At 73.1% G+C, this 57,671-nt stretch carries 41 protein-coding genes and 1 pseudogene; 18 read left to right on the top strand and 24 right to left on the bottom strand.

Annotated elements, in window-relative coordinates; translation table 11 throughout:
• The first annotated feature begins 44 nt into the window (after positions 1-44).
• Both AC3EUJ_RS11695 and AC3EUJ_RS11690 read left to right on the top strand, forming a co-directional pair.
• Positions 45-1,187, top strand: coding sequence for an AraC family transcriptional regulator (locus tag AC3EUJ_RS11695; RefSeq protein WP_431961020.1), 1,143 nt, complete (start codon positions 45-47; stop codon positions 1,185-1,187).
• A gap of 73 nt (positions 1,188-1,260) precedes the next feature.
• A complete protein-coding gene (locus AC3EUJ_RS11690) occupies positions 1,261-2,220 on the top strand; it encodes a formylglycine-generating enzyme family protein (RefSeq protein ID WP_431961019.1) in 960 nt (319 codons plus the stop codon).
• A 102-nt stretch (positions 2,221-2,322) separates the two neighbouring features.
• Here AC3EUJ_RS11690 and AC3EUJ_RS11685 read toward each other — a convergent pair whose 3' ends face one another.
• Positions 2,323-3,561: a PucR family transcriptional regulator gene (locus AC3EUJ_RS11685; RefSeq protein WP_431961018.1), complete on the bottom strand. Its 1,239-nt coding sequence runs from the start codon at positions 3,559-3,561 to the stop codon at positions 2,323-2,325.
• Between the two features lie 235 nt (positions 3,562-3,796).
• On the opposite strand from AC3EUJ_RS11685, the gene AC3EUJ_RS11680 reads away from it, so the two are divergent.
• From AC3EUJ_RS11680 to AC3EUJ_RS11670, 3 genes are all read left to right on the top strand, one after another.
• Positions 3,797-5,617, top strand: a complete 1,821-nt coding sequence (locus AC3EUJ_RS11680) for a GMC oxidoreductase (RefSeq protein WP_431961017.1) — start codon at positions 3,797-3,799, stop codon at positions 5,615-5,617.
• Positions 5,618-5,927: 310 nt separating this feature from the next.
• Positions 5,928-7,787, top strand: a complete 1,860-nt coding sequence (locus AC3EUJ_RS11675; RefSeq protein WP_431961016.1) for an alkyl/aryl-sulfatase — start codon at positions 5,928-5,930, stop codon at positions 7,785-7,787.
• Positions 7,788-8,158: 371 nt separating this feature from the next.
• On the top strand, positions 8,159-9,964 hold the full coding sequence (locus tag AC3EUJ_RS11670; RefSeq protein WP_431961015.1) for an AMP-dependent synthetase/ligase: 1,806 nt from the start codon (positions 8,159-8,161) through the stop codon (positions 9,962-9,964).
• Here AC3EUJ_RS11670 and AC3EUJ_RS11665 read toward each other — a convergent pair.
• From AC3EUJ_RS11665 to betA, 13 genes and pseudogenes are all read right to left on the bottom strand, one after another.
• The gene (locus AC3EUJ_RS11665) at positions 9,943-10,464 is read right to left on the bottom strand and encodes an NUDIX hydrolase (RefSeq protein WP_431961014.1); all 522 of its coding nucleotides are present in this window, start codon (positions 10,462-10,464) and stop codon (positions 9,943-9,945) included. The two genes, AC3EUJ_RS11670 and AC3EUJ_RS11665, sit on opposite strands and share 22 nt — an antisense overlap.
• Before the next feature lie 17 nt (positions 10,465-10,481).
• Positions 10,482-11,684: a globin domain-containing protein gene (locus AC3EUJ_RS11660; RefSeq protein WP_431961013.1), complete on the bottom strand. Its 1,203-nt coding sequence runs from the start codon at positions 11,682-11,684 to the stop codon at positions 10,482-10,484.
• A gap of 86 nt (positions 11,685-11,770) precedes the next feature.
• Complete coding sequence (locus tag AC3EUJ_RS11655) at positions 11,771-12,220, bottom strand: RrF2 family transcriptional regulator (protein ID WP_431961012.1); 450 nt, start codon at positions 12,218-12,220, stop codon at positions 11,771-11,773.
• A gap of 61 nt (positions 12,221-12,281) precedes the next feature.
• Complete coding sequence (locus AC3EUJ_RS11650; RefSeq protein WP_431961011.1) at positions 12,282-12,875, bottom strand: sarcosine oxidase subunit gamma; 594 nt, start codon at positions 12,873-12,875, stop codon at positions 12,282-12,284.
• On the bottom strand, positions 12,868-15,924 hold the full coding sequence (locus AC3EUJ_RS11645; RefSeq protein ID WP_431961010.1) for a sarcosine oxidase subunit delta: 3,057 nt from the start codon (positions 15,922-15,924) through the stop codon (positions 12,868-12,870). The genes AC3EUJ_RS11650 and AC3EUJ_RS11645 overlap by 8 nt, the downstream gene beginning before the upstream one ends.
• Positions 15,925-15,936: 12 nt before the next feature.
• Positions 15,937-17,169 (bottom strand): sarcosine oxidase subunit beta family protein, encoded by a 1,233-nt coding sequence (locus AC3EUJ_RS11640; protein WP_431961009.1) that lies wholly within the window; start codon positions 17,167-17,169, stop codon positions 15,937-15,939.
• A pseudogene (locus AC3EUJ_RS11635) lies at positions 17,166-17,459 on the bottom strand (serine hydroxymethyltransferase); the annotation flags it as partial. The pseudogene AC3EUJ_RS11635 and the gene AC3EUJ_RS11640, both read right to left, overlap by 4 nt.
• Positions 17,460-17,619: 160 nt before the next feature.
• Positions 17,620-20,061, bottom strand: coding sequence for a GcvT family protein (locus AC3EUJ_RS11630; RefSeq protein ID WP_431961008.1), 2,442 nt, complete (start codon positions 20,059-20,061; stop codon positions 17,620-17,622).
• Between the two features lie 242 nt (positions 20,062-20,303).
• Entirely contained in the window at positions 20,304-21,296 is a 993-nt protein-coding gene (locus AC3EUJ_RS11625) for an ABC transporter substrate-binding protein (protein WP_431961007.1), read from the bottom strand.
• 18 nt (positions 21,297-21,314) lie between these two features.
• On the bottom strand, positions 21,315-23,303 hold the full coding sequence (locus AC3EUJ_RS11620) for an ABC transporter permease subunit (protein WP_431961006.1): 1,989 nt from the start codon (positions 23,301-23,303) through the stop codon (positions 21,315-21,317).
• Positions 23,303-24,409: a quaternary amine ABC transporter ATP-binding protein gene (locus AC3EUJ_RS11615; RefSeq protein WP_431961005.1), complete on the bottom strand. Its 1,107-nt coding sequence runs from the start codon at positions 24,407-24,409 to the stop codon at positions 23,303-23,305. The genes AC3EUJ_RS11620 and AC3EUJ_RS11615 overlap by 1 nt, the downstream gene beginning before the upstream one ends.
• Positions 24,410-24,429: 20 nt before the next feature.
• Positions 24,430-25,899 (bottom strand): aldehyde dehydrogenase family protein, encoded by a 1,470-nt coding sequence (locus AC3EUJ_RS11610; protein WP_431961004.1) that lies wholly within the window; start codon positions 25,897-25,899, stop codon positions 24,430-24,432.
• 140 nt (positions 25,900-26,039) lie between these two features.
• A complete protein-coding gene (gene betA / locus AC3EUJ_RS11605) occupies positions 26,040-27,704 on the bottom strand; it encodes a choline dehydrogenase (protein ID WP_431961003.1) in 1,665 nt (554 codons plus the stop codon).
• 224 nt (positions 27,705-27,928) lie between these two features.
• On the opposite strand from betA, the gene AC3EUJ_RS11600 reads away from it, so the two are divergent.
• Positions 27,929-28,726: an IclR family transcriptional regulator gene (locus AC3EUJ_RS11600; RefSeq protein ID WP_431961002.1), complete on the top strand. Its 798-nt coding sequence runs from the start codon at positions 27,929-27,931 to the stop codon at positions 28,724-28,726.
• Here the strand turns inward: AC3EUJ_RS11600 and AC3EUJ_RS11595 are convergent.
• The 3 genes from AC3EUJ_RS11595 to AC3EUJ_RS11585 form a co-directional block, all read right to left on the bottom strand.
• Positions 28,714-29,847 (bottom strand): aromatic ring-hydroxylating oxygenase subunit alpha, encoded by a 1,134-nt coding sequence (locus AC3EUJ_RS11595; RefSeq protein ID WP_431961001.1) that lies wholly within the window; start codon positions 29,845-29,847, stop codon positions 28,714-28,716. The genes AC3EUJ_RS11600 and AC3EUJ_RS11595 overlap by 13 nt on opposite strands.
• Positions 29,848-29,928: 81 nt before the next feature.
• Positions 29,929-31,098, bottom strand: coding sequence for an NAD(P)/FAD-dependent oxidoreductase (locus AC3EUJ_RS11590; protein ID WP_431961000.1), 1,170 nt, complete (start codon positions 31,096-31,098; stop codon positions 29,929-29,931).
• Entirely contained in the window at positions 31,095-31,457 is a 363-nt protein-coding gene (locus AC3EUJ_RS11585; RefSeq protein ID WP_431960999.1) for a bifunctional 3-phenylpropionate/cinnamic acid dioxygenase ferredoxin subunit, read from the bottom strand. The genes AC3EUJ_RS11590 and AC3EUJ_RS11585 overlap by 4 nt, the downstream gene beginning before the upstream one ends.
• Positions 31,458-31,743: 286 nt before the next feature.
• Here AC3EUJ_RS11585 and AC3EUJ_RS11580 point away from each other — a divergent pair, with 286 nt between their 5' ends.
• The 5 genes from AC3EUJ_RS11580 (at position 31,744) to AC3EUJ_RS11560 (ending at position 36,624) form a co-directional block, all read left to right on the top strand.
• Positions 31,744-31,998: a winged helix-turn-helix domain-containing protein gene (locus AC3EUJ_RS11580; protein ID WP_431960998.1), complete on the top strand. Its 255-nt coding sequence runs from the start codon at positions 31,744-31,746 to the stop codon at positions 31,996-31,998.
• Positions 31,995-34,961, top strand: coding sequence for a SpoIIE family protein phosphatase (locus tag AC3EUJ_RS11575; RefSeq protein WP_431960997.1), 2,967 nt, complete (start codon positions 31,995-31,997; stop codon positions 34,959-34,961). Before AC3EUJ_RS11580 ends, AC3EUJ_RS11575 begins: the two co-directional genes overlap by 4 nt.
• 156 nt (positions 34,962-35,117) lie before the next feature.
• Entirely contained in the window at positions 35,118-36,062 is a 945-nt protein-coding gene (locus AC3EUJ_RS11570) for a D-2-hydroxyacid dehydrogenase family protein (RefSeq protein WP_431960996.1), read from the top strand.
• Positions 36,063-36,204: 142 nt separating this feature from the next.
• On the top strand, positions 36,205-36,363 hold the full coding sequence (locus tag AC3EUJ_RS11565) for a hypothetical protein (protein WP_431960995.1): 159 nt from the start codon (positions 36,205-36,207) through the stop codon (positions 36,361-36,363).
• A gap of 3 nt (positions 36,364-36,366) precedes the next feature.
• The gene (locus tag AC3EUJ_RS11560) at positions 36,367-36,624 is read left to right on the top strand and encodes a DUF4190 domain-containing protein (RefSeq protein WP_431960994.1); all 258 of its coding nucleotides are present in this window, start codon (positions 36,367-36,369) and stop codon (positions 36,622-36,624) included.
• Positions 36,625-36,694: 70 nt separating this feature from the next.
• Here AC3EUJ_RS11560 and AC3EUJ_RS11555 read toward each other — a convergent pair whose 3' ends face one another.
• The 5 genes from AC3EUJ_RS11555 to AC3EUJ_RS11535 all read right to left on the bottom strand — a co-directional run bounded on the left by AC3EUJ_RS11555 (position 36,695) and on the right by AC3EUJ_RS11535 (position 42,203).
• Positions 36,695-37,324: an MBL fold metallo-hydrolase gene (locus tag AC3EUJ_RS11555; protein WP_431960993.1), complete on the bottom strand. Its 630-nt coding sequence runs from the start codon at positions 37,322-37,324 to the stop codon at positions 36,695-36,697.
• Entirely contained in the window at positions 37,324-38,409 is a 1,086-nt protein-coding gene (locus tag AC3EUJ_RS11550) for an S-(hydroxymethyl)mycothiol dehydrogenase (protein WP_431960992.1), read from the bottom strand. The genes AC3EUJ_RS11555 and AC3EUJ_RS11550 overlap by 1 nt, the downstream gene beginning before the upstream one ends.
• 205 nt (positions 38,410-38,614) lie before the next feature.
• Positions 38,615-40,921 carry an ABC transporter permease gene (locus AC3EUJ_RS11545; RefSeq protein WP_431960991.1) on the bottom strand — a complete coding sequence of 769 codons (2,307 nt, stop codon included), beginning with the start codon at positions 40,919-40,921 and terminating at the stop codon, positions 38,615-38,617.
• A gap of 5 nt (positions 40,922-40,926) precedes the next feature.
• Positions 40,927-41,700, bottom strand: a complete 774-nt coding sequence (locus AC3EUJ_RS11540; RefSeq protein WP_431960990.1) for an ABC transporter ATP-binding protein — start codon at positions 41,698-41,700, stop codon at positions 40,927-40,929.
• Positions 41,697-42,203, bottom strand: a complete 507-nt coding sequence (locus AC3EUJ_RS11535) for a PadR family transcriptional regulator (RefSeq protein WP_431960989.1) — start codon at positions 42,201-42,203, stop codon at positions 41,697-41,699. The genes AC3EUJ_RS11540 and AC3EUJ_RS11535 overlap by 4 nt, the downstream gene beginning before the upstream one ends.
• A gap of 169 nt (positions 42,204-42,372) precedes the next feature.
• On the opposite strand from AC3EUJ_RS11535, the gene AC3EUJ_RS11530 reads away from it, so the two are divergent.
• From AC3EUJ_RS11530 to AC3EUJ_RS11510, 5 genes are all read left to right on the top strand, one after another.
• On the top strand, positions 42,373-43,650 hold the full coding sequence (locus AC3EUJ_RS11530) for an ABC transporter substrate-binding protein (RefSeq protein ID WP_431960988.1): 1,278 nt from the start codon (positions 42,373-42,375) through the stop codon (positions 43,648-43,650).
• Positions 43,651-43,891: 241 nt separating this feature from the next.
• Positions 43,892-45,577 carry a glycoside hydrolase family 13 protein gene (locus tag AC3EUJ_RS11525; protein WP_431960987.1) on the top strand — a complete coding sequence of 562 codons (1,686 nt, stop codon included), beginning with the start codon at positions 43,892-43,894 and terminating at the stop codon, positions 45,575-45,577.
• Positions 45,578-45,625: 48 nt separating this feature from the next.
• Positions 45,626-46,957, top strand: coding sequence for an ABC transporter substrate-binding protein (locus AC3EUJ_RS11520; protein ID WP_431960986.1), 1,332 nt, complete (start codon positions 45,626-45,628; stop codon positions 46,955-46,957).
• Positions 46,958-46,966: 9 nt separating this feature from the next.
• On the top strand, positions 46,967-48,319 hold the full coding sequence (locus AC3EUJ_RS11515; protein WP_431960985.1) for an ABC transporter permease subunit: 1,353 nt from the start codon (positions 46,967-46,969) through the stop codon (positions 48,317-48,319).
• Entirely contained in the window at positions 48,316-49,233 is a 918-nt protein-coding gene (locus AC3EUJ_RS11510) for a carbohydrate ABC transporter permease (protein WP_431960984.1), read from the top strand. Before AC3EUJ_RS11515 ends, AC3EUJ_RS11510 begins: the two co-directional genes overlap by 4 nt.
• Positions 49,234-49,607: 374 nt before the next feature.
• Here AC3EUJ_RS11510 and AC3EUJ_RS11505 read toward each other — a convergent pair whose 3' ends face one another.
• Both AC3EUJ_RS11505 and AC3EUJ_RS11500 read right to left on the bottom strand, forming a co-directional pair.
• Positions 49,608-50,684: an adenosine deaminase gene (locus AC3EUJ_RS11505; protein ID WP_431960983.1), complete on the bottom strand. Its 1,077-nt coding sequence runs from the start codon at positions 50,682-50,684 to the stop codon at positions 49,608-49,610.
• Entirely contained in the window at positions 50,681-51,103 is a 423-nt protein-coding gene (locus AC3EUJ_RS11500; protein ID WP_431960982.1) for a VOC family protein, read from the bottom strand. The genes AC3EUJ_RS11505 and AC3EUJ_RS11500 overlap by 4 nt, the downstream gene beginning before the upstream one ends.
• A gap of 756 nt (positions 51,104-51,859) precedes the next feature.
• On the opposite strand from AC3EUJ_RS11500, the gene AC3EUJ_RS11495 reads away from it, so the two are divergent.
• A complete protein-coding gene (locus AC3EUJ_RS11495) occupies positions 51,860-55,195 on the top strand; it encodes an FtsX-like permease family protein (protein ID WP_431960981.1) in 3,336 nt (1,111 codons plus the stop codon).
• Between the two features lies 1 nt (position 55,196).
• Positions 55,197-57,671 (top strand): ABC transporter permease (locus AC3EUJ_RS11490; protein ID WP_431960980.1); only part of this gene is annotated, 2,475 nt, incomplete at its 3' end.

The raw sequence follows: 57,671 nt of genomic DNA, 5'->3' as shown, positions 1-57,671 counted from the left end.
CGGGGGCCGGTGCCGGTGGGCCCGATGAGGAGGTACGGTCGCCGATGAGCCGAGAAGCAGCGGTCGCGCAGGACCTCAGGCAGGGTCGCTCCACCGGCGGGCATCGCGAGAGCCGGACCCGCCGGCCGGACCGCCCGCACGCCGCCACAGGACACGGGCTGGTCCGCGGGTCCGCGCTGAGCGGATTCCGTGAGCTGGTCACGGAGTTGGGCGGCGCGCCGGACGACCTGCTCCACTCCGCCGGGATCGAACCCGCGATGGCGGGCCGGTACGAGGAGTACCTGCCTTTTCGGCGTGTCATGGAGTTGCTGGAGGCCGCCGCCGAGAGCACCGGCACACCGGATCTGGGGCGCAGGCTGGGCCGGCGGCAGAGTGCGGACATCCTCGGACCCGTGGTACCCGCCGCGCGTACCGCCCGTACCCTCGCGGAGGCGGTCGAGGTCTTCAGCCGCTACCTCGGAACCTTCTCCACGGCCTGCTCGCTCTGGCTGGTCCCCCGACCCGCCGAAGGCCTGGCGTTCGTGGAGTTCCGCAGCGCCCTCGGCCGGCGGTGGCTCTATCCCCAGGGAGCCGAGGCGGTCCTGTCACGTGCGCTGACGGTGCTCAGGTTGCTGGCCGGTTCGCCCTTTCTTCCTGTCGACGTCCACGTTCCGCACCGCCCACTGACGTCTCAGGCCGACTATGAGAGCGACTACTGCACCACCGTGCTCTTCGACCAGCTCCGGCCGGGCTTCACCATCAGCGCCGCAGACCTGGACCGCCCCCTGGCCCACGACCCGGTCGCCCACCGCGTGCTCGTGGAGCATCTCAGCGAGACCACCCCGCGGCACAGCGCCTGCCTCGTACGCCCGGTCACGGAGCTCGCGGAGCAGATGCTGCCCATGGGAGTACCCACCGTCGAGGACATCGCCGCCCGCCTGGGGCTGCACTCGCGCGCCCTGCAACGGCGCCTCTCAGCAGAGGGGTTGTCCGTCACGGACCTGGTCGACGTGGTGCGCAGGGACACCGCCGAGCGGCTGCTCGCGGAGACGGACATGGCGTTGGGCCGGATCGCCCGCCGACTGGGCTACGCCGAGCAGAGCGCCCTGTCCCGTGCCTGCCGGCGCTGGTTCGGCATGACGCCCTCCGGCGTACGGCGCACGGCGCGGCAGAGCGGGACATCCGAGGCGGCCGCAGCGCACGCCTGACGTGGTTTGGACGCGCCGGCACAGTCTCGGTCGTGGTCCGTCCGGAGAACGAGCAAGCAGCAAAGGAATTCGCATGGGCCACCCCGACTCGCAGCTCCGCAGCTGCTGCCAGCCGCCACGCGCATCCGTGCCGGGCTCCGCGGAGTCCGTGGAACTGGTGCCCGGCTCGCGCAGGGCCGGTGGTGAGAGCGGATCAGTGGCGCTGCCAGGAGGCGAGTTCCTCATGGGGAGCGACAGCTCGGAGGGTTTCCCGGAAGACGGCGAGGGCCCGGTGCGCAGGGTGCGCGTCAACCCGTTCCGTATGGCCGTCCACACGGTGACCAACGCCGAATTCGCCCGGTTCGTCGAGCAGACCGGTCATGTCACCGAAGCCGAGCGGTTCGGCTGGTCGTACGTCTTCGCCTCCTTTCTGCCTGGCGCCCTGCGCAGGACCTCGCGCCGGCTGGGGGGCACCCCCTGGTGGTGCAGTGTCGAAGGGGCTTGCTGGCACGCGCCGGAGGGGCCGGGCAGCGACGTGGCGAGCCGGCGCGGGCATCCCGTCGTACATGTCTCCTGGAACGACGCCGACGCCTACTGCCGCTGGGCGGGTGGCCGACTGCCCACCGAGGCGGAGTGGGAGTACGCGGCACGCGGCGGGCTCGAGCAGCGTCGCTACCCGTGGGGGGACGAGCTGACTCCCGGCGGGGAGCACATGTGCAACATCTGGCAGGGCCACTTCCCCACGAAGAACACCGCCGAGGACGGCTACCGGGGTACGGCTCCGGTGGACGCGTACCAGCCGAACGGCTTCGGCCTGTACAACGTGGCCGGGAACGTCTGGGAGTGGTGCGCGGACGGGTGGACCACCGGCCACGGGGACCGTCCGCGCACCGATCCGGCCGCCCCTCGCACGGGCTCGGCGAAGGTCATCCGCGGCGGCTCCTATCTGTGCCACCGCTCGTACTGCAACCGCTACCGGGTGGCGGCCCGCACCTCCAACACTCCTGACAGCACCACAGGACACATGGGCTTCCGCTGCGCCTTCGACATCTGAGCCCACTCGTGTCTCTTCAGCTCGGGGCGGGCAGCCGACCGCCCGAACGACGAGAACCACCGGGTCGGCGACGAAGCGGGCGTCGCTGATCAGGAACGGTACTCACCGCGGCAGCGCCCGGCTGCCGAGGCGGTGCAGGAGCTCCAGGGCGAGGGACACGGCCAGGCGGCGCTCGGCGACCCGATACCCCAGCAGCGTCTCGGCGCGAGCGACCCGGTGGAGCACGGTGTTGCGATGGGTGTGCAGTCGCTCGGCTGTCCGCGGGGCGTTTCCGCCTTCGTCGAGGTAGACCCGCAGGGTCGACCGCAGGGTGAGGTGCGCCGGGTCGGCACCGCACAAAGGCCCCAGGGTGGAGGTGATGAACTCGGCCATGCGCTCCTCGTTCTGGCTGACGAGGGCGACGGCTTCGATCTCGTGGTAGGCGGTGAGCTGCTCTCCGTCGGGTGTGCCGGCGAGCAACCGCTGGGCGGCGAGCGCCGCGGCGTGGCTGCGCCTGAACCCGGTGATGCCGTCGCGGAGCGGTCCGAGGACCACACGAACCCTGGGAGCCGTGTGGGCCATGGCGTCGCGGAGTTCCTGCCAGTCCGGTTCGTGGCGGACGGGAAACCAGGCCCACAGCGTGCGCGTGCCGGCAGGAAGGGTGAGGGGCGGCCGGGAGCGGGCCGCTGTGGAGAGGGTTCCGGCAGCTTGCTCGAGCATTCCGTGGACCTCGCCCGGCGGATCGGACCACAGCACCGCGGCGACGTGTCTTGCGGTGAGGTCGTAGTTGAGCTGTCGGCCGGCTCGTTCGGCGCTGACGGGGGCTCCGTCAAGGAGAAGCCGGATCGTCTCGGCTCTCCGGGCCAGTGCCCCGGAGAGCAGGTCCTGGCGTTCCTGCTGCATCCGCGTGATGACCGTGTCCAGTACACGGTCGACGTATTCGTACATCAGGGCCGAAGACACCTGGAGCACCTCGACCAGGTCACCGCGGGACGGGACGGTCGCGGCTGCGAGGTCCATCCACCGCCGCCATGCCACGTTCTGGCCCCTGCGATAGGACTGCACGAGGGCGTCGAGCTCGGCGCCACGGCGCACCAGCGTCCGGGCCAGGTCGAGGGTCTCCAAAGGTGCGTCCCGGGAGACCGGCTCGCCGGGACGCATCTGCATGGCGGTCAGCCAGCGCAGCACGTTCGCCCGGCTGCTGGCCCGGCTCTCCGCGGCCAGCGTCGGGTCCTCGGCCAGGACCGGGGCCACCTCGAAGATGGCCGCGTCAATGTCCAGGAGGAGGGCGTCGACCTCGTCGAGGAGCCGTCCGGCGACCAGCTTGATCAAGGACGCGATGTCCGGGGCGGTCGACTCCATACCCTCAAGCTAACCACGCTGGTGCAGTGGCACAACGGACACCGCCGGTGCTGGGCAGCCGCACATCCTTCCGGCCGGCCGTTCCGACTTAACGTATGGCCACACCTGTCGCGGGAGGCGCACAGCGGTCGGCAGTGACGACCGCTCGCGGACGAATCCCGTGGGGCGGACTCCCGAAGTGGGCCCCCTCTCCCCGGACGGTGGCCGCCCTTGTCCCGCCCCTCGGAGGCTGACCATGACAACTCCCGCCGCCCCCCGTGACCACGGCCGGCCGCCGGAGGAGCACGAGCTCGCCTACGACGTCGTCGTGGTCGGCTCCGGCTTCGGCGGTTCGGTCGCCGCGCTGCGCCTGACCGAGAAGGGCTACCGTGTCGCCGTCCTGGAGGCCGGCCGCCGCTTCACCGCCGCCGACCTGCCGAGGAACTCGTGGGACCTGCGCAACTACCTGTGGGCTCCGGCTCTGCGCCTCTACGGCATCCAGCGCATCCACCTGCTGCGCAATGTGCTCGTCCTGGCCGGCGCGGGCGTCGGTGGCGGCTCCCTCAACTACGCCAACACCCTGTACGTGCCCCCGAAGGCGTTCTTCGACGATCCCCAGTGGGGCCACATCACCGACTGGCAGAAGGAGCTGGCACCCTTCTACGACCAGGCGCAGCGCATGCTCGGGGTGCGTCTCAACCCCACGCTCACCCCTTCCGACGTCCACCTGAAGACGGTTGCCGAGAAGATGGGGGTGGGGTCCAGCTTCCATATGGCGCCGGTCGGCGTGTTCTTCGGCGACGGCGAGGACGCGGGCTGCGGCCGCCGGACGCAGCCGGGTGAGGAGGTCGACGACCCGTACTTCGGCGGCGCGGGACCTGCTCGCCGGGCCTGCACCGAGTGCGGCGAGTGCATGACCGGCTGCCGCCACGGCGCCAAGAACATGCTCACCGAGAACTACCTGCACCTCGCCGAGCGCGGCGGCGCCGAGATCCACCCGCTCACCACCGTCACCCGGATCAGGGAGGAGGGCGACGGCTACGTCATCGACACCCGGCGCACCGACTCCCGCAGGCGCGGGCAGCGCAGCTTCACCGCCCGCCGTGTCGTGGTGGCCGCAGGCACCTACGGCACCCAGACCCTGCTGCACACCCTCAAGGCACGCCGCGACCTTCCGCACATCTCCGACCGGCTGGGCCACCTCAGCCGGACCAACTCCGAGGCCATCGTCACCGCACAGACCACGGACCGCCGCTACGGACGCCACGCCGACTTCACCAAGGGCGTGGCGATCACCTCCTCCATCCACCCGGACGAGAACACCCACATCGAGCCGGTCCGCTACGGCAGGGGCTCCAACTCCATGGGCCTGCTGGCCATACTCCAGGCCCCGGGTGGCGGCCGCGGGCCGCGATGGCTGAGCTTCCTCGCCACCTCTGTCCGGCACCCGGCCCTCTTCCTCCGCTCGCTGAGCAAACGCCGCTGGTCGGAGCGGACCATCATCGGTCTGGTCATGCAGTCCCTGGACAACTCCCTCACCGTCTCCCTCAAGCGCGTACGCAGGGGCAAGGGCGTGCTGACCTCTCGTCAGGGGCACGGAGCCCCCAACCCGACCTGGATCCCCGCCGCCGAGCAGGCCGCCGGCCTGCTCGCCGACGAGATCAACGGCTTCCCGGGCCACACCGTCGGTGAACTCCTCGACATCCCCTTGACCGCGCACTTCATCGGCGGCTGCCCCATCGGCGACAGCCCGGAAACCGGCGTGGTCGACCCTTACCACCGCCTCTACGGGCACCCGGGGGTCACCGTCGTCGACGGCTCCACCGTCTCCGCCAACCTGGGCGTCAACCCCTCCCTCACCATCACCGCCCAGACCGAGCGCGCCATGTCCATGTGGCCCAACAAGGGCGAATCCGACTCCCGGCCCACCCAGGGCGAGTCCTACCGCTACACCCCTCCGGTCAAGCCGAACCGTCCCGTCGTGCCCGACACCGCCTTCGCGGCCCTGCGCCTCCCGCTCCTCCCCATCCCCACCGTCCGCACGGAGACCGCCGACGGCCCCCAGCACGACGACTGAGCCGGCGGACCGGAGTTTCCGGTGCCGTCGAACCGCCACACGGACGGGGCCAGGTGGTCCGTGGCACCATCGAAGCGCTGGGCATGTGGCTCGCCAGGCGCGAGAGCGTCGCCCCGATGAACTCACCTTCGATCAGGTCCGCGACATGTGAGCGACTGCAGCTCCACCGACCATCACCCTTGCGGATCGCTCGGCTCCCACCGCGGCACGGCCGCGAACAATGCCACGACGTCCCACGGCGCGCACGGCCGATCACCGTGTGCGGGACGCCTGAGCCCTATTGATCACCCACCAGCCGAAAGCAGGAGTCTTGAACGCGAGCGAACTCGACTGGAACGACCCCACCGACCTGGAGAACGCCACCCGGGGCCTGGTCGGACGTCTCGACCCGTGCATCATCCGTGATGCGACCGGCAGTGTCGTCTGGGACAACGAGCGGTGGTCGTTCCTGGAGCAGAACTGCCCGGAGACCGCCCACCCCAGCCTGTGGCGGCAGGCCCGGCTGAACGCCCTCGACGGCCTCTTCGAGGTCGTGCCGGGCGTGTACCAGATCCGCGGCTTCGACATCTCCAACATGACCCTGGTCGAGGGTGACACCGGAGTGGTCGTCATCGACCCGCTGATCAGCGAGGAGTGCGCCGCCGCCGGGCTCGCCCTCTACCGCAGCCACCGCGGTGAGCGGCCGGTCAGCGCCGTCGTCTACACCCACAGCCACCTCGACCACTTCGGCGGCGTGGGCGGCGTGGTGGACCGTGCGGACGTCACCGCCGGCCGCGTCCCGGTGATCGCCCCGGAGGGCTTCATGGAGCACGCGGTCGGCGAGAACGTCATCGCCGGCCCCGCCATGCTCGTCCGTGCCGGCTACATGTACGGCAGGTCGCTGCCGGCCGATCCTGGCGGAATGATCGGTTTCGGCCTGGGCCAGGCCACCTCCAGCGGACGCATGGGCCTGATCGCCCCCACCGCGCTGATCGCCCGCACCGGGGAGGAGCTGGTCGTCGACGGCGTCCGGCTGGTCTTCCAGCTGACGCCGGGCACCGAGGCGCCCAGCGAGATGAACTTCCTGCTGCCCGACCACCGCGTCCTGCTGGTGGCCGAGAACGCCAACCACACACTCCACAACGTGCTGACCCTGCGCGGCGCCGAGGTCCGCGACGCGCAGGCCTGGGCCGGATACCTGACGGAGACCGTCCAGCTCTTCGCCGACCGCGCCGAAGTGCTGATCGGCTCCCACCACTGGCCCACCTGGGGCCGCGCGGAACTCACCACGCTCCTCTCCGAGCAACGGGACGCCTACGCCTACCTGCACGACCAGACCGTACGGCTGATGAACCGCGGCCTGACCGCGACGGAGATCGCCGAGGAGCTGCGGGAGTTCCCGGGAGACCTGGGCAGTGCCTGGCACGCCCGGGGCTACTACGGCACGCTCAGCCACAACAGCAAGGCCGTGTACCAGCGCTACATGGGCTGGTACGACGGCAACCCGGCCCATCTGTGGCAGCTCCCGCCCGAGGAGGCGGGCCGGCGCTACGTCGATCTCATGGGCGGCGCCGAGGCCGTGGTGAAGAAGGCCCGCGAGTCCTTCGACGCCGGGGACCTGCGCTGGGTCGCGGAGGTGCTCAACCACGTGCTGTTCGCCGAGCCCGACCACGCCGAGGCCCGAGAACTGCAAGCCGCGACCTTCGAACGGCTCGCCCACGGCGCGGAGAGCGGCATCTGGCGCAACTTCTACCTCTGCGGCGCCCACGAACTCCGCCGGCCCGCCGAGGCCCGGCGCGTCACGGCGGGCAACTCCGGCGCGGACATGATCCCGGCTCTCTCCACGCTGCAGATCTTCCAGTCCTGGGCGGTGCGCCTCGACGGTCCCGCGGCCGCGGCCCATCGGCTGCTGCTTCGGTGGGAGTTCACCGACACTGCGGAGACCTGGACGCTGCTGCTGGCCAACGGGGTGCTCACCCCGATGCGCGGCAACGTCCCCGGCGACGGGCAGCCGGACGCCGTACTCCGGCTGACCAGAGCCGAGTTCAACCGGGCGCTCCTGGGTGCGACGGACTTCGCCTCGGCCGAGGCCGCCGGAACGATCAGCGTCGAGGGCGACCGGCGCGCACTGCTCACCTTGCTGGGGCTGCTGGAGGAACCCGCCCTCACCTTCCCGGTCGCCCTGCCCTAGCAGTGCTTGTCCAGGTCGATATCGAGGTGGGCATGGCGCGGTGGCAGGTTGGGCAGGCGCCGGTCCAGGCAGCCAGGAGGATCTGCAGGTCGCACACGACCTGGCAGAGGCTCAGGCCGGCGCCGCGTCTTGGGCTCGGGCCCGTCGCTGCAGGGCAGAGAAGGCATGGGCGACGGATCACCCACGCCGTCGCTTCGGTCGGCGGCAGCATCCGCTCCCGGATGCGCCGCTGGCACCGGCCCGGGATTCCAGCGCTCGCGTCAGTCTCTGCCGCTTCCGCCCCGGCTCTAGGCACGTGGACCAAACGCCGGATATCTTCCGTCCCTGCCGCCCCTTGGAGCGGCACGGCACTGCTCGGGGAAGGGGGCGCCGTGCGCGAGTTCAGCCTTCCCCCCCGAGCGGAGCAGCTGCGGTCGGGGGGACTCGCCGACTCGGTGTACGAGGCGGCCGACAAGCGCCCGCACGCCGCTGTTCTGTCCCGGCGCGAGGGGCATGAAGGCGGCGTCTGGCAGGAGGTCGGGGCCGCGGCCTTCCGCGACGAGGTGGCCGAACTGGCCCGCGGTCTGGTGGCGGAGGGGATCCGCTTCGGCGAGCCGGTCGCGGTGATGGCCCGTACCCGGTACGAGTGGACGCTGTTCTCCTACGCGCTCTGGTCGGTGGGCGCCCGGATCGTCCCCGTCTATCCGACGTCCTCGGCGGAGCAGGTCCGCTGGATCCTCGCGGACTCCGGGGCGGTCGCGATCGTCGTCGAGCATGAGGACCACGCCATGACCGTGGGCGCCGTGTGCGACACGCTGCCCGCGCTGCGCCGGATCTGGCAGCTCGACGCGGGGTGCGTGCCGTGGCTGGCCGCGCGGGGCCGGCAGGTCCACCCGGTGCTGCTGAACCAGTTCCGCTGGGCGGTCGAGCCGCAGTCGGTGGCGGTGATCGCCTACACCTCGGGCACCACGGGGCCGCCCAGGGGCTGCCTGATCACCCACGCCAACCTCGCCGCCGAGTGCGACACCCTGCTGGCCGGGTACGGCTCGATCTTCGCCCCTCCGGGGGTGCGGCCCTCGGTACTGGCGTTCCTGCCCATGGCGCACATCTACGGGCTGATGGTGACCACCTGCGCGGTACGCGGGGGCGTGCTGCTGGGTCACCAGCCCGACCTGGCGCCGGGCGAACTCCTCCCGGCGTTCCGCTCCTTCCGGCCGACGATCCTGCTCGCCGTCCCGTACGTCTATGAGAAGATCATCCAGGGCGCGCGCAACGCCGCCGCCCGCGGCGGCAAGGCCCATGTCTTCGACCGGGCCGCGGACGTGGCGGTGCGGTACGCCGAGGCCGTGGAGCGGCACGCGCTGGGATCAGGGCCGGGGCCCGGACCGCTGCTGCGGGCGGCGCACTCGGCGTTCGAGCGGCTGGTGTACGCGCGGATCCGGGAGGTGCTGGGCGGCCGCGTGCACTACACCGTCTCGGGCGGGTCCCCGCTCAGCCGGGAGCTGTCGCTGCTGTTCGCGGGCGCCGGGCTCACCATCCACGACGGGTACGGGCTGACCGAGACCACCGCCGCGGTGACCGCGCAGCCGCTGGGGAAGGTGCGGTTCGGCACCGTGGGCCGACCGCTGCCGGGCAGCGCGGTACGGATCGCGCCGGACGGCGAGGTGCTGGTCCGGGGGACGACGGTCTTCGCCGGCTACCACGCCGACCCGGTAGCCAACCACGAGGTGTGGCGCCGCGGCGGCTGGATGGCGACCGGGGACATGGGCTCGCTCGACCCGGACGGGTACCTGACGATCACCGGACGCAAGAAGGACATCATCATCACCAGCGGCGGCAAGAGCGTGGCGCCGCTGGTGCTGGAGGAGCGGCTGCGGGCGCATCCGCTGGTCTCGCAGTGCATCGTGATCGGCGACAACAGGCCCTTCGTCGCCGCGCTGATCACCCTGGACCGGGAGGCCGTCCAGCTGCGGACCGCGATGACCGAGCCGGACGTGCACGCCGAGGTCCAGCGCGCGGTGTCGATGGCCAACGCGGCGGTCTCGCGCGCCGAGTCGATCCGGGCGTTCCGCATCCTGCCGCACGAGTTCTCGGTGGAGAACGGGATGCTCACGCCCTCGCTCAAGCTCCGCAGGATCAGGATCGTCAGCGAGTACGCGGCGCAGATCGAGTCGATCTACGCCTCGCCGGCCTCCTGAGCGGCCCCGCCCGCGCCGCCCCCGTCCAGCAGCCGGCCCAGCCGGTCGAGGAAGGTCCGTTGCGCGGAGAGGATCCTCCCGTGGGCTGCGGGGCCGAGCGGGAACCAGGCGGCCCGGTCGACCTCGGGGAACTCCCGGACCCGGCCGGAACCGCGGGGCCACTCCATGGAGAAGGTCCCGGGCACCACGAGGCCGGTGTCGAGGTCGCCCTCCAGTGCCCAGACGGTGACGATCTTCCCGTTGGGCTGCCGGTTCTCGCCGAGCGGCAGCAGCTCGCCCGCGGGCACCGGCAGGCCCAGCTCCTCCAGGAACTCGCGCCGGGCGGCCGCCTCGGCGGTCTCGTCGGGCTCGTACTCGCCCTTGGGGATGGTCCACGCCCCCTCGTCCCTGGACGCCCAGAAGGGGCCGCCCATGTGGGCCAGCAGCACCTCGGGCGCGCCGCCCGAGGTGCCGCGGAAGAGCAGGATCCCCGCGCTGCGCTTGACCGCCTTGTCCGCCATCCGACCAGTGTGGCCGGTCAGTCGTGGGCCAGCCACAGGTCGGGGCCGAAGACCTCGTAGTGCACCGCCGAGGCGGGCACACCCCGCTCGAGGAGCTGGGCCCGCACGGCGCGCATGAAGGGCAGCGGCCCGCACAGGTAGGCCCGCAGGCCGTCCGGCAGCGCGACGCCGGACAGGTCGACCCGGCCGGCGCGGTCGCCGGGGGCGGCGTCGGTGCCCGGGTCCTCGTACCAGAAGTGGGCTGCGCCCCCGGGGAGCTTCTCGGCCAGGGCGCGGTGGTCGGCGGCGTGGGCATGATGCCCCGGGGTCCGGTCGCCGTGGACCACGGTGACGGGCGCCTCGTAGCCGTCGCCGGCGAGCCGGTGCAGCATGGCGAGCATCGGGGTGCAGCCGATGCCGGCCGAGGCGAGCAGCAGCGGGCCGCCGTCGTCGGCGAGGACGATGTCGCCGTAGGGGGCCGACAGTTCGACGCGGGCACCCTCGCCGACGTGGTCGTGGAGGTGGCTGGAGACCTCGCCGTCGGGGCTCGCGGCGACGCCGCGCTCGCGCTTGACGGTGATCTGCCGGGTGCTGTCGCCGGGGGCGCCGGAGAGGCTGTACTGCCGGATCTGCCGGGCGCCGTCGGGGAGTTCGACGCGGACCGAGACGTACTGGCCGGGGCCGAAGTCGGGCAGCGGCGCTCCGTCCGCGGGACGGAGCCGGAAGGAGACGACGTCCTCGGTCTCCCGCACCTTCTCGGCGACCTCCCAGGGGCGCCAGGTGTCCCCGGCCAGGACGCCGCGCTCGGCGTACAGCCGCTGCTCGATGGCGATGAGGGCGTTCGCCATCAGCCAGTACACCTCGTCCCAGGCGGCGGCGACCTCCTCGGTGACCGCGTCGCCCAGCACTTCCGCGATGGCGGCGAAGAGGTGCTTCTGCACGATGTGGTACTGGCCGGGGGTGATGCCGAGCGACGCGTGCTTGTGGGCGATGCGGGCGAGCATCGCGTCGGGGCGCTGTCCGGGGTGCTCGACCAGGGCGGTGGCGAAGTGGGCGAAGGCTCCGGCGAGGGCCTCGCGCTGGGTGCCGGCCGCCTGGTTGCCACGGTTGAACAGGTCCCTCAGCAACTCGGGGTGCGCGGCGAAGAGCCGGTCGTAGAAGAGCGCGGTGATCTCGGAGATCGCGCCGCCGACGGCGGGCAGGGTGGCGCGGACGGTCGCTGCGGACTTCTCGCTGAGCATGAACGGCTCCCTAATTGGTATCTGAAAATCGCATTAAAGGGCGTGCGAAGGCCCGCCCTCGACGGGTGGTGGTCAGGTGGATCGGATCAGTCCAGCGGGCCGGGCGGACCGGAGCCGATCAGCCCCACCAGAACGGGTCCGGTGGGTGCGGCGGTCAGGTCGGTGACGGTCAGCGGGTCCAGGGAGGCGTAGAAGGCCTCCTGCGCCTGGCGCAGCGCGCCGCGGAGCCGGCAGGCACCGGCCAGCGGGCAGGGCGTATCGCCCTCGCAGTCCACGACATCGCCGACCCCCTCCAGCTCGCGCACCAGCCGGCCGACCGAGGCCGTCCGTCCGGCGGCGGTGAGCTCCAGGCCACCGCCGCGCCCGCGGCGGGTCTCGACGACCCCCAGGTGCTGCAGCCGGGCCACGACCTTGGCCAGGTGCGAGTACGGGACCCGCATCGCCTCGGCCACGTCCCGGGCGGTGGACGGCTCGTCCTTGACGGCGAGGGCCATCACCGCACGGAGCGCGAGGTCTGTGGACTTCGTCAGGCGCATGCCTTGAGGCTAGATAATACGAATCCGGGATTCAAGTTAAGACGGGGCCGTGCGGTCCACGTCACACGTACTCCGCGGCGGCGTCCAGCAGCCAGTCGGCGAGGTAGCCGGCGAAGGAGGAACGGACCAGCACCCAGAAGCCCGCCCTCGCCTCCTCCCGGGCCACCAGCACCACCTGGGCGCGGGCCAGGGTGGTCTGCGCGCAACTGCCGGGGGTGAACACCCGCGGGTCCAGGTCGAGCGAGCAGCCGTGCGCCAGCAGGTCGCGGGCGCGGGGGCCGGAGACCAGCAGGGTGGTGCGCTGGGCGGAGACGTCGGTGACGGAGACGTGCGCCTCGCCCGCGGCCTTGCGCAGCCGGGCCTCCAGGTCCTCCTGGGTACCGGGCGAACCGACGACGAGCCACTGGTCGGGACCGAGCCACAGGACCGCCAGGTCCCCGGTGCGAACGGCGGTGCACGGCTCCAGGGGCAGCGGCGCGCCCAGGGCGAGCCCGGTGGGCTCGGCGGCCGGGCCCCCGGGGTCCAGGCGCAGGTCGATCTGCGTCAGGAAAGGCAGTTCGGCCAGGTGCAGGGCGCCTCCCGACGCGCGGCTCACGGCGGCGAGCCGGCCGGCCGCGGCCGACAGCGGACTGAGGTGGGTGACGGTGTCAGCCATCGCGGCGGGCCCCCTCGGGGTCGTAGAGGACGGGGGAGGCGACGGTCACGGGCACCGGACGGCCGTCGACGGGTGCGTACAGCCGCTCCCCGACCCGTTCCCGGCCGCCCTTGACCAGGGCGAGCGCGAACGTGCGGCCGAGGGCGGCGCTGCGGTAGCTGGAGCTGACGTGGCCGAGGGCCGGGACGGGCGGCGCGGGCGGCACCGGTTCCGCGACGAGGTGGGTGCCCTCCGGGAGCAGCAGGCCCGGGTCCTCCGGCAGCAGGCCGACGAGCTGCTTGCGGTCGGGGCGGGCGGTGTCGGTGCGGGCGTGCGACCGCTTGCCGATGAAGTCGCGCTTCTTCTTCGACACGACCCAGCCCATGCCTAGGTCCTGCGGGGTGACCGTGCCGTCGGTGTCCTGGCCGACGATCGGATAGCCCTTCTCGGCGCGCAGCACGTGCATGGTCTCGGTGCCGTACGGGGTGGCTCCGGTGGCCCGCACCGCCTCCCAGAGGACCGTCGCCCGCCAGGGCGACACGTTGATCTCGTACGCGAGCTCCCCGGAGAAGCTGATCCGGCACACCCGGGCCGACAGCCCCGCCACCACGGCGTCGCGCCAGGCCATGAAGGGGAACTCGGCCTTGCTTACAGCCAGTTGGGGGGCGAGTGCGCCCAGCACCTCGCGGGAGCGCGGGCCCACGAGGGCGACGGTGGCCCACTGCTCGGTCACCGAGGTGCAGTGGACACGCAGTTCCGGCCACTCGGTCTGCAGCCACTCCTCCATCCAGTCCAGGACCGCCGCGGCATTGCCCGTGGTGGTGGTCACCAGGAAGCGGTCCTCCGCGAGCCGGATGACGGTGCCGTCGTCGAAGACCATGCCGTCCTGGCGGCACATGACGCCGTAGCGGATCATGCCCGGACGGAGGGTGGACATCAGGTTGGTGTACATCCGGTCCAGGAACTCCGCGGCGTCCGGGCCCTGGACGTCGATCTTGCCGAGGGTCGAGGCGTCCATGAAGGCCACGTCCTCGCGTGCGGCCCGGCACTCGCGCAGGACGGCGGCCGCCATGTCCTCGCCGGGGCGCGGGTAGTACCGGGGGCGCTTCCACTGCCCGACGTCCTCGAGGACCGCGCCGCCGGCGAGGTGGCGGCCGTGCAGCGCCGTCACGCGGACCGGGTCGTGGAGCGCGCCCCGGTCGCGGCCCGCGAGCGCGGCGAAGGACACCGGCGCGTACGGGGGGCGGTACGTCGTCGTGCCGAGGGCGGACACCTCCACGCCGAGCAGGCCGGCGACGACGCCCGAGGCCAGGACGCCGGAGGTCTTCCCCTGGTCGTTCGCGGTGCCCGCGGTGGTGTATCGCTTGGTGTGCTCCACCGAGCGCATCCCGGCCCCGGTGGCGCGCCGCAGGTCGGCCACGGTGACGTCGCGCTGCAGGTCGACGAAGCGCGGACCGGGGGCCGGTACGGGCACGTCGAAGAGGGTGAGCGGCAGGCGGCGGGGGTCCGGCTGCGCCGGCGGGACGCCGGGCCGGCCCGGCGTGAAGCCCTCGGCCGCGAGCGCCCGGGCGGCGGCCGCGACGCCCTCGGCGGGTGTGGCGGCGAACTCCACAGCCTGGTGCGTCGATCCGGGAACCGGGACGAAGGTGCCGCGGGCCTCGTCGTACCGCACGGCCCCGCCGGCCTGGCCGAAGAGGTGGCCGACGGGGTTCCAGCCGCCCGAGACCAGCAGCAGGTCGGCCGCGATCCGCCGGTCGCCGAGGAGCACGGCCGTCAGCCGGCCGGTCCCCTCCGTGCCGGTGACGTACACGCCGTCGCGCGCGTCGGCGACCGCCGCGATCTCCACGCCGGCGGCGGCCAGGTCGCGGGCGACGGCACCGGTGCTGTCGTTGGTGGTGAACACGACCGCCCGGCGGCCGGGGACGACCCCGTACCGGCGGACGTAGGCGCGGGCCGCGCCGGCCAGCATGACGCCGGGGCGGTCGTTGTCGGGGAACGCCAGGGAGCGCTCGTGCGCGCCGGTGGCCAGCACGACCCGCCGGGCGCGCACCCGGTGGACGCGTTCGCGGGAGACGTGGGCGGGGGCGGCGGCGCCGAGGTGGTTGGTGCGGCGCTCCAGGGCGAGGACGTGGTTGTCGTCGTAGTGGCCGAAGACAGTCGTCCGGCGCAGGACGCGGATCCCGGGTTCGGCGGCGAGGAGGGCCTCGGTCTCCGCGACCCACTCCAGGTGCTGTCCGCTGCCCAGCAGGCTGCCGCCCGGTTCCGGCTGGTCGTCGGCGACGATCACCCGCGCCCCGCTGCCGGCCGCCGTGGCCGCGGCCGCGAGCCCGGTGGGGCCCGCGCCGACCACGAGCAGGTCGCAGTGGGCGTGGACGGCGTCGTAGCGGGCCGGGTCGGGACCGGTGGCGAGCCTGCCCTGACCGGGCAGGCTCGTGGCGACGAGGCCGTCGTACAGCTCGACGGTCGTCGCGGGCAGCATCGGTTCGGGGAAGGGGGCCTCGATCTGCACCACGGCGTTGGGCTCCTCCACCCCGGCGGAGAAGATGCCGCGCGGACGCCCCAGTCTGATGCCGGTGCCGGTGGCGATGACCCCGCCCGCGAGCAGCGCGGAGGCAAGGGTGTCCCCGCGGTAGCCGGTGTACGTGACGCCGTCGAAGGTGAACGTCAGGGGCGTTGCGCGGTCGATCCGCCCGCCCTCGGCGAGCCGGAAGGGCTGCGCGGGGTCGCGGGCGGGCCGTAGGGACGGGACCGGGACCGCCTGCGCGCGCGGCACGGAGGGGCCGGGCGGGCGTTCCGGTACGGCGGCCGGGGCCGGGGCCGGGGAGGCGCCGCCGGCGAAGCGGTTCGTCGCCGTGTCGCGCACCGCGTCGAACCAGCGGCGGCATCCCGCGGCGTGCATCCAGCGCTCGGCAAAGGGGCCCTTGGGGTTGTCGCGGAAGAAGAGGTGGCGGGCCCACTCCTCGTCCGTCAGGGCCGCCGGGTCCGGCGGGTAGGCGAGGTGCGCCTGACCGCCGTAGTGGAACTCGGCCTCGTCTCGGGGCCCGCACCACGGGCAGGGGATGAGCAGCATCGATCGGGCTCCTCAGTGGGCGACCGCGGCCGCGCCGTGCTCGTCGACGAGCGCGCCGGTGGTGAATCGTTCGAGCGAGAAGGGCGCGGCCAGGGCGTGCGGGGTGTCGTGGGCGATGGTGTGCGCGTAGACCGAGCCCACACCGGGGGTGGCCTTGAAACCGCCGGTGCCCCAGCCGCAGTTGAGGTAGAGACCGCGCACGGGGGTGAGACCGACGATCGGTGACGCGTCCGGGCTGACGTCGACGATGCCGCCCCAGGTGCGCAGCAGGTGGGCACGGGCGAAGACCGGGAAGAGCTCCAGCACGGCGGCCATCTGCCGCTCGATCACGTGGAACGCGCCGCGCTGGGTGTAGGAGTTGTAGGCGTCGATACCCGCGCCCATGACCAGTTCGCCCTTGTGGGCCTGGCTGACGTACACGTGCACGGCGTTGGACATGACGACCGTGGGGTGCACTGGCTCCAGCAGCTCGCTCACCAGCGCCTGCAGTGGGTGGCTCTGCAGGGGCAGGTCGAAACCGGCCATTCGCGCCAGCACCGAGGAGTGTCCTGCCGCGCAGAGCGCCACCTTCCCCGCCGCGATGGGCCCGAGGTTCGTCCGTACCCCGGTGACCCGGCCGTCGCTGACGTCGATGCCGGTCACCTCGCAGTTCTGGATCAGGTCGATCCCCGCGGCGTCGGCCGACCGGGCCAGGCCCCACGCGACATGGTCGTGCTTGGCGATGCCCGCGCGCGGCTGGTAGGTCGCGCCCAGCACCGGGTAGCGGACGTCGGGGGAGGTGTTGACGATCGGGCAGACCTCCTTCACCTGCGCGGGGTCGAGCCACTGGGCGTCGACCCCGTTCAGCCGGTTGGCCTCGACCCTGCGGACGCCTTCCCGCACGTCCTGGAGGCTGTGGGCGAGGTTGAGCACCCCGCGCTGGGAGAAGAGGATCGGGTAGTCCAGCTCCTCCTCCAGGCCCTCCCACAGCTTCAGGGCGTGCTCGTAGATGCCCGCGCTCTCGTCCCACAGGTAGTTGGAGCGGATGATCGTGGTGTTGCGGGCCATGTTGCCGCCCGCGAGCCAGCCCTTCTCCAGCACGGCCACGTCGGTGATGCCGTGGTTGCGCGCCAGGTAGTGCGCGGTGGCCAGGCCGTGCCCGCCCGCGCCGACGACGACCACGTCGTAGGAGCGCTTGGGCTCGGGCGTGCGCCACAGGAAGTCGGGGTGCTCGGGAAGGCCGGCGCCCGGGGTGAGGGGGGTCATCGGGCGCCGTCTCCGTCCTGCGGCAGGCGCGGGTGGAGCGGGTGCGCGGCGGCGAGGGCCTCGGTACGGGCGCGCGGCGCGGGCAGGTCGGGGCCGGGGCACAGGGCGAGCGCGACGATGTCGGCGACCTCGGCGAAGGCGTCCTCGGTGAAGCCGCGCGTGGCCGGCGCGGGCGTGCCGATCCGCAGCCCCGAGGTGACCATGGGCGGCCGCGGTCCGAAGCGGACGGCGTTGCGGTCGACGGTGGCGCCGACGGGGTGCAGGAGGTCCTCGGCCTGCCGGCCGTCGAGGGCCATCTCCAGGGTGGAGCGCCGGCGGGCCGGTCCGGCCCGCAGCGCGGCGTGCGCCTCGGGGCCGAGCTCGGACAGGCGGGCGGTGAGCGGGTTCATGCGCGGGGCTTCCTCTCAGCGGCGGCGTCGGAGGTCTCGCGGTGGTGCCGTCCGCGGGGTGTCAGCCGCGGAGGCGGGACATGGCCGGGTCGAACAACGGCTCCGCGGCGACCCGCGCCTCCACGCGCCGGTCGAAGTACCCGATGCCGAGGGCGCACCCCGGCACGGCGAGCTCCGCCGGCAGCCACGCGTAGGCGATGCCCTTGCCGATCGTGTAGCCGTAGGCGGCGCTGGTGACGTAGCCGACGGGACGGTCGCCGTCGAACACCGGCTCCTTGCCCATCACCACGGCGCGGGGGTCGTCCACGGTGAGGCAGGTGAGCCTGCGCCGCACCTCCTCCCGGCGCCGGGCGAGCGCCGCCTTGCCGGTGAAGTCGTTCTTGTCCTCCTTGACGGCGAAGGCGAGGCCGGCCTCGTACGGGTCGTGCTCGAAGGTCATGTCGGTACCGAAGGAGCGGTAGCCCTTCTCCAGACGCAGGCTGTTGAAGGCCCCGCGCCCGGCGGGAACGCCGCCCAGCGGCCGGGCGGCGGCCAGCAGGGTGTCCCAGAGCTTGAGGCCCAGGTCCGCCGTGGTGTAGAGCTCCCAGCCCAGTTCACCGACGTAGGACAACCGCATCGCCGTGACGGGCACGGCCCCGACGTGCGCCCGCTTGGCGCGGAAGTACGTGAGCCCGGCGTCGGAGAAGTCTGCGTCCGCGAGCGGCTGCAGGACCTCGCGGGCGAGCGGTCCCCACAGGCCGACACAGCAGGTGCCCGCGGTGATGTCGCGGACCGCGACGGTGCCGTCGGCGGGCAGGTGCCGGGTGAGCCAGTCCAGGTCGAGGTTGCCGTTGACGCCGACCTGGAACAGGTCATGGGCGAGGCGGGCCACCGTGATGTCGCTGCGGATGCCGCCGTCGTGGTCCAGGAGCAGGGTGTAGGTCACCGACCCGACCGACTTGTCGACGTTGCCGGTGGTGAGCCGCTGCAGGAAGGCGGCGGCGCCGCCCCCGCCGACCTCCAGGCGCTTGAGCGCGGTCATGTCGTACAGCGCGACGGTCTCCCGGGTGGCCTGGGCCTCCGCGCCGACGACCGGCGACCAGTAGCGGGCCGCCCAGTCGCCGGGGGTGGGGATGGAACGGCCCGCCACCGCTGCGGCGTTGGCCTCGTACCACTGCGGCCGTTCCCAGCCGTTCGCCTCCAGGAAGAACGCCCCGAGTTCCTGCTGGCGGGGATGGAAGGGGCTGGTGCGGATCGGGCGCGGGGCGCCGGTGGGCTGGAGCGGGTGGATGATGTCGTAGACCTCGGCGAAGTTCCGGCAGCCGCGGGCGAGCACGTAGTCGGGGGCGAGCTGATGCGGCTCGAAGCGGTTGACGTCGCATTCGTGGAGGTCGAAGGACGAGCAGTGGCCGTCCACCAGCCATTCGGCCATCGCCCGGCCGACGCCGGCCGAGTGGGTGACCCAGACGGCCTCGGCGACCCAGAACCCCTTCACCTGCGGCGACTCGCCGAGCAGCGGCATACCGTCGGTGGTGAAGGAGAAGAGGCCGTTGATGCCCTCCTCCACTTTGGCGTCGCGGGTGGCGGGCAGCAGGGAGCGCGTCTCGGTCCAGGCGCCGGCGAAGTCGTCCTCGGTGAACTCCACGACGGACGGCATCCCGTCCGAGGCGCCGAACGCGGCGATGTCGTCGGCGTGGACCGGCATGGGGCGGTGACCGTAGGAGCCGATGCCGATGCGGTCGTGGCGGTCGCGGTAGTAGAGGCCGGCGTCCTGGTGGCGCAGGATCGGGCGGACGGCCTCGGCGGCCTGGCCCGCCAGGGCGGGGACGGGGCCGGTCCACGCGAACTGGTGGGCGAGCGGGGTGAGCGGCAGCTCCATGCCCGCCATCCGGGCGACCCTGGGGCCCCAGATCCCGGCGCAGCAGACGACCACGTCCGCCGCGAGCTCGCCGCCGCGGTCGGTGACCACCCCGGTGACACGGCCGTCGTCCTGCGTGACGGCGAGGACTTCGTGGCGCTCGAGGAAGCGCACGCCGCGCGCGGCGGCGCGCCGGGTCTGCGCCTCGACGGCGAGGACGGCCTTGGCGAGGCCGTCGGTGGGGACGAACAGCCCTCCCAGGACGCGTGAACGGTCCAGCAGGGGGTGGAGCGCGGCGCACTCGTCGGGCCCGGCGACCCGGCCTTGGACGCCCCACGACGTCAGCCAGCCGAGCCTGCGGTGCAGTTCGGTCAGGCGCTCCGGAGTGGTGGCCACCTCCAGGCCGCCGACCTGGAGGAAGCAGGGCTGTCCGTCGACGTCGAGGGAGCAGAGCTTCTCGACGGTGTAGCGGGCGAGTCCGGTCATGGTCTTGGAGGGGTTGGCCTGGAAGACCAGGCCGGGGGCGTGGGACGAGGAACCGCCGGTGGCGGGGAGCGGGCCCTGGTCGACGACCGTGATGTCGGTCCAGCCGGCGGAGGACAGCTCGTCGGCCAGCGCCGCCCCCACGACGCCCGCTCCGATGATGACCACGCGGGGTCCCGTCATCGCCACACCTCCCAGTTGCTGTCAGCGCAACATGATTCAGGTTGCGCAACTCAATGTGCCGGGCGCCGGAGAGGGTGTCAAGAGGCCCGCCAGGGGCGGGAGAAGGGCGGCCGCAGGCCCCCTCGGGGCCTGCGCGACGGCAGGGCGACGCCCGGGAACGACGGTGCCCGGCGGGCTGTCGGAACAGCCCGCCGGGCACGGGAACGACGCGATGGGGTGGTGGGGTGCGAAACGCTGCGGGGCTACTTGACCCAGGCGTCGACCTTGCCGGGGTTCGCCTTCACCCACTTCTCGGCGGCGGCTTCGGGGGTCATCTTGTCCACGGCGATGTACTTGGCGACGAGGTTCTGGTCCTCGTTCGTCCAGTTGAAGTTCCTCACCAGGTCGTAGGCCGGGCTGCCGGAGCCCGCGAACTTCTTGCTGACGATCTTGTCCAGGTCGTAGACCGGGTAGTCGCAGGCGACCTTCTCCGCGTCGGCGTCGCAGCCGGCCTCGTACGGCGGCAGTTCCACCTTGGCGAGCGGGACCTCCGACAGGAACCACTGCGGCTCGTAGAAGTAGCCGAGCAGCCACTGCTTCTTGGCCTCGGCCTGCCGGAAGGCCTGGATCAGCGCGGTCTCACTGCCCGCGTACACGACCTTGAAGTCCAGCTTGAGGTTCTTCACCAGGGCGGCGTCGTTGGTGACGTACGACGGGTCGCCGTCCAGGAGCTGGCCCTTGCCGCCGGACTCCGAGGTGCGGAACTTGTCGGCGTACTTGCCGAGGTTCTCCCAGTTCGTGATGTCCGGGTACTTCTCCGCCAGCCACGGCGGCACGTACCAGCCGATCACGCCCTTGTTGCCGGTCGGGCCGGCCTCGACGGCGGTCTTCTGCTGCTCTATGTACTTCTTCTTCAGGTCGTCGTGGCCCCAGTTCTCCAGGATCGCGTCGACCTCGCCGGTGCCGAAGCCCTGCCAGGCGATCTCCTCCTTGAGGTCCTTCTTCCTGACCGTGCAGCCCAGCTTCTCCTCGGCGACGTACGCCACGACCGCCGCGTCCGCCTCGTAGCCGACCCACGGGTTGACCGCCAGGTTGAAGGTGCCGCACTTGCCGGAGGAGCTGCCGGAACCGGCGTCCGACTCGCCGACCTTGGCACCGCCGCATCCGGTCAGGACGAGCCCGAGCACCGCGGCTCCGGCCGCCCCGGCACGCCATCGCACGGACCGGCCGTCCGCCGTCGGGGGGTGTGTTGTCATGTGTCTTCCGCCTCCTGCCTAGCGCCCGCCGGGCACCCTGGTGGTGCGCCCGGCCGCGGCCTGGGTGATCCGGTCGGACATCACGCCGAGCAAGACGATGGCGAGCCCCGCCGCCAGCCCCTTGCCGTAGAGCTCGCCCTGTGAGAAGCCGGCCACGACGTCGTAGCCGAGGGCGCCCGCACCGACCAGGCCGCCCACCACGACCATCGACAGCACGTAGATCAGGCCCTGGTTGGTCGCGAGAACCAGGGCGCCGCGCGACATCGGCAGCTGGACCTTGGTGACGAGCTGCCAGGTGCCGGACCCGGCGGCCGTCGCCGCCTCCACGGTCGTCTCCGGCACGCCCCGTACGCCGTCGGCGACGATCTTCATCGTCACGGGCGCGGCGTACACGACGGCCGCCACGATCGCGGTGAAGCGGCTCGCGCCGAACAGCGCGAGGAAGGGCACGAGGTAGACGAAGGGCGGCATGACCTGCGCCGCGTCCAGGCCGGGCCGGACGATCCGGTCGGCGAGCGCGCTGCGGCCCATCCACACGCCCACCGTGATCCCGAGCAGCATCACCAGCAGCGTCGCCACGACGGTCGAGGCGAGCGTGGTCATCGCGTCCTGCCACAGGCCGGTGCCCAGCAGCAGCCCCACGCACACCGCGGCGGTGGCGCCGGCGCCGAGTCCGCCGAGGACCGCGCCCAAAGCCACGAGCACGAGGCCGGTGAGCCACCACGGGGAGTCGGTGAGCAGTGTCTGGAAGGGGTTGAGGAGGGCGGTGGTGAGCGCGTCGCGGATGCCGTTGGTGGCCCCGGACAGATGGTCCTGTGCCCAGGTGGTCACGGTGTCGGCGGCGCTCGCCAGCCGGAGTCCCGCCGCGCCCTCGCCGGGGAACTCCGCGGCCCAGACGTAGGTGTGGGACAGCCAGGCGGCGACCGCCGCGGCCACGGCGCCCGCCGCCGTCAGCGGCCCGCGCCACCGCCGCAGCCGGCCGCCCGGGCGCCGCGCCCGCTCCGTCCCGGCGGCGGCCGCGGTGGTGACCCGGTCCAGGACGATGGCCATGACGACGATGGCGAGGCCGGCGTTGAAGGCGGTGCCGACGTCGAGCGACTGCAGTGCCTGGACGACGGTCTTGCCGAGGCCGGGGGCGTCGATGAGGGCCGCGATGGTCACCATGGACAGGGCCGCCATGATCGTCTGGTTGACGCCCATCACCACGGTGCGCCGGGACATCGGCAGCAGCACCTTGGTGAGGGTCTGCGCCCTGGTGGAACCGAGCGACTCCGCCGCCTCCACGGTGGTGGCTGGGACCGAGCGGATCGCGTGCGCGGTGATGCGGACGGCGGGCGGCGCAGCGTAGATCAGGGTGGCGATGGTGGCGGAGGCCGGCCCGATGAGGAAGAAGAGGGTGAGCGGGGCCAGGTAGACGAAGGCCGGCATCGTCTGCATGAAGTCGAGCACCGGTGTCACCACGCGGTTCACCCGCGACGACAACCCGGCCCACACGCCCAGCGGGATGCCGAACAGCAGCGCCACCAGCACCGCGGACAAGGTGAGCGCGAGGGTGTCCATGCTCTCCTGCCACAGGCCCTGGAGCCCGAGGAAGGTGAAGCCCGCCACGGCCAGCAGCGCCACGCGCCAGTTGCCCATCGCCCAGGAGACGTAGCCGGCGATGGCGACGACGCCGAGCCATCCGGTCTGCGGCACCGGGCGGCCGTCGGCCGGCTGCGAGATCAGGGTCTGGACGAAGGTCACCAGGGTGTCGATGACCAGCCGGATCTCGTTGAAGAAGTAGAGGAAGAGCGGATTGCTGTTGCGGTCCGCCCCGATGGTGTCGTTGACGTCGTTGAACCAGCGGTGCAGCGAGGTCAGGTCGGCGGCCGCGAGGGCGAGCGTGTGCCGGCCGCGCAGGAGTGCGAAGAGCACCAGCCACAGCACGACGATGCCCGCCACGACCACCCGGCGGCGCAGCCGGACGGGCGCGAGCCGTTCCCGCGCCCCCGAGGCGACGACCGCCATCACGCGCCGCCTTCCCCGCCCGCGACGACGGCGAGGATCTCCTCGTCGCCGACGACGCCGAGCAGCCGTCCGTCCTCGACGACCCTGACCGGCTTCTCGGCGGCGAGCACGGCCCGGGTCGCCTCGCGGACGACGACGCCCGGGCCGAGTTCGGGGCCGTCGAGGGCGTCGTCGGGCCGGGGGTCGCGCATGATCCAGCGGAGCGTCAGCACGTCGGCCCGCGGTACGTCCTTGACGAAGTCGCGCACGTAGTCGTCGGCCGGGGCGCCGACCAGTTCGTCGCCCGTGCCGCACTGCACGGTCCTGCCGTCGCGCATGATGAGGATGCGGTCGCCGAGTTTGAGGGCCTCGGACAGGTCGTGGGTGATGAAGACCATCGTCTTGCCGACCTCGCGGTGCAGCCGGATGACCTCGTTCTGCATGTCGCGCCGGATCAGTGGGTCGAGCGCGGAGAACGGTTCGTCGAAGAAGAGGATGCCGGGGTCCCCGGCCAGCGCCCGGGCGAGGCCGACGCGTTGCTGCATGCCGCCGGAGAGCTGGTCGGGGTAGGAGTTCTCGTAGCCCGCCAGGCCCACAAGTGCGACGACCTCCAGGGCCCGCTTCGTGCGCTCGGCCCTGCCCATGCCGCGGATCTCCAGACCGTACGCGACGTTGTCGACGACCCGGCGGTGCGGCAGCAGGCCGAAGTGCTGGAAGACCATCGAGAACCTGTTGCGGCGCAGTTCGCGCAGCCGTTTGGCGTCGGCGGCGCGGATGTCCTCGCCCTCCAGGACGACCTCGCCCGCGGTGGGTTCGACGAGCCGGGTCAGGCAGCGCACCAGCGTCGACTTGCCGGAGCCGGACAGGCCCATCACGACGAAGACCTCGCCGGGCGCGACGTCGAAGTGCACGTCGCGCACGGCCGCGGTGCAGCCGGTGCGCTCCATCAGCTCGCGGCGGCCGAGCCCGCACAGTTCCTGCGACCCCGGTACCCGGTCGGCCTTCGGCCCGAACACCTTCCACAGCCCGCGCACGGAGATGACCGCGTTCCGGTCCCGGTCCTGGTCCTGAGCCTCGTCGTGGGACGCGCCGCGCCGCTGCGGCACATCGGTCGGTGCTGGGGTCACGGTCGGCCTCTCTTCGGCGTTCAGCCGCGGAACCAGTGCTGCGGCCTGGGTCGGATGTTCTGCCAGATGTGCTTGGGCTCGCGGTACTCGTCCAGGCCGGTCGGTCCCAGCTCCCGGCCCACGCCCGAGTGCCCGAAGCCGCCCCATTCCGCCTGCGGTACGTAGGGGTGGTAGTCGTTGATCCACACGGTGCCGTGGCGCAGCCGGCGGGCGACCCGCTGCGCGCGCCCGGCGTCCCGCGTCCAGACGGCGCCGGCGAGGCCGTACTCGGTGTCGTTGGCGATGCGTACGGCGTCGTCCTCGTCGGTGAAGCGCTCGACGGTCAGCACCGGCCCGAAGGACTCCTCGTGGACGACGCTCATCCCCTGGTCGCAGTCGTCGAGGACGGTCGGCGGGTAGTAGAAGCCGTCCTGGAGTGCCGGGTCCGCGGGGCGGGCGCCGCCGCAGCGCAGCACGGCGCCCTCGGAGATCCCGGCGGCGACGTACGCCTCGACCTTGTCGCGGTGCGCGGCGGAGATCAGCGGGCCGGTCTCGGCCGCGGGGTCGAAGGGGCCGCCGAGGCGGATCGCCGAGGCGCGCCGTACGACCTCGCCGACGAAGGCGTCGTGCACCGTGTCCTGCACGATCAGCCGGGCCCCGGCGGAGCAGACCTGCCCGGAGTGCAGGAAGACGGCCGTGAGCGCGAAGTCCACGGCCGTCTCGAAGTCGGCGTCGGCGAAGACCACGTTGGGGTTCTTGCCGCCGAGTTCGAGGGCGACCCTCTTGACCGTGGCGGCGGCCGCGGCCATCACGCGTCTGCCGGTCTCCAGGCCGCCGGTGAAGGAGACCATGTCGACGCCGGGGTGCTCGGTGAGCGGGGCGCCGGCCTCCGGCCCCGCGCCGAGGACGAGGTTGGCGGCCCCGGCCGGGAGTCCGGCCTCCTCCAGGGCCCGCATCAGCAGCACGGAGGTGGAGGGGGTCAGCTCGCTGGGCTTGAGGACGACCGTGTTGCCCGCGACGAGCGCGGGCGCGACCTTCCAGGACGCCTGTAGCAGCGGGTAGTTCCAGGGGGTGATCAGGGCGCAGACGCCGACCGGCTCGTACTCGACGCGGCTGACGGCGTCGTCGCGGCCGGTGTCGACGACGCGTCCGGCACCGGTGCCCGCGATCCCGCCGTAGTGGCGCAGGCAGGCGACGACGTCGGCGATGTCGTACTCGCTCTCCGCGAGCCGCTTGCCGGTGTCGAGGGATTCGGCGCGGGCGAAGTCCTTGGCGTCCCGTTCGATGATGGCGGCGGTGCGGAGCAGGAGGGCGCCGCGCTCGCGTTCCGGGGTGCGCGGCCAGGGGCCGTGGTCGAAGGCGGCGCGGGCCGCGGCGACCGCGGCCTCCGCGTCGGCGCGGGTCGCCTCGGAGACCGTCGCGACCAGGGCTCCGTCGGCGGGGCAGCGGATCTCCCGGCGGCCTCCGGCCGCCGCTTCGCGCCACTCTCCGTCCAGATACAGGTCTGCCACGCGCGGAGTCCTCGCTTCGTTGCACATAGCGCATCGAATTGCTTGTGATGGAACACCCTGTCCGAACGCCCACCGGCCGTCAAGGGGTCGCACGGCGCGTACGGCATCTCTGGATCCGGTGAACGCCGCACCGGGCGAGGTCAGTTGGCGGCGGCGTCGCGGTGCCGGTAGTACTGCGCCTTCGAGGGCGGCAGCGGCTCCCGGCCGAGGATCAGATCGGCCGCCTTCTCGGCGATCATCATCACGGGCGCGTAGATGTTCCCGTTGGTCACGTAGGGCATCACGGACGCGTCGACCACGCGGAGCCCGTCCACACCGTGCACCCGCAGGCCGGCGGGGTCTACCACGGCCATCTCGTCGGTGCCCATCCTGCAGGTGCAGGACGGGTGGAGGGCGGTCTCGCCCTCCTTGGCCACCCACGCCAGGATCTCCTGGTCGGTCTCGACGCCAGGGCCGGGCGAGATCTCGCCGCCGTTGAAGGGGGCGAGCGCGGGCCGGCCGAGGATGTCGCGGGCGACACGTACCGCCTCGACCCACTCGCGGCGGTCCTGTTCGGTGGAGAGGTAGTTGAAGCGCAGCGCGGGCTTCTCGCGCGGGTCGGCGCTCCTGATCTTCACCGAGCCGCGCGCGTCGGAGTACATCGGCCCCACGTGCACCTGGTAGCCGTGGCCGCCGGCCGGGGCGGAGCCGTCGTAGCGCACCGCAATGGGCAGGAAGTGGAACATCAGGTTGGGGTAGTCCACGTCCTCGTTGCCGCGCACGAAGCCGCCGGCCTCGAAGTGGTTGGTGGCGGCGGGACCCTTGCGGAAGAGCCACTGCAGGCCGATGAACGGGTAGCGCCACTTGGCCAGGTACGGCTGCATGGAGACCGGCTGCGTGCAGGCGTACTGGACGTAGACCTCCAGGTGGTCCTGAAGGTTCTCGCCGACGCCGGGCAGGTCGTGGACGACGTCGATGCCGAGCGCGGCCAGTTCCGCCGCGTTGCCGACGCCCGACAGCTGCAGCAACTGGGGCGAGTTGATCGCGCCGCCGCAGAGGACCACCTCGCGGGCGCGCACCTGCCCGCGGGCGCCCCCGCGGCGTTCGTACTCCACGCCGACGGCCCGCTTGCCCTCGAACAGGACCCGGGTGACCAGGGTCCGGGTCCGCACCGTGAGGTTGGGACGCCGGCGCACGGGGTCCAGGTAGGCCCGGGCGGCGGAGAGCCGGCGGCCGCGGTGGACGTTGCGGTCGAAGGGCGCGAAGCCCTCCTGGCGGTAGCCGTTGACGTCGTCGGTGAGCGGGTGGCCCGCCTCCCGGACCGCCTTGAGGAAGGCGGGGAAGAGCGGGCTGGAGGCGGGACCGCGCTCCAGGACGAGCGGACCGTCGTGGCCACGGAACTCGTCGTCGGCATCGGCGGCGAGGCAGTTCTCCATGCGCTGGAAGTACGGCAGGCAGTGGGCGTAGTCCCACTGCTCCATGCCGGGGACCTGGGCCCAGCGCTCGTAGTCCATGGGGTTGCCGCGCTGGAAGATCATGCCGTTGATGCTGCTGGAGCCGCCGAGCACCTTGCCCCGGGCGTGGTAGATCCGCCGTCCGCCCATGTGGGGCTCGGGCTCCGACTCGTAGCCCCAGTCGTAGAAGCGGCTGCCGATGGGGAAGGTGAGCGCCGCCGGCATGTGGATGAACACGTCCCACGGATAGTCCGGACGGCCGGCCTCCAGCACCAGGACGCGGTTGCCGGGATCGGCGGAGAGCCGGTTCGCGAGGGCGCAGCCGGCGGATCCCCCACCGACGATGACGAAGTCGTACTGAACGGGAGCCATGTCAGCCTCGTCTCACTGGTCTCGCGTGTCTCGCCGGTCTCACCTGTCTCGCTGGTGTCGTTGGCGCGGTCGACGGGTGGACTGGCGCAGCATGCTAGTACGGTGCCGCTATGCGCACCAGGTTGCGAACCGCGCAACTTGCCACCGGGGTTTCGGTCTTGTTTCTCCCCGGGCTCCGTCCGCGGGACCCTCACGCCGTTGTTTACCGCGCGTATAGTTTCGCTGTGAGCAACCTCAGCGCGGATACCGAAACAAGCGGTGCGCAGCCGGGCGGAGTCCAGTCCGTCGACCGGGCCATCAGCGTGCTGGAGATCCTGGCGCGGCGCGGCGAGGCGGGCGTGAGCGAGGTGGCCGCCGAGATCGAGGTCCACAAGTCCACGGCGTTCCGGCTGCTCGGCGCGCTGGAGGCGCGCGGACTGGTGGAGCAGGCGGGCGAGCGCGGCAAGTACCGGCTGGGCTTCGGCATCGTACGGCTGGCCGGCGCGGTGACCGGCCGCATCGACATCACGCAGCAGGGCCGGCCGGTGTGCGAGCGGCTCGCCGAGGAGATCGGCGAGACCGTCAACATCGCCGTGATGGAGAAGCACTTCGCCATCAACCTGTATCAGGTGCGCGGACCGGCGGCGGTCACCGCGCACGACTGGGTGGGCCGGCTCACGCCGTTGCACGCGACCTCCAGCGGCAAGATCCTGCTCGCCCACCTTCCCGCGGCGCGGCGCGCGGAACTCCTCACCGAGGCGGGCCTGGAGAAGCTGACCCCGCACACCCTCACCTCGCGGACGAGGCTGGAGAAGAACCTCGCCGAGGCGAGGGAGCGCGGGTACGCCTGGACGCTGGAGGAACTGGAGATCGGACTGCACGCGATGGCCGCCCCGGTCCGCTCCCACGACGGCGAGGTCATCGCCGCCGTCAGCGCCTCCGGCCCCTCGTACCGCTTCACGCCGGAGCGCATGCACGAGCTCGCGCCGCTGCTGGTCGCCGGGGCCGCCGAGATCAGCCATCGCATGGGTTACCTGGGCTGAGGCGTGCCGAGGCGCTCGTGCACCCAGTCGTGGAAGCCGGCGATGTGGTGCTCGCTGGGGACCAGGACCCCGCCCTTGGCGTAGAGCCGGGAGCCCATCGCGGGCTGGCAGCGCTCGCAGGCCTCGAAGTCCTGGCGGTTGACCCGGTCGAAGAGCTCCACCGAGCGGCTGACGTCCTTGCCCGCGGTGACGACGTCCTCCAGGTAGAGCCAGTCGCACTCGACGACCGTGCGGTCGGCGGCGACCGGGTACATGCGGTGGAAGATCACGTGGTCGGGCACCAGGTTGACGAAGACCTGGGGCTTGATGGTGATCGCGTAGTAGCGCCGGTCCTGGGCCGCGGAGACCCCGGGTATGCGATCCAGTCCCGGCGAGCCGTCCACCGTGAAGCCCTGCACGTCCGCGGCGAACTCGGCGCCGTGGCCGACGTAGTACTGCGCGGCGTAGCCGTCGGCGAACTCCGGCAGCACCTCCGTCAGTTCGGGGTGGATCGTGGCGCAGTGGTAGCACTCCATGAAGTTCTCGACGATGAGCTTCCAGTTGGCCCTGACGTCGTAGACGATCCGCCGGCCGACCCTCAGGTCCTGGATGCCGTAGCGGTCCAGGGACTCCGCGTCCCCCAGGCGGGTGACGACCTCGCCGACCACCTGCTCCTCGAAGGAGGGCGGGTCCTCGGCCAGGCAGACCCAGACGTAGCCCAGCCATTCGCGGACGTGGACGGGGACGAGCCCGTACTCGGTGCGGCCAACGTCCGGCATCTTGGTGAGGTTGGGCGCCGCCACGAGCCTGCCGTCCAGGTCGTACGTCCAGGCGTGGTACGGGCATTGGAAAGCCCGCCTGACCTCGCCGGCCTTCTCGGTGAGCAGCCGGGCGCCCCGGTGCCGGCACACGTTGTAGAAGGCGCGCACCGCGTGGTCCCGGGACCGGGTCACCAGGACGCTCTCGCGGCCGACGTCCACCGCCTTGAAGGCGCCCGGCCTGCCGAGTTCGCAGGAGCGCGCCACACAGAACCACATCGCCTCGAAGATGCGCTCCTGCTCCTGGACGAAGATCCCGGGGTCCGTGTAGTAGGAGCCGGGGAGGGTGGCGATCAGGCTGTCCGGCAGACCGGTCGGGGTCACGGGCACTCCTTGCGAATGTTGTGTAATGAGCAACGGAGTGTGCACTGCGCAACTGCAGGATGTGGCGCCGGACCGGCGCTGTCAAGACGCCGCGGCGGCCAGCCGCTTGCGCCAACGGGTGAACGAGCGGGGCCGGTTCATCCCCAGTACGGCGACCGGCACCCCGCCCCTGCGGTAGACCGCGAGGACGTCGCGCTCCTCCGGGGCGCCCTCCTCGACGGCGACGGTGTCGGCCCCCTCGGCACGGCCCACGAACTGGATGCGCACGCCGTACTGGTCGGACCAGAAGTACGGCGGCCGCGGGGCCCGTGGCGCACCCGCACCGCCGGTCAGCAGCGCGGCGACGGCGACGGCCGGACGCTCCAGGGCGCCCGTCCAGTGCTCCACGCGGTGGTGCGTGCCGGCGGCCGGGTCGTACCAGGCGGCGCAGTCGCCGACGGCGACGACATCCGGCAGGCTCGTCCGCCCGTCCGTCCCGCAGCGGACACCGTCGCCGAGCCCGATCCCGGACCCGGCGAGCCAGTCCACGCAGGGGCGCGCCCCGATGCCGACGACCACCGTGTCCGCGGGCAGCCTGCGGCCGTCGGCCAGGAGCACGGCCGCCACCCGCCCGGCGCCGTCCGCCTCGGTCCCCCGCACCCCCGTGCCGCACAACAGCCGTACGCCGTGGTCGCCGTGGAGGCCCGAAACGACACCGCCCATGGTCTCGCCGAGCGGCCCCGACAGCGGGGTGGGCGCCGCCTCGACGACGGTGACGTCCAGGCCGAGGGCGTAGGCGGTCGAGGCGACCTCGGCCCCGACGAAGCCGCCGCCGATGACGACGAGCCGCCCACCGCGCGCCAGATCGGCGCGCAGCGCGCGGGCGTCGTCCAGGGTGCGCAGGGTGTGCACACCGGACCGTGCCGCAGCGCCGGGCAGCGTACGGGCCGCGGCCCCGGTGGCGATGACGACGCCGTCGGCGGTGACGGCGCGGCCGTCCGCGAGCCTGACGCCCCGTGCGCCCGGGTCGAGCGCCACGGCCCGGGCGCCCAGCAGCCATTCGGCCCCCAGGTCCTCGCCGTCCGCCTCCAGGCCCAGGGCCGCCTCGTCGGCCCGTCCGGCGAGGAACTCCTTGGACAGCGGTGGCCGGTCGTAGGGCCGGTGCGGTTCATCCCCCACGACCACCAGCCGACCGTCGTACCCCTGGGCGCGCAGCGCCCGCGCCGCCGACAGCCCCGCCAGCGAGGCGCCGACCACGAGGACCGCTCTCACCCGGCTCCCCCGGCGAGCCGGGTGGCCGCGCACGGCGGGGAGCCGGGGCCGGGGACCGACAGGCGTACGTGGATCACGCCGTCCTCGACCACGACCTCGTGCGTCCGCACGGGTCGCCTGGCCGGGGGCGCGTCCACCGCGCCCGTCCGCAGGTCGAACTTCGAGGCGTGCAGCGGGCACTCGACCTCGCACCCCTCCAGCCAGCCGTCCGCGAGCGACGCGTCCTGGTGGGTGCAGGTGTCGTCGACGGCGTAGAGCTCGCCCTCATCGGTGTGGAACACCGCGACGGGCGGGTCGGTTTCGAGCCGGAAAGCCTCGCCACGCGGGAGATCCGCGAGCCGGCACACGGGAATCATCATGACACCTCGGTGCGTATGGCGGAACTGATTGCGGTTGACGCAACATCAGTGTGGAGGTGCCCCCCACCCCTGTCAAGGCATCCCCCGCACCCCCGGACGCCCATCTGACGGGCGATCACCCGCCGCCCGCCGGGAGCCCGCCGGGAGCCCGCCGGGCGCGGGCTGCGCGCGGGCTGGGTCCAGCCGGACGCGGACACCCACGAGGTGTGGCGGCGCGGCGGGCCGGTCCAGGTCTCGGTGACCGAGTTCGCGCGCTGCTCCGCTTCCTGCTGGAGAACCCGGACCGGTGGCGTCCAAGGGCCAGACCCTCGACGCCGTGTGGAGCTGCGGCTTCCAGGGCGAGTCCGGGATCGTGGGGACCTGCGTCTCCTACCTGCGCCGCAAGCTCGGCGACACCGACCAGTCGCTCATCCGCACCGTGCGAGGGGGCGCGCCACCTGCTGAGAGCCGCCCAGGCCATCGATACGGCTTCGCGCTGACGGTGCCCGCGCCCGGCGCTATGTTGGCCTTCGGAGGAAGAGCCGAAGAGAAGAGGGCATGATCCCGAACGAAGCCGCCGCCCAGGAGCCTGAAGCGCCGCTCGAGCAGCCGGGAGCGGAGCGGCTCGGGCTGCTCCGGTCCTCGGGCGACGAACAGGGCGAGCGCGAGGCGCTGCGACTGGGGTTGCAACAGGCCGTGGCGGCGCTGAACGGCTTGGGCGGACTGGTCCACCTGCGCGGGCAGGAGGCCCGGGGCGGAGTGTCCCTGCGCCTGGCCGCGAGCAGTGGCCTGCCCCGGAACCTCACCCGGGGCTGGCTCTTCCTCCCCCCGCAGGACGGCACCGCGCCCGGGCGCGCGGCGACCGGCGGCGAACCGGTGTGGCTGCCCACGACGGAGACGACCCCCGGCCCGCTGCCCGGCAGGTCCGGACTCGCCTCCGTACCGCTCCCCGGCCCCGAGGACTCGCTCGGCGCGCTCTCGGTGGTGACCGCGAACGCCGCGCCACCGGGACCCGGCGAGTGGGAGCTGCTGGGCGAGATCGCCGCGTGGGTGTCGGAGCGGCTGGGCCGGACGGCGGCTGTCGAGTCGCGCGAGCGCTGGCGCCTGGCGGAGGGCGGCTCGGGCTCCCGGCCCCGGGAGACCCCTTCCGACGTGGGCATCGGCACCTGGGAGTGGAACGTCCGCACCGGCGAGGCCTACCTCGACGAGACCGCGCGCTCCGTCTTCGGGATGTCCCCGCAGATGTACGACGGGCGGCTGGAGACCTGGGTGGAACTGGTCCACCCCGAGGACCTTCCCTGGGTGATCGCCGACGCCGAGGAAGCCGCCCGCGCCGCCGGCGGCTTCGCCTGGGAGTACCGGGTCCGCCGGCCCGACGGGAGCTTCCGCTGGGTGCAGGCCCGCGGCCGCAGCGTGCTCGGCGAGGACGGCAAGGCCGTCCGGCTCGCCGGTGTGCTGTGGGACAGCACCGAGACCCGGGTCGCGATGGACGCCGTCGGCCGGGCCCTGCGCCACATGAGCGACGGTTTCCTGGCGGTCGACGACGACGGCCGCATAGCCTTCGCCAACCCCCAGGCGGAGCGGTTGCTCGGGGCGAGGCGGCCGCTGGTCGGCGAGGTGCTGTGGGGCCTGCCCGGGGTGCCCGGCTCGGGGCTCGAGAGGCACTGCAGGCGGGCGGCCGAGGGCGACGCGACCGTCAGCGTGGACGTCGAGTGGGACGGCGGCGAGCGCCGCTACCACCTGCGTGTCATGCCGGTGCCCGACGGCCTGACCCTCTACCTCACCGACGTCACCGAGCGCCGGCTGGCGGAGGAGGCCCGCGCCGAAGCCGCACGCGCCGCGGCCGACCGCGCCGCGCACATCGGCCGGCTCACCACCGCGCTCGCCGAGGCCGTCACCGTCAAGGACGTCGTCGCCGCGGTCGCCGACCGCGTGCTGCCGCTGTTCGACGCCACCGGGCTGATCATCAAGACGCTGGAGGGCGACCTGCTCCGGGTGGCCGGCTTCGTCGGCTACCCCCCGGGCCTGATGGAACGCCTCAGCCGGACCCGGCTCACCGAGGACAGCCCCGGCGCCGACGCCATCCGTGACCGCGTGCCCCGCTACATCACCTCCGCGAAGGAGTTCCGGGAGAGATACCCGCACCGGATCGCCTTCCAGGAGTGGTCCCAGAAACACGCCTGGGCCTTCCTCCCGCTGATCGTCTCCGGGAAGGCGGTCGGCTCCTGCGTCGTCTCCTTCTCCGAGCCGCGCCCGTTCAGCGAGGAGGAGCGCACCCTGCTGACCGCGCTCAGCGGACTGGTCGCCCAGGCCCTGGAGCGGGCCCGGCTGTACGACGCCGAGCACGGGCGGGCACAGGAGCTGCAGCGCGGCCTGCTGCCGCGTCTGCTGCCCGAACTGCCGGCGGTCAGCGCCGCGGCGCGCTATCTGCCCGCCGTCGAGGGGACGACGGTCGGCGGGGACTGGTACGACGTCATCCCGCTCTCCGCCGACCGGGTCGCGCTGGTCATCGGCGACGTGATGGGGCACGGGATCTCCGAGGCCGTGACGATGGGGCGGCTGCGCACCGCGGTGCACACGCTCGCCGGTCTCGAACTGTCCCCCGACGAACTGCTGGCGCACCTCAACGACCTGGTCAGCGACCTGGGGGACGACTTCTACGCGACCTGCCTGTACGCGGTGTACGACCCGGCCGGCCGCACTTGCACCTTCTCCCGGGCCGGGCACCCGCCGCCCGCGCTGGTGCTGCCCGACGGGACCGTCCACTTCGCCGGGCACTCGCCGGACGCCCCGCTGGGCGCGGCCACACCGCCGTTCGCGACCGTGGAGCTGGAGATCCCGGAGGGCAGTCTGCTGGTGCTCTACACCGACGGACTGGTCGAGTCCTCCCGCCGGGACATCGACACCGGCATGGCCGGGCTGGCCAAGGCCCTCACCGGCGCGCGGGCCGCGGCGCCCACTCGGCCCGCGGAGGGCCGCCGGGGCGAGGCCGAACGGCTCGGGAGGCTCTGCGACGAGGTGGCCGCGGCCCTCGACCCGCACCAGCAGCACGCCGGGGACGACGCGGCCCTGCTCATCGCCCGCACGCACGCCCTGGCGCCGGGTGACGTCGCCACCTGGTCCCTGCCCGAGGACCCGCTCGCCGCGGGCGAGGCGCGCGAGCACGTCCGCCGCCGACTGGACGCCTGGGGCCTGGACGAACTGGTCACCACGACCGAGCTGATCGCCAGCGAGCTGGTGGGCAACGTGGTGCGGCACGCCAAGGGCCCCATCAACCTGCGGCTGATCCGCAGCCGTACCCTCGTCTGCGAGGTGTCGGACGGCAGTCTGAGCACCCCGCGGATCCGGCACGCCGGCGACACCGACGAGGGCGGTCGCGGGCTGCAGCTGGTGGCCGCGCTGTGCCAGCGCTGGGGCACCCGCTACGTCCCCGGTGGCAAGTGCATCTGGACCGAGCAGGCGATGCCGGAGCGCTCGTGGCCTGGGGCGATCCCCAGCGCCGACTCTGATGGCGCTGTGATGTGACTTTGCTGCGCCGAGCGGGGCCACCGGCGCAGCCGGCGCCGCCTGCCGGGTGTCTCCCCGTGCCCACCCCTCGTTCGGTTCCGGCCGCTTCCGAGCAGATACTGGGACAGGCCCTGGACACACCCGTTCGACCGATCGAGCCGAGGAGCACGCACCATGCGCATCGCCGTCCTGGACGACTATCAGAAGGCTGCGCACCGGTTCGCCGACTGGGACGCGCTGGGAGCGAAGGTGGTCTTTTTCCACGATCACATCGCGGGCACGGCCGAGCTGGCCGAGGCGCTGGACGGCTTCGACGTGGTGGTCGCCATGCGCGAGCGCACGCCCTTCACCGAGGAGCGCTTCGCGGCGCTGCCGGCGCTGCGCCTGCTGGTGACCACCGGGATGGCGAACGCGTCCATCGACCTGGACGCCGCCCGTCGGCACGGTGTGACGGTGTGCGGCACGCAGAGCGTCCCGCACGCCACGGCCGAACTGACCTGGGGGCTCGTCCTGTCGCTGGTCCGGCACATCCCCGAGGAGACGGCCGGGATGCGGCACGGGAAGTGGCAGCACACGATCGGCGGGGACCTGCACGGCCGGACGCTCGGGGTGGTGGGGCTGGGCCGGCTGGGCGCGCGGGTCGCCGCGATCGGCGCCGCCTTCGGGATGCGCGTCCTGGCCTGGAGCGCCAATCTCGACCCGGAGCACGCCACCGCGTGCGGCGCACGGGCGGTCGGCAAGCGGGAGCTGTTCTCGCGGTCCGACGTCGTCACCGTGCACTACAAGCTCAGCGGGCGCAGCACCGGTCTGGTCGGCGCCGAGGAGCTGGGCTGGATGAAGCCCACGGCGCTGCTGGTCAACACCTCGCGCGGGCCGCTCGTCGACACCCCGGCGCTGGTCGCCGCGCTGCGCGAGCGCCGGATCGCCGGTGCGGCACTGGACGTGTACGACACCGAGCCGCTGCCCGCCGGGGACGTGCTGCGGACCCTGCCCGGCACACTGCTCACGCCGCACCTGGGCTACGTCACGGAGGCGACGTACGAGGTCTTCTACCGGCACGCGGTCGAGGACATCACGGCCTTCCGTGACGGCACACCGCTGCGGGTGCTCACGGCCTGAGCGGCGCGGCGTTTTCCGGCCGAACCGGCGTCCCGGCTCCCCGCGGGGCGCCGGTCCGCGTTTTCCGGGCCGGGTGGTGGGCAGAAGCTCCGTGTACAACTGTTCACTAAACGCCGGAATCGGAGCACAGGGAAGGACCGGCATGCTGTTCCTGGTGGTCGCACTGGCCCTGTTCGGGCTGCTGCTCGGACCGGTCGCGCATCTGCCGCTGCCCGTGAGCGTCGCCCTCGCCGCCGTCATCGTCGTGTGGCTCGCGCTGTACGCGGTGCGGCGGCGCGTGGCGCGCCGCAGGGAGGGGTGAGGGATGCCCGGGACACCCGCCGCGCCGCGCCGCGCGCACTCGGACGGCGTCGCGGCGGCGTCGTTCGTCCTCGGACTGGTGGGCCTGCTGGTCTTCAGCGTGGTCCTCGGCCCCGCCGCCCTGGCGCTGGGCTCGATGGCACTGTTCCAGGGCACCGCCCGCCGGGGACGGGCCGTACTGGGGCTCGCGCTCGGGGTGGCCGATCTGGTGGTGCTCGCGGTCGTGACCGCGGCCGACCACGCCTACGTGTGGTCGCTCTGACCGCCGCCGAACCGCGCGGGGACCGGAGCCGTCCGGCTCCGGTCCCCGCGGGCACGGCGGTCGCGAGGGCTCAGTGGCCGCGGGCGATCCACTCGTCCAGATGAGGGGCCTCGGCGCCGATGGTGGTGCTGTCGCCGTGGCCGGTACGTACGACGGTCTGCGGCGGCAGGGTCAGCAGCCGGTCGCGGATGGAGCCGATGATGGTCGGGAAGTCCGAGAAGGACCGCCCCGTGGCGCCCGGTCCGCCCTGGAAGAGGGTGTCGCCGGTGAAGACGGTGCCGAGGGCGGGCGCGTACAGGCAGACGGCCCCCGGCGCGTGGCCCGGGGTGTGCAGCACCGTGAGCTCGGTGCCGGCCACCGAGATGACCTGACCGTCCGTCAGCTCGCCGTCCGGGGACCGCTCGGGGTGGGTCTGCTTCCACAGCGGCAGGTCGTCGCCGTGCAGCAGGATGGGCGCGCCGGAGCGCGCCGCGAGCGCGGGCGCGGCGTCGATGTGGTCGTTGTGGGCGTGGGTGCTGACGATCGCGATCAGGCGGCGGCCGCCCAGCGCCTCGGCGATGGCTTCGGCGTCGTGGGCGGCGTCGACGACGATCGCCTCTGTGTCGTCGCCGACGATCCAGACGTTGTTGTCGACGTCCCAGGTGCCGCCGTCCAGCGAGAAGGTGCCCGAGGTGACGAGGTGGTCGATGCGTGCGGCCATCAGAAGACCACCACCGAGCGCAGCACGTCGCCGCGGTGCATCCGCTCGAAGGCCTTCTCCACCTCGTCCAGGGCGATGGTCTCGGTGACGAAGGTGTCCAGGTCCAGCCGGCCCTGCTGGTGGAGGTCGATGAGCATGGGGAAGTCACGGGAGGGCAGGCAGTCGCCGTACCAGGAGGACTTCAGCGCGCCGCCGCGGCCGAACACGTCCAGCAGCGGGAGTTCCAGCTTCATCTCGGGCGTGGGCACACCGACCAGCACGACGGTCCCGGCCAGGTCGCGGGCGTAGAAGGCCTGCTTGTACGTCTCGGGACGGCCGACCGCGTCGATGACGACGTCGGCGCCGAAGCCGCCGGTGAGCTCGCGGATGGCCTCGACGGGGTCGGTCTCCTTGGAGTTCACGGTGTGCGTGGCACCAAGCTTCTTCGCCGTCTCCAGCTTCCGGCCGTCGATGTCCACGGCAATGATCTTCGCGGCGCCCGCGAGCCGGGAGCCCGCGATCGCGGCGCCGCCGACGCCGCCGACGCCGATGACGGCGACGGAGTCGCCGCGGCCGACCTGGCCGGTGTTGATGGCCGCGCCGAGACCGGCCATGACGCCGCAGCCCAGCAGCCCGGCCACGGCCGGGGAGACGGCCGGGTCCACCTTGGTGCACTGGCCGGCGTGGACGAGGGTCTTCTCGGCGAAGGCGCCGATGCCGAGGGCCGGGGAGAGCTCGGTGCCCCCGAGCAGTGTCATCTTCTGCTCGGCGTTGTGGGTGTTGAAGCAGTACCACGGGCGGCCGCGCAGACAGGCACGGCACTGACCGCACACCGCACGCCAGTTGAGGACGACGAAGTCCCCGGGGGCGACGTCGGTGACGCCCTCGCCGACCGACTCCACGACGCCGGCCGCCTCGTGGCCGAGCAGGAACGGGAAGTCGTCGCTGATGCCGCCCTCGCGGTAGTGCAGGTCGGTGTGGCAGACCCCGCAGGCCTGGATCCGCACCAGCGCCTCCCCCGGCCCCGGGTCGGGCACGACGATCGTTTCCAGGCTGACGGGGGAACCCTTCTCCCGGGCGACGACGGCACGGACCTGGTGAGCCATGGGGCACTCCTCGGCTGGTTGTCGTTTCTCATTACGGCACATTCCGCACGTAACGCAACGCAAGCATTGACGACGGCCGACAGAGCGGTCAAGAACCGCGCCGCCGGGCCGGCGGGCATGCTTCATTCTTACCGAGGATCATGCCCGGCGCCCCCGTTCGGCGGGCCACGGCGCCCGGTGTCCTCCCGCCGCCGCGCGTTCCCCGTCACTGCGCGTTGAGCAGCATCCGCGGATTGCGGTCGCCCGCAGCCCGGGACGCGGGCAGCAGCGAGACCGCCACCGCGACCGCGACGCACACGCCGACGATCAGGACCAGCACGGCTCCCGGTGGGGACTGGGCGATGCCCGCGCCGACGCCGCTGGAGCTGCCCTGCAGGTCGATCAGCCAGTCGGAGGCGAACATCCCCGCGGTGACCCCCGCCGCGGCGGCGGTCAGGACGAGCAGGCCGACGCCGGTGACGACGGTCGCCACGGTCTGCTGGGGCGTCAGGCCCACCGCGCGGTAGGCGCGCATGTCGCGGGCGTGGTCGCGGATGCCGCTGCCGACGGCCGTGGACAGTTCGGCCAGGGCGATCAGCGCGAGCACGCTGACCAGTCCGATGATCACGCCGCGCACCGGGGAGAGTTCGGCGCCGGGGCCGGTGACCTCGCGCACCTCCAGGGCGCCGTGCGACGCGTCGGAGAGGGCGCCGCGCACCGCGCTGCGGTCCGCGCCGGGCCGCACCATCAGGCTGTAGTACGAGGGACCGACGGAGGCGTCCTGGGCCCGCAGTACGTCGAGCGGCGCGGAGATCACCCGTCCGCCGTGCCCGGTCTCGATGCTGCGGCCGACGATGTGCAGGATGTGCGGGGTGCCGCCGACGGTGATCCGGACCCACTGGCCGACCTCGACGTGGAGCGCGTCGAGCAGGCCCTGTCCGGCGAGTGCCTCGTCGGGTCCGGCGGGGCGCCGGCCCTCCGCGACGGCGAAGGGGTAGGGGTCGGCGGTGGTCCCGATGCCCCGCAGGGTGACGGACTGCGACTGGCCCGGGGCGAGCGCGGGGAGTTCGACGCCCGGGTGGACCGCGGCGATCTCCGGTCGCGCGGCGAGCAGTCGCCGGACGGCGTCGTCGGTGAGCCCGTTGGGGCGAGCGGTGAGGGCGCCGGCCTGGCCGAGCTGCTCCGGGTGGTGCTCGAAGCGGTCCAGGGTGGCCCAGGTGCCCAGCGCCACGGTGACCATCAGGACCGGCAGGGCGAGCCGGGCCACGGCGGCCGCGGAGCGGGCGGGCCGGTGCAGGACGCCACGGCAGCCGAGCACCAGGGCGGGCGGGGTCCCCAGGCGCAGCGCGACCCGGGCCGCCCCGGACATCCTCCGGCGGCCCGGAACGGTCCCCCGGGCGGCCGGGATCGGCGGCACACGGCCGGCCCGCCAGGCGGCGAGCACCGTGGCCAGGGCGATGACCAGCACGGTCGCCGCGGCCGTGCCGGGGAGCGCCCAGGTGTGCTGCGGCAGTCCCTGCCATAGCCCCATGGCATCCCCCATGGGCCCGGGGATGCCCGGCGCGAGCGCCTCCGCGGCCACCGATCCGAGCACCACGCCCGCGATGGCCAGCACCGCGTGCTGCACGAGGAACATCCGCACCACCTGGGCCGGGGTGAAGCCGACCGCCTTCAGGACCGAGATGTCGCGGACGTACGCCAGGACGCGGGTGGCGATGCCCCCGGTCACCGCGATCGCGGCGGCCAGCAGCGCGGCCAGCCCGAACAGGCCGAGCAGCAGCCCGAGAAGGTGGTTGTCCCCCTCGGCGTCGGCACGGGCCTCCCGCCAGGTGGCGACACTGGTGACGCGGTCCGAACCGACGGCGGTGACGGCCCGCTGGACGACGAAGGCGGTGTCCGCCGGATCCTTAAGCCGCAGGCCCACCGTCTGGCCCGCTCGCGCCGGGCCGGTGGTGAGGCCGTTCACGAGCGTGGGCGAGGCCCAGGCGACACCGGGGTTGTCGCCCGGGGAGTAGAGGGGTTCGGCGGTCCCGGCGACACCGACCACGCGGACGGTGCTCCGCTGTCCGTCGCGGGTCACGCTGATCTCGTCCCCCGGCTCGGCCCACAGCGCGGACGCCACCGACCGTTCCAGCACGACGCCGTCGCCCGCGCCGCCGTCCAGCCAGCGCCCGCGGTCCATCAGCGGCCGGCCCACCGACGGCGGGTTCGTGCCCGCCGCCCGCAGGTCGAGGGCGGCCTTCTCCCGGCCGTGCTGCGCGGTGACGGTGAGGGTACGGAAAGGACCGGAGACCGCGGCGACCCCGTCGATGCGGGACAGCGCACCGGTGTCGGCGCCGCCGTCCGTGCGCAGCCAGACGTGGGCGCCCTCGGTGGCGGTGAACATCCGCTGCCATGGGTTGGCCGCGTACACCAGCAGGGCGACGGAGAGCAGCAGCGCCACGGTGATGCCCGCGGTGGCCAGGACGATGGACAGGGCCTGGCCGCGGTGGGTGCGCAGATCGGCGAGGGCCCAGCGGACGGTGGCGCGCACGGCGGTCAGCCCTGCAGCTTCACGACGTCGGCGGCGGCGCGGGAGGGACGCGAGGCGTACGGCGCGGCGTCGAGGGTGACGTCGTCGACGACCTCGCCGTCGAAGAGGCTGATCACCCGGTCCGCGGCGCTGGCCACCTTGGCGTCGTGTGTGACGAGCAGGATGGTCTGGCCGCGTTCGTGGCAGCGGGTCAGCAGCCGCAGCACCTCGCGGGTGCCCTTGCTGTCGAGGCTGCCGGTGGGCTCGTCGGCCAGCAGCAGGGCCGGGCGGTTGACCAGGGCCCGGGCGAGGGCGACCCGCTGCTGCTCACCGCCGGACAGGTCCGCGGGGGTGCTGTCCTCCTTGCCCGTCAGGCCGAGTTCGGCCAGCAGTTCCCGGCGTGCGGCGCGCACCTGGCGGGGGGAGCGGCCGGCGAGCAGGCCGGGCAGTTCGATGTTGTCGGCGACGGTGAGGGTGGAGACGAGGTTGAAGAACTGGAAGACGATGCCGACGCCGCGCCGGCGCAGTACCGCCCAGCGCGCCTCGCCGAGCTGGTCGACCCGCTGCCCGTCCAGCCATATCCGCCCCCGGTCGGGACGTTCGAGGCCGCCGAGCAGATGCAGGAGGGTGGACTTGCCGGCGCCGGAGGGGCCGGTGACGGCGACGAACTCGCCCGGCCGCACCTCCAGGTCGACCCCGCGCACGGCCCTGACCTCGCCGCCGTCCACGCGGTGCGTCTTGACCAGGCCCTCGACCCGGAGCATGTGCGGCGCCGCGGGGGGCGGCTCGGCCCTTCTCATTCCAGCTCCTCCTGGCAGCGCTCGAGCCAGTCGAGGTCCGCCTGCAGATGCAGCGTCGCGCCCTCGATCAGCAGCTGCGCGACGGTGTTGTCCCGGTCCTCCCCCGCGGCGAGCCGGGACATGGCGCGCATGAGGTTGAGGTAGTGGCGGCGCTGCATGTTGATCAGGGAGACCTGATCGGCCATGCCCGTGGCCGGGGCGAGGGCGAGTTTCATGAAGAACTCGTCGCGCACCCGCGGTTCGCTGGACGGCTCGTCGAACCAGGCGGCGACCGCCTCCCGCCCGGCGTCGGTGAGTTCGTAGATCCGCTTGTTGGGCCGGCCGGACTGGGTGACGTCCTCGCCCCGGATCAGCCCCGACTTCTCCAGGCGCGCCAGCGTCACGTAGATCTGGCCGATGTTCGGCTGAGGATAGGCAGCACCGAAAAGCTTCTCAAGTGCCGTTTTGAGCTCGTAACCATGGGCGGGCCCCTTGGCGAGGAGCGCCATGAGAGGAAGGCGCACGCTCGTCCTCCCTCCTCCCCGGCTACCTGCTTGTTAGGGGCCGCTCACCGGCCCGATCATCGATGAGCAGGCCATCTTGCCGCAATGGCTAGTATCGCGCATGTCCAACAGGTATACATGTCCCTTCGGACGACGACGCCGTCTCCGGAAGCGGGACCTGGAGGATCGTATGCGCTGGGCGCGGGCCGCGGGCAGGGCTCTGCTCGCCGCTGCCCTGCTGCTGACCGGGTACGCCTCCGCGGGCGCCCGCGCCGCCGACGGCCCGCCCGGCACGACGGGCCGGGGCCCGGTGACCCTGGCGACCGGACGCGACCTGACCGGGTACCTCCAGCACGTGCTGGACGGCTGGAACCGTGCCCACCCACTGGAGAAGGCGACCCTTGTCGAATTGCCCGAGGCGGCCGACGAGGTGCGGGCGCAGATGGCCGAAAGCCTGCGCTCCGGCAGCGACCGCTTCGACGTGCTCAACATCGACGTGGCCTGGACCTCGGAGTTCGCGGGCGCGGGCTGGATCGCGCCGGTCGACCCCCGCGGCCTGCCGATGGACCGGCTGCTGGACTCGGTGAAGAGCGCCGCCACCTTCCGCGGGCGGCTGTACGCGGTCCCGTACGTCACCAACGCCGGGCTGCTCTACTACCGCAAGGACATCCTCGACCGGGAGCATGTGGCCCCGCCGCGCACCTGGGCGGAGCTGGAGCGGCAGGCGAAGACCCTCGCCCCGAAGTACGGAATCGACGGCTATGCCGGGCAGTTCCTGCCCTACGAGGGGCTGACCGTCAACGTGACCGAGGCCGTGCAGTCGGCCGGGGGCGGCATCCTCGGCGGCGAGGGCAGCCGGGTCACCGTGGACTCCGCCGCCGCCCGCGAAGGTCTGGGCTTCCTGGTGCGCGGGGTGCGCGAGGGCTGGATCCCGCGCGAGGCGCTGCGCTTCAAGGAGGAGGAGTCCCGCCGGGCCTTCCAGGACGGCCGGCTGCTCTTCCTGCGCAACTGGCCCTACGTCTACGACCTCGCTTCGGCGCCGGGCTCGCGGGTGGCGGGACGCTTCGGCGCGGTGCCGCTGCCCGGCCCCGACGGGCCGGGGGCGAGCGTGTTGGGCGGGTCCAACCTGGCGGTCAACACGCACTCGCGGCATCCCCGGACGGCCGCCGACCTCATGGCCTACATGACGGGTGAGTCCGTGCAGCGGCAGGTGCTCACGGAGGGCTCGCTGCCGCCGGTGTGGGCCGATCTCTACCGGGACCCGGGGCTGGTGCGCCGCTACCCGTACCTGCCGGTGCTGGAACAGAGCCTGCGGGCCGCCAAGCCCCGCCCGAAGAGCGCCCGTTACGAGCAGGTGAGCCTGGCGGTGGCGGCGGTGGGCCGGGACGCGCTGGCGCTGCACACCACTCCGGAGCAGGCCGTCGCGCGGCTGGACCGCGAGCTGCGGGAGATCGTGCGGGACCGCTGATCCCGCGGTGCCCTTCGGTGGATGTCCACCACCACCTACTCACATGTTAAGTATCGGCCGTGATGCTCACGCGCCTGAGTCACTGCATTTACCCTCACAAATCAGTCCAGTAAGCGCCGTCTATCAGCAGTTCCGTTGACACCTTCCTGACATTGCTACTTAACATGCATGCATAACGAGCCACCCCGCGCGGCGCGCACTGTCGTGTTCGTCCGCGCGCCCGCAGTCAGGATGGTGACGGGTGTTCACAGCCCCTCTGGAGGACGGTTCCTCCACCGCCGCCGCCCCCTCCCCCGCACTCACCGCCGTACGCCCCTGGTGGCGCGACGCGGTGGTCTACCAGGTCTACGTGCGCAGCTTCCTGGACAGCACCGGCGACGGTGTCGGGGACCTGGCCGGCGTCCGGGCCGGTCTGCCCTACCTGCGCAAGCTGGGAGTCGACGGGATCTGGCTGAGCCCCTTCTACCCCTCGCCGCAGCACGACCACGGCTACGACGTCGCCGACTACACCGCCGTCGACCCGCTCTACGGCGACCTCGCGGAGTTCGACCGCCTCGTCGCCGACGCGCACCGGCTGGGTCTGCGCACCGTCCTCGACGTCGTGCCCAACCACTGCTCCACCGCCCACCCGTGGTTCCGCGATGCGCTGGGGCAAGGGCCGGGCGGCCCCGCCCGGTCGTTGTTCCACTTCGCCGACGGACGCGGCGAGCACGGCGAACTGCCGCCCAACAACTGGCGGGCGATGTTCGGCGGACCCGCGTGGACCCGGGTGTCCGAACCGGACGGCCGGCCCGGCCAGTGGTACCTGCACCTGTTCACCCCGGAGCAGCCCGACCTCAACTGGCGCGACCCGCGGGTCGGCGAGCACTTCGAGCACGTGCTGCGCTTCTGGCTGGACCGGGGCGTCGACGGCTTCCGCATCGACGTGGCGGCCGGCCTGTACAAGCACCCCGGCCTCCCCGACTCCCCCGACCCCGCGGCCGACGAGCGGTCCCGCGACTCCGTCAACCCGCTGGCCTGGAACCGCCCCGAGGTGCACGGCGTGTGGCGGCGGTGGCGCGAAATCTGCGAGGAGTACACCGCCCGCGACGGACGCGAACGCCTGCTGGTCGGCGAGGTCTCCGTCCCCACCCCGGCCGAACAGGCCCGCTACGTCCGCCCCGACGAGCTCCACCAGGCCTTCTTCTTCCACCTGCTGAGCGCGCCCTGGAGCGCGCGGGCGTTCCGCACGGCCATCGCCGAGGCGCTGCGCGACATCGCCGGGACCGGGTCCACCGTCACCTGGGTGCTCAACAACCACGATCAGGTCAGGACCGTCACCCGGTACGCTGGCGGCCCTGCCGGGCACTTCGGTGCCGCCCGGGCGCGGGCCGCGGCACTGCTGATGCTGGCGCTGCCGGGGGCCGCGTACATCTACCAGGGCGAGGAACTGGGGCTGCCCGAGGTCGTCGACCTGCCGGACGAGGTGCTGACCGACCCGATCTTCCACCGCACCGGCAGCCGCCGTTTCGTCCGGGACGGCTGCCGGGTGCCGCTGCCCTGGTCGGGCCACGCATCGCCGTTCGGCTTCACCGCCGAGGGCAGCACGGCCCGGCCCTGGCTGCCGCAGCCGGACTGGTTCGCCGAGCACAGTGCCGACCGCGCGCTGCTGGACACCGGTTCCTTCTGGCACCTGTACCGGGACGCGCTCGGCCTGCGGGCCCGGCTGCCCCAGCTCGGCGAGGGGACGCTGCGCTGGCTGGAGGCCCCGCCCGGAGTGCTCGCCTTCATCCGCGGCGAGGGCCTGGTCTGCGCCGTGAACTTCGGCGACGAACCGGTCCCCGCCCCGGTGCCCGGCCGGCCGCTGCTGTCCAGTGCCCCCTGCCCGCCCGGGGTTCTCCCCGGCAACGCCGCTGCCTGGTGGGTCCACGACCCGGCGCACACCTGACCGTTCCGCACCACCACACCACCCCACCGAAGAAGGGACACCACCTCTATGAAGCGCACCCTCGTCGCGGCCACCGCCATATGCGGTCTGGCGCTGGCGACCACCGCCTGCGGCGGTGACACCAAGGCCTCCTCCGACTCCGGCCCGGGAGCCGGCGGCCAGAAACTCAAGGGCCAGACGGTGACCGTCGCGGCCGTCTGGACCGGCGTCGAGCAGCAGAACTTCCAGAAGGTCCTGGACGGCTTCACCGCCAGGACCGGGGCGAAGGTGGCGTACGTCTCCACCGGCGACAACTTCGCGACCGTCCTGGGCAGCAAGATCGAGGGCGGGGACTCGCCCGACGTCGCGATGGTCCCGCAGCCCGGCGTGCTCAAGGAGTTCGCGGGCAAGGGCTGGCTGCAGCCGCTGTCGCCGGACGTGAAGGGCGCCGCGGAGAAGAACTACGCCAAGATCTGGCAGACCTTCGGCACGGTCGACGGCACCTACTACGGCCTGTACTTCAAGACGTCCGACAAGTCGACGGTCTGGTACAGCCCGCAGGCGCTGGAGACGGCGGGCGTGCAGCCGCCCAAGACCTTCGCGGAGATGCTGGACGCCGCCCGCGCCGTCTCCGACTCGGGCCTGCCCGCCTTCGCCGTCGGCGGCTCGGACGGCTGGACGCTCACCGACTGGTTCGAGAACGTCTACCTCTCCCAGGCCGGGCCGGAGAACTACGACAAGCTGACCCGGCACGAGATCCCCTGGAGCGACCCCACCGTCGTCAAGGCGCTCACCACCTTGTCCCAGCTGTTCGGCGAGGACGACCTGCTCGCGGGCGGCCGCAAGGGCGCCCTGGCCACCAGCTTCCCGGACTCCGTCGCGCACGTCTTCGGCAAGAGCCCCAAGGCCGGCCTGGTCTACGAGGGCGACTTCGTCGGCGGCGTCATCTCGGGTGACCTGGGCGGCAAGGTCGGCGAGGACGCCAAGTTCTTCCCGTTCCCCTCCGTCGACGGCGGCCCGGCGCCGGTGGTCGGCGGCGGCGAGGCCGCCGTGGCGCTGAAGTCCGGCAAGAACGCCAAGGCGGCCATGGAGCTGATCTCCTATCTGGCCACTCCCGAGGCCGCGGAGATCTGGGCGAAGGCGGGCGGCTTCCTGTCCCCCAACACCAAGCTGGACCCCGCCGCCTACGCGGACGACACGCTGCGCACGGCCGCCAAGTCCCTGGTCGACGCCGGTGACACGGTGCGCTTCGACATGTCCGACCAGACCCCGCCGGCCTTCGGTGGCACGCCCGGCAAGGGCGAGTGGAAGATCCTCCAGGACTTCCTGCGCGACCCGTCGGACCCCAAGGCCACCGCGGCGAAGCTCGAGGCCGCGGCCGCCAAGGCGTACAAGGGCTGAGGCCGGGTCATGTCCGCCCTCACCCGCAAGGTGCCGTCCGCTCCGGCGGGCGGCACCGCCCCGGCCTCCGTCCGGCGGCGATCGCGCCGGGCCAAGATCACGGCGATCGCCTTCGCGCTCCCGGCGCTCGCCCTGCTCGGCGCCCTCGTCGGCTATCCCATCCTCTTCTCGGTCGGCCGCAGCCTGTTCGACGCGAGCGGCGACCGCTTCGTGGGGCTGGCCAACTACCAGGAGATGTTCAGCGACCCGGCCACCTTGAAGGCCGTCCGCAACACCGCGATCTGGGTCGTGGCCGCGCCGGCGCTGCTCACCGGCGTCGGCCTGGTGCTGGCCGTGCTCACCGAGAAGATCCGCTGGGCCACCGCCTTCAAGCTGCTGATCTTCATGCCGATGGCGGTCTCCTTCCTCGCCGCGGGCATCACCTTCCGGTTGGTGTACGACCAGGACCCGCAGCGCGGCGTCATGAACGCGGTCGCCGTCACCGTCCACGACACCTTCACCGACTCCTCCGCCTACCCCGGCGCCCGCCCCCGCGGCACGGACGTGCTGAAGGGATCCGGCGACGGCGGCTACCGGGCGGTCGCGCAGGTGGAGCCCGGCAAGGACGTCACGCTGGGCCTGGTCGGCCTGCCGCCCACGTCCCTCCCCGCGAGGGCCCGTCCGGCCGCGCCGGCGCAGGCCTCCGACGACGCCGTCACCGGCGTGGTCTACCTCGACTTCGTCCCGGGCGGCGGGGGCACGCCCGGCACCGTCGACCCCCAGGAACGCGGCCTGCCGCACATGACCGTCGAGCTGACCAAGGGCGATGCCGTGGTCGCCACCACGACCACCGGCGACGACGGCTCCTTCCGCTTCCCGGACGCGCGAGGCGGCCCCTACGGCGTCCGGCTGCCCGGGAAGAACTTCGCGGAGCCGTACGCGGGCATCGACTGGCTCGGCCCGACACTGATCACGCCGGCGATCATCGGCGCCTACCTGTGGATCTGGACCGGCTTCTCGATGGTGCTGATCGGCGCGGGACTGTCCTCACTGCCGCGCGAGACGCTGGAGGCCGCCCGGATGGACGGCGCGAGCGAGTGGCAGATCTTCCGCAGGATCACCGTGCCGCTGCTCGCGCCCGTGCTGAGCGTGGTCTTCGTGACGCTGGTGATCAACGTGATGAAGGTCTTCGACCTCGTCTACATCATCGCGCCGGGCCCGGTGCTGGAGGACGCCAACGTCCTGGCGCTGCAGATGTGGCTGGTCTCCTTCGGCGGCGGCAACAACCAGGGCCTGGGCAGCGCGATCGGCGTCGTCCTGCTGCTGCTGGTACTGCCCGCCATGGCCCTCAACATCCGACGCTTCCGCAGGAGCAACCGATGACCGTGCAGACCGCCGCTCCGCGCCCCGCTCCGCCCGCCCCGCCGGCCGGCCGGGCCCCCGGGCGTCCCTCCGTGGCGGCACGGCTGGTCCAGGTGCTGCGCGGAGGGCTCGTCCAGGTGCTGCTGACGGTCGTCGCGCTGGTCTGGCTCACCCCGACCGCCGGACTGTTCGTCTCCTCGCTGCGGAACTCCGACGACAACGCCGGATCCGGCTGGTGGACCGCGCTCCTTCATCCCGGGTCGCTGACCTTCGACAACTACTCCGCGATCCTCGGGGACAGCGGGATCACCCAGGCGTTCTGGAACACCGTGCTGATCTCGGTGCCCGCCACGGCGGCCGTGGTGGTCCTCGCGGCACTGGCCGGGTACGCCTTCGCCTGGCTGGAGTTCCCGGGGCGCGACTGGGTCTTCCTGGTCGTCGTGGGGATGCTCGTGGTGCCGGTGCAGATCGGGCTGCTGCCGGTGGCCAGGCTGTTCCGGGAGGTCGGCCTGTTCGGCACGACAGCGGGCGTGGTCCTCTTCCACGTGGCGTACGGGCTGCCGTTCGCGATCTTCCTGCTGCGCAACTACTTCGCCGAGATCCCGCGCGAGATGCTGGAGGCCGCCCGCATGGACGGCGGATCGGAATGGATGATCTTCCGGAAGCTGGTGCTGCCGGTGGGCCGTCCGGCGATCGCGAGCCTGGCCATCTTCCAGTTCCTGTGGGTCTGGAACGACATGCTGGTCGCGCTGATCTTCGCCGACGCCGGTTCGCAGCCGCTCACGGTCGCCCTGCAGTCGCAGATGCGGCAGTTCGGCGCCAACATCGACGTGCTGGCGCCGGGCGCCTTCCTGTCGCTGATCGTGCCGCTGGTGGTCTTCTTCGCCTTCCAGCGGCACTTCGTGGAGGGGGTCATGGCCGGATCGGTGAAGTAGCGGCCGGGACGCCGCGAGGGCGGCGCGCGGCACGTGCGGCGAGTGCGGCACGTCACCGACGGAGCCGTTCGAGTGCCGCGTCGGTGAGGACGGCCTCACGGGTCTCGGCGCCCATGGCGAGGACGGTACGGGGACGGTGGTGCGCACCGGTCACATGACGGCTCCCGCTGTGAGACCTGGGAACAGGTTGAACGGGCGCCATCATTCGCACGGGGCCGGGTGACGTCAAGGGCGGACCCGGCCCGGTCGATCCGGACGAAGGACACGCTCACGGAGCGCTCACGGACCGCTCGCCGGACGCTCGCCGCGCGCGGGCGGCGCCGGCAGGGGGTACCGGGCCGGGAGCCGAGCCGGCCCGGTACCCCCATCCTCGGTCAGCGGCCCGCGGTGAGCACCTGCTCGTAGCCCGGCAGGACGACGTCGCGGATGATCGCGTTCCGCTCGTCGAAGGGAACGAACGCGCTCTTGAGCGCGTTGACGGTGACCTCGCGCAGGTCCTTCGCCGTCCAGCCGGCCTCGGTGACGAGCAGTTCCATCTCGCGGGTCATGGTGGTCGCCGAGACCAGCCGGTTGTCGGTGTTGAGGGTGACGCGGAAGCCGAGGTCGCGCAGGAGGGTGACGGGGTGCTCCGCGATCGAGGTGGCGGCGCCGGTCTGCAGGTTGGAGGTCGGGCAGATCTCCAGCGCGATGCGGCGGTCGCGTATCCAGCCCGCGAGGCGGCCGAGCTTGCCGTCGACGATGTCCTCGGTGAGGCGGACGCCGTGGCCGATCCGCAGCGCGCCGCAGACCTGCACCGCCTGGTGGATGCTGGGCAGGCCGTGGGCCTCGCCCGCGTGGATGGTGAAGGGCACGTTCTCGCGGCGCAGGTACTCGAAGGCGGCGAGGTGGTCGGCGGGCGGGAAGCCGTCCTCGGCGCCCGCGATGTCGAAGCCGACGACGCCCGAGCCGCGGTGGGCGACGGCGAGGCCGGCCACCTCGCGGCTGCGGTCGGTCATGCGCATCGCGCACAGCAGGGTCCCCACGCGGACCGGCGTGCCCGCGGCGGCGGCCTTCGCCATGCCGGCGGCCAGGCCCTCCTGGACGGTCTCGACGACCTCGGCGAGGGTGAGGCCGCGGTGCACCAGCAGCTCGGGGGCGTAGCGCACCTCTCCGTAGACGACGCCGTCGGCGGCGAGGTCCAGGACGTACTCCTCCGCGACGCGCAGCAGGCCCTCGCGGGTGCCCATCACGGCGATGGTGTGCTCGAAGGTGGCGATGTAGCGGACCAGGTCGCCGGAGTTGGCGGCGTCGTAGTACCAGGCGGCCAGCTCGCCGGGGTCGGTGGCGGGCAGCACGTGGCCGATCCCGGCGGCCAGTTCGAGCAGGGTGGCCGGGCGCAGGCCGCCGTCCAGGTGGTCGTGGAGGACGGCCTTGGGGAGCCGGCGTATCAGGTCGGTGTCGAGGGCGGTCACGCGGTGTGCTCCTGGTCGGTGGGGGCGGTGGCGGCGGGCTGGAGGAGGTCCCAGCGGTTCCCGTACGGGTCCTGGAAGACGACGACCGAGCCGTACACCTCATGGCGGGGCTCCTCCAGGAAGGTCACCCCCGCGGCGCGCATCCGCGCGTGGTCGCCCGCGAAGTCCTCGGTGTGCAGGAAGAAGCCGACCCGTCCGCCGGTCTGGTCGCCGACCCGTGACAGCTCCGCGTCGTTCTTGGCGCGGGCGAGCAGCAGCCCGCTGCCCGCGGCGCCACCGGGCGGACGCACGACGACCCAACGGCTGCCGCCGGGGCGCGGCTCGTCCTCGACGAGCTCGAAGCCGAGGGCGCCGGTGTAGAAGGCGATGGCCTCGTCGTAGTCGCGGACGACGAGGGTGACCAGGGCGATACGGGACATGCGCGCACGTTATACGTAACACCACGACCCGGGCAAGACGCCTCCGGGCGCGTGCGGGCGCCCGCCTCCCTCCGGACCGCCCGCAGCGCTCACGCTCCGCACGCCCGCGGCGTCGTGCCGGGTACGGGTGCGGCGCACACCCCGTGCGGACCGGTCCGGCACCGGCACGCCACCGCCCAGCCGGGCCCCGCCCGCGACATGACGGCGTGGCCGAGCCCGGCCGCCGTCACGCACAGCACCGCGAACACCGCCGCGAACACCCGGCGCGTACGGGGCGGAAAGCGGGCCCGAAGGTCATGGCCAGCCATGGCGCCCAAAGCACCGCACCGGGGCCACACGTCCCGAACTCCCTCTCCCCCAGGGCCGCGTGATTCCCGTGAATCACTTTCATGGGTGCGGGGCCGCGGCGAAGGCCCCGCCGACCCGTTGGCGCTCCTCCTGGCCGGGGTCTGTTCCTCGCGGCGGGTGTGTGGCTCCTGACCGCGACGGCCAGGGACACCCTGGCCGTGCGCTCCGGCTTGCCGGCCGGCATCAAGGGAAGGCCGCTGGGCCACTGTTGCCACGGTGGTACCGAGTATGGTTCCGAGGGGCGATGATCCGACCGGTCACAGCGCGTCGTCACCGTGCCGTCAGGCGAGGAGGGGGACACGTGTGCGATCACGTCATGACATGAGCGTAGTCTGTGTGACCCTCACCGCTCCGCGGTGACCTGGTCGACCACTCGCAACACTGTTACGGGCATCGAGAACGGGGGGCATGGTGCCGGGCTTCGTCTTGCTGCGCCTGCGCGCGCACCGGCTGCTGCTCGCTGCCGCACTGCTGTCTGTCGTCCTGACCACGTGCGCCGTGGCCGCGCTCGCCGCGTTCAGCGGCGCGGTGGGGGACGCGGGGCTGCGGCGCGCGCTTCAGGGGCCATCAGCCGCCAGGAGCCTGATCGACGTGACCTCCGAAGTGGCGGAGCAGGACGCGGGGCGGCTCGACTCCACGGTGCGCAAGACCCTGGCGGGGGCCTACGACGGGCTGCCGGTGCGGGTCTGGTCCAGCACCCGCTCCGGCGCGTACGGGCTGCCGCGGAGCCTGCGCCCGGCGGACGCGCCGCGGTCGGACAACCCCGACCTCACCCTGCTCGCCACGTTCGACCGCTCCCGGGTCACCATGGTCGGCGGGACCTTCCCGGGCGCGCCGAAGGCCGCGGGTCCGGTGCCGGTCGCGCTGCCCGACACGGCCGCACAGGCCCTCGGTGTGACGCCCGGCGACGTGATCACGCTCGCCGACCGGCGCAACGGACCGTCGCTGCGCGTGCGGCTGACCGGCCTGTACCGGCCCGCGGACCCGGCCGCGCTGTACTGGCGGCTCGACCCGCTGGAGGGACGCGGCGTGCGGACGCTGTCGTTCACCACCTACGGCCCGATGCTCGTGGACCCGCGGGCGTTCACCGCGGACGCGGTCCCGGCCGCCGAGGTCCAGTGGACGGCAGGCGCCGACTTCTCCGCGATGACCACCGCCCGCCTCGACCGCGTCGGCCAGGACGTCCGGCGGACGGTGGGGCGGCTCGACGGCACGGTGCTGAACGGGGACACGACGGCCGACAGCGAGCTGCCCGCCCTGGCGGACGACCTGAGCCGCAATCTGCTGGTCAGCCGCTCCACCCTGCTCATCAGCGCGTTGCAGCTGGCCGTGCTCGCGGGTCTGGCCCTGATGCTCGTCGCGGGTCTGCTCGCCACCGAACGCTCCGAGGAGACCGCCCAGCTGCGGGCCCGCGGCGGTTCCCGGTCCCGCGTCGCGGGCCTGGCCGCCACCGAGGCGCTGCTGCTGGCGCTGCCGGCGGCGGTGCTGGCACCGCCGCTGGCCGGACCGCTGGTGCGGCTGCTCGCCGGACACGGGGCCCTGGCGCGGGCGGACGTGCACCTGGACGTACCGACCGCGACGGCCTGGTGGGCGGGCTTGCTGGCCGCGCTCGCGTGTGCCGTCGCGGTGGCCTCGCCGGCGCTGCGCCGCACGGGCACGTACGCGGGCGAGCGGGAGGCACGCTCCCGCAAGGGCGCGCTGCCGGGTGCCGTGCAGTCGGGCACCGACCTCGCACTGCTGCTCGTAGCGGGCCTGGGTTACTGGCAGCTGTCCCGGCGCGACGGCGGGACGGGCGCGCTGTCGACCGACACCGCCGGCAAGCTCAGCCTCGATCCGGTCCTGATCGTGGCCCCCGCGATCTGCCTGCTGGCCGGAGCGGTACTCGCGCTGCGCCTGCTGCCGGCGGCCGCCCGCCTCGGCGAGCGGCTGGCTTCCGGGTCCCGCGGCCTGCCCACCGCACTGGCCGGATGGCAGCTGGCCCGGCGGACCGGCCGCGGCGCCGTCCCGGCCCTGCTGCTGGTCCTCGCGGTGTCGATCAGCATGTTCGCGATCGGCGAGAACGCGAGCTGGGAGCGGTCCCAGCGCGACCAGGCCGATTTCACCGTCGGCGCGGACGTCCGCGTCGCCGCCACCTCCACCCTGCCCTTCGGTCAGGGCGGCGTGTACGACCACATCCCCGGGATCGCCGCGGTGACCCCGGCGAACCGCAGCACCGTGCCGCTGCCCCGGGGCCGCGAGGCCACCGTGCTCTCGCTGGACGCCGCCACGGCCGCCAAGGTCACCGACCTGCGCGACGACCTCTCCGACCGGCCGTTCCGGGACCTGCTGCGCTCCCTGAGCCCACAGGACGCCGCCTCGCGAGAAGCCGGATTCACGCTGCCCAAGAGCACGGCCCGCCTTCTCCTGACGGTCCGCCTGCAAGCCTTGGACTTCCGCGGCCGACCCACCGTGAGTGGCGTCACCACCCGCCTTTCGGCGACATTCACGGACCGCTTCGGCGTCCCCTACACGATCGCCCTGGGCAAGGTCCCCGCCGACGGCGGACGGCACGTCGTGGTGGCGGACATCGCCGCCGAGGCCGGCCGGGCCGCCGGGGCCGGCCCGGCCGGTCCGCTGCGGCTGACCGGGCTCAAGGCCGAGTACGCGGTGCCCCAGGGCACCGAGCACCACCGCTTGTCCCTCGTGCGCCTGCAGGCGGAGTCCGACGACGGCTCCGCGCAGGCCGTCCCAGTGCCGGGGGACTCGTCGTGGCAGGCACGCGCCACCATGGGCAACCCGGACTTCGCCGAGGACGCGAACCACCGCGTCGCCACAGCGGACACCCCTCGCTCCGACGCGCGGACGCCGCTCACCATCGAGTACGACACCGGACAGATGCTCCCCGGGGGCTATTTCGCGGCCGGCTTCGACGAGGCGTCCGTGACCGTGACCTCGGGCCCGAAGGCCCCGGCCGCGTTGACGGGAGTCGCCACCGACTCCTTCCTGCGGGCGGTCGGCGCCGAGGTGGGCGACTCGGTGCAGATCCAGCTGGCCGGCGTGACCGTGCCGGTCCGCGTCACCGCCGCCGTGCGTGCCCTGCCCACCGCCACGGCCACGACCTCGGACACCGACGGCGGGGCGCTGCTGCTGGACCTGCGCTCGGTGAACACCCTGCTGAACAGCACCGGCCGCGGCTCACTGGTGCCCGGCGAGTGGTGGCTGGCGGCCGAGCCCGGCGCGACCGCCCACGTCGCCTCCGCCCTGCGGGCCCGCGGCGACATCACCTCGCTCCTGGTCCGCGACGAGCAGCGGACCGAACTGCAACGGGACCCGCTCGGCGCCGGGCCGCTGTCCGCGCTGCCCGCCGCCGTGGCGACCGCCGCGGTGCTGGCCGCGGTCGGCTACGTCGTCGCGGCGGCCGGCGCACTGCGCGAACGCTCCCAGGAATTCGCGATGCTGCGGGCCCTGGGCACCCCGCGCCGCTGGCTCGCCCGGGTGATCGCCGCCGAACAGGGCCTGCTGGTCCTGGTCGCCGTCGGCGTCGGCGCCGTACTCGGCGGGCTGCTGACCCGCCTGGTCGTCCCCCTGATCATCCTGACGGCGCACGCGGAGAACCCGGTACCCGGCGTCCGGGTGGAACTGCCGTCCGGCCCGCTGGCCCTGCTGCTGATCACCGTCACCGCGCTGCCCCTGCTCGGCGTCATGCTGACGGCATCGCGGTCCGCCGACCCGGCCCAGGCGCTGCGGCGCCAAGGAGGTGAATGACGTGGCCGAGCCCCATACCCAGCGCAGCGGTGACGTCTCCTGGATCCGCGCCCGGCTGCGCGCCGCCCCCGGCGGGACGCTCGCCCTGGCCGCACTGGTGCTGGTGACCGCGTTCCTGGTGGCCGCGCTGCCACGAGCCGTCGACGGCTACGAGGACACCGCACTGCGCGACACGGTGTCACACGCGCCGCTGCCGGGGCGAAGCGTCACCATGTCGCTCCAGGTGTCACGGCTGTCCGTCCCCTTCGACCCCGAGGCCCTGCTGACCTCCACGTCGCTGAAGGAGACGGAGAAGGAGTTCCAGAAACTCGTACGGCCCCCGCTGACCCTGGAACGGGACCAGACCGTCTACGGCGTGAGCTCCGTGGACACGTCCGCCACCGACCCCGGCCTGCCCCGGATACCCGGTGACACCCCGCTCCCCCCGAAGGGCACCCTCGTGGCCCAGCCGGACCTGGCGGCGAACACCCGCCTGGTCGAGGGACGCCTGCCGCACCCCCGCGCCGACGACCGAAGCGTCGAAGCGGTGATCACCGACCGCACGGCCAAGGTCATGAAGCTGCGCACCGGCTCGGCGTTCCACCTCCAGGACCCCCTCGGATCCGTCATGACCGTCCGGGTCACCGGCATCGTCGCACCCCGGACAGCCGGCGCGGCCTGGTGGAACGCGGAGCCCGACCTGCGCAGGCCCAGTCTGGCCGTGCTGCCGAACCCGAAGCAGGGCGGCGATCCCATCCAGTACTGGCACTTCACCGCCCTCATCCACGAGAGCTCCACGAACGTCCTGCTCGGCCTGCAGGACGGCGCGCGGGCCTACTGGCACCACCCTGCCGACATCGGCGCGCTCACCGCGCACGACGTCCCCGCGCTGCGCGACCGGCTCTCCGCGCTGACGGCGGGCCCGGCCGCGGCACATCTGCAGACCAAGCAGCGCGGCCTGCACGTCGAGGAGCAGGGACTCGCCGAACGCCTCGGTCCCTTCGCCGACGAGCGCGCCGCCGCCCAGCCGCTGGTGCTGGTCGCCGCCGTCGGCGTGGGCACCGTGGCCGTCGTGGTCCTGCTGATGGCGGCGGGCCTGTCGGCGAACCGGCGCAGGGCCGAGTTCACACTGCTGCGGGCCCGCGGCATCAGCATGACCTCGCTGACCGGCCGGCTGCTGGCGGAGAGCGCCGCGGTCGCGGTGCCCTCCGCGGCGGCGGGGCTGGCCCTGGCCCTGCTCCTGCTGCCGGCCGAACGCGCGGCGCTCGCCGTCTTGTCCTCCGCCGCCGTGGCCCTCGTGGCCTCGGTGAGCCTGCCGCTGCGCGCGGCGGCCACGGCCCGCCGGCCGCGCCCCGGACAGCGTGAGGACATCGTCGCGGCCCGGCCCTCCCGGCGCCGCACGGTGGCCGAGCTGGCGGTGGTGGCCGTCGTCACCGGCTCCGTGGTGGCGCTGCGACAGCGCGGCACGGCCGACGGCGGCGCGGACGTGCTGACCGCCGCGGCGCCGGTGCTGCTGGCCGCGGTCACCGCGCTGATCATGCTGCGGCTCTACCCCTGGCCGGTACGGCTGCTGGCGCGGCCCTTCGCACGGCTCGACGGGGCCGTGCTGCACCTGGGCCTGGCCCGGGCCGGACGCGCCCCCTCCACGACGGCACTGCCCCTGCTGGCCGTACTGGTCGCGCTCACCGTCACCTCCTTCGGCGGGGCCGTCCTCGCCGGCGTGGAGTCGGGACGCGACCACGCCGCGGTGACCTCGGTCGGCGCGGACGCCCGCGTGCAGACCCTCGGCGCCCTGCCGCGAGGACTCGACGCCCAGGTCCGGAAGATCGCGGGGGTCCGCGAGGTCACCGGCGTCCGGATCGAACCCGGGCAGCAGATCATGAGCAGCCGTACCCGGTTCGACCTGCTGGTCGTCGATCCGAAGCCGTACGCCCGGCTCGTGGCGGCCACCGGACTGGGCTCCTCGTTCCCCGCCGGCAAGCTCGACTCGGGCACGTCGCAAGCCCTCCCCGCCATCGCCTCCCCCGCGGTCGCGCGAACCTTCGGGAACGGCGTCGGCGACCCGGAGACCGTCAGGTCCTCGGTCGGGCGGATCATGGTGCACATCGTGGCCACGCAGGACGCCACCCCGGCAGCCCCCAACCACGAGTTCCTCATCGTGTCGAGGGCCGCCCTGGCGAAGGCGGCACCCGCGACCAAGGAACCGGCGCACGGCCCCTCGGCGCTGTACGCGACGGGCACCGGCATCGACGTACGGGCGCTGCGCGCCGTCGTCACCAAGACCGCGCCCGGGGCGCAGGTCACGCTGCGGACCGAGCTGCGCGCCTCCTACGGCAGGACCTCGGCCCTGCAATCGGGCGCGCGACGGGTGTACGTGGCGGCGGTGGCCACCAGCGCCGGCTACAGCGTGCTGGCGTTGCTGCTCTCGCTGCTGCACAACGCGCCGCAGCGCAAGGCGCTGCTGGCGCGGCTGCGCACGATGGGCATGACGGGCCGG

It is taken from the genome of Actinacidiphila sp. bgisy160, assembly GCF_057707815.1.
This window is presented reverse-complemented; position numbering and strand designations above follow the sequence as displayed.

Coding starts and splice junctions, on each gene's coding strand:
- AC3EUJ_RS11695 (WP_431961020.1), top strand. CDS start 45: ATGAGCCGAGAAGCAGCGGTCGCGCAGGACCTCAGGCAGGGTCGCTCC.
- AC3EUJ_RS11690 (WP_431961019.1), top strand. CDS start 1,261: ATGGGCCACCCCGACTCGCAGCTCCGCAGCTGCTGCCAGCCGCCACGC.
- AC3EUJ_RS11685 (WP_431961018.1), bottom strand. CDS start 3,561: ATGGAGTCGACCGCCCCGGACATCGCGTCCTTGATCAAGCTGGTCGCC.
- AC3EUJ_RS11680 (WP_431961017.1), top strand. CDS start 3,797: ATGACAACTCCCGCCGCCCCCCGTGACCACGGCCGGCCGCCGGAGGAG.
- AC3EUJ_RS11665 (WP_431961014.1), bottom strand. CDS start 10,464: ATGGCGGACAAGGCGGTCAAGCGCAGCGCGGGGATCCTGCTCTTCCGC.
- AC3EUJ_RS11660 (WP_431961013.1), bottom strand. CDS start 11,684: ATGCTCAGCGAGAAGTCCGCAGCGACCGTCCGCGCCACCCTGCCCGCC.
- AC3EUJ_RS11655 (WP_431961012.1), bottom strand. CDS start 12,220: ATGCGCCTGACGAAGTCCACAGACCTCGCGCTCCGTGCGGTGATGGCC.
- AC3EUJ_RS11650 (WP_431961011.1), bottom strand. CDS start 12,875: ATGGCTGACACCGTCACCCACCTCAGTCCGCTGTCGGCCGCGGCCGGC.
- AC3EUJ_RS11645 (WP_431961010.1), bottom strand. CDS start 15,924: ATGCTGCTCATCCCCTGCCCGTGGTGCGGGCCCCGAGACGAGGCCGAG.
- AC3EUJ_RS11640 (WP_431961009.1), bottom strand. CDS start 17,169: ATGACCCCCCTCACCCCGGGCGCCGGCCTTCCCGAGCACCCCGACTTC.
- AC3EUJ_RS11630 (WP_431961008.1), bottom strand. CDS start 20,061: ATGACGGGACCCCGCGTGGTCATCATCGGAGCGGGCGTCGTGGGGGCG.
- AC3EUJ_RS11625 (WP_431961007.1), bottom strand. CDS start 21,296: ATGACAACACACCCCCCGACGGCGGACGGCCGGTCCGTGCGATGGCGT.
- AC3EUJ_RS11620 (WP_431961006.1), bottom strand. CDS start 23,303: ATGGCGGTCGTCGCCTCGGGGGCGCGGGAACGGCTCGCGCCCGTCCGG.
- betA (WP_431961003.1), bottom strand. CDS start 27,704: ATGGCTCCCGTTCAGTACGACTTCGTCATCGTCGGTGGGGGATCCGCC.
- AC3EUJ_RS11585 (WP_431960999.1), bottom strand. CDS start 31,457: ATGATGATTCCCGTGTGCCGGCTCGCGGATCTCCCGCGTGGCGAGGCT.
- AC3EUJ_RS11575 (WP_431960997.1), top strand. CDS start 31,995: ATGATCCCGAACGAAGCCGCCGCCCAGGAGCCTGAAGCGCCGCTCGAG.
- AC3EUJ_RS11570 (WP_431960996.1), top strand. CDS start 35,118: ATGCGCATCGCCGTCCTGGACGACTATCAGAAGGCTGCGCACCGGTTC.
- AC3EUJ_RS11565 (WP_431960995.1), top strand. CDS start 36,205: ATGCTGTTCCTGGTGGTCGCACTGGCCCTGTTCGGGCTGCTGCTCGGA.
- AC3EUJ_RS11560 (WP_431960994.1), top strand. CDS start 36,367: ATGCCCGGGACACCCGCCGCGCCGCGCCGCGCGCACTCGGACGGCGTC.
- AC3EUJ_RS11555 (WP_431960993.1), bottom strand. CDS start 37,324: ATGGCCGCACGCATCGACCACCTCGTCACCTCGGGCACCTTCTCGCTG.
- AC3EUJ_RS11550 (WP_431960992.1), bottom strand. CDS start 38,409: ATGGCTCACCAGGTCCGTGCCGTCGTCGCCCGGGAGAAGGGTTCCCCC.
- AC3EUJ_RS11540 (WP_431960990.1), bottom strand. CDS start 41,700: ATGAGAAGGGCCGAGCCGCCCCCCGCGGCGCCGCACATGCTCCGGGTC.
- AC3EUJ_RS11530 (WP_431960988.1), top strand. CDS start 42,373: ATGCGCTGGGCGCGGGCCGCGGGCAGGGCTCTGCTCGCCGCTGCCCTG.
- AC3EUJ_RS11520 (WP_431960986.1), top strand. CDS start 45,626: ATGAAGCGCACCCTCGTCGCGGCCACCGCCATATGCGGTCTGGCGCTG.
- AC3EUJ_RS11515 (WP_431960985.1), top strand. CDS start 46,967: ATGTCCGCCCTCACCCGCAAGGTGCCGTCCGCTCCGGCGGGCGGCACC.
- AC3EUJ_RS11510 (WP_431960984.1), top strand. CDS start 48,316: ATGACCGTGCAGACCGCCGCTCCGCGCCCCGCTCCGCCCGCCCCGCCG.
- AC3EUJ_RS11500 (WP_431960982.1), bottom strand. CDS start 51,103: ATGTCCCGTATCGCCCTGGTCACCCTCGTCGTCCGCGACTACGACGAG.
- AC3EUJ_RS11495 (WP_431960981.1), top strand. CDS start 51,860: ATGGTGCCGGGCTTCGTCTTGCTGCGCCTGCGCGCGCACCGGCTGCTG.